43 protein-coding genes and 2 pseudogenes (1 of these 45 running past the window's edge) are annotated in these 57,671 nt (G+C 67.1%); 20 read left to right on the top strand and 25 right to left on the bottom strand.

The features are described from left to right. Window positions 1-406: the beginning of a ribosome small subunit-dependent GTPase A gene (gene rsgA, locus BLQ73_RS24670; protein ID WP_093173878.1), read on the bottom strand. Its footprint begins 584 nt before the window's first position; the window shows 406 of its 990 coding nt (coding positions 1-406); it begins with the start codon at window positions 404-406; its stop codon lies beyond the left edge, outside the window. Further along, on the bottom strand, window positions 403-1,680 hold the full coding sequence (gene aroA, locus BLQ73_RS24665; protein ID WP_093173880.1) for a 3-phosphoshikimate 1-carboxyvinyltransferase: 1,278 nt from the start codon (window positions 1,678-1,680) through the stop codon (window positions 403-405). Before aroA ends, rsgA begins: the two co-directional genes overlap by 4 nt. A gap of 44 nt (window positions 1,681-1,724) precedes the next feature. Here aroA and BLQ73_RS24660 point away from each other — a divergent pair, with 44 nt between their 5' ends. Then, window positions 1,725-2,468, top strand: a complete 744-nt coding sequence (locus BLQ73_RS24660) for an SOS response-associated peptidase (RefSeq protein ID WP_093173845.1) — start codon at window positions 1,725-1,727, stop codon at window positions 2,466-2,468. Between the two features lie 210 nt (window positions 2,469-2,678). Beyond that, window positions 2,679-3,011, top strand: coding sequence for a TraR/DksA family transcriptional regulator (locus BLQ73_RS24655; RefSeq protein WP_093173843.1), 333 nt, complete (start codon window positions 2,679-2,681; stop codon window positions 3,009-3,011). Here the strand turns inward: BLQ73_RS24655 and BLQ73_RS24650 are convergent. Beyond that, window positions 3,008-3,748: a class I SAM-dependent methyltransferase gene (locus tag BLQ73_RS24650; protein WP_093173841.1), complete on the bottom strand. Its 741-nt coding sequence runs from the start codon at window positions 3,746-3,748 to the stop codon at window positions 3,008-3,010. The genes BLQ73_RS24655 and BLQ73_RS24650 overlap by 4 nt on opposite strands. Window positions 3,749-3,997: 249 nt before the next feature. On the opposite strand from BLQ73_RS24650, the gene BLQ73_RS24645 reads away from it, so the two are divergent. From BLQ73_RS24645 to BLQ73_RS24615, 7 genes are all read left to right on the top strand, one after another. Continuing rightward, window positions 3,998-4,603 (top strand): sigma-70 family RNA polymerase sigma factor, encoded by a 606-nt coding sequence (locus tag BLQ73_RS24645; protein ID WP_093173839.1) that lies wholly within the window; start codon window positions 3,998-4,000, stop codon window positions 4,601-4,603. Next, window positions 4,600-4,866 carry a mycothiol system anti-sigma-R factor gene (gene rsrA, locus BLQ73_RS24640; protein WP_093173837.1) on the top strand — a complete coding sequence of 89 codons (267 nt, stop codon included), beginning with the start codon at window positions 4,600-4,602 and terminating at the stop codon, window positions 4,864-4,866. The genes BLQ73_RS24645 and rsrA overlap by 4 nt, the downstream gene beginning before the upstream one ends. Window positions 4,867-5,018: 152 nt before the next feature. Next, complete coding sequence (locus BLQ73_RS24635) at window positions 5,019-5,963, top strand: NAD-dependent epimerase/dehydratase family protein (RefSeq protein WP_093173835.1); 945 nt, start codon at window positions 5,019-5,021, stop codon at window positions 5,961-5,963. Window positions 5,964-6,225: 262 nt separating this feature from the next. Beyond that, on the top strand, window positions 6,226-7,581 hold the full coding sequence (locus BLQ73_RS24630) for an HD-GYP domain-containing protein (protein WP_176955654.1): 1,356 nt from the start codon (window positions 6,226-6,228) through the stop codon (window positions 7,579-7,581). Window positions 7,582-7,627: 46 nt separating this feature from the next. Further along, the gene (locus BLQ73_RS24625) at window positions 7,628-8,926 is read left to right on the top strand and encodes an HD-GYP domain-containing protein (protein ID WP_093173833.1); all 1,299 of its coding nucleotides are present in this window, start codon (window positions 7,628-7,630) and stop codon (window positions 8,924-8,926) included. Between the two features lie 228 nt (window positions 8,927-9,154). Further along, window positions 9,155-10,489: an acetyl-CoA carboxylase biotin carboxylase subunit gene (locus tag BLQ73_RS24620; RefSeq protein ID WP_093173873.1), complete on the top strand. Its 1,335-nt coding sequence runs from the start codon at window positions 9,155-9,157 to the stop codon at window positions 10,487-10,489. 96 nt (window positions 10,490-10,585) lie between these two features. Further along, a complete protein-coding gene (locus BLQ73_RS24615; protein WP_143020419.1) occupies window positions 10,586-10,798 on the top strand; it encodes a biotin/lipoyl-binding carrier protein in 213 nt (70 codons plus the stop codon). A 20-nt stretch (window positions 10,799-10,818) separates the two neighbouring features. Here the strand turns inward: BLQ73_RS24615 and BLQ73_RS24610 are convergent, their stop codons facing one another. Further along, window positions 10,819-11,253, bottom strand: a complete 435-nt coding sequence (locus BLQ73_RS24610; RefSeq protein WP_245691355.1) for a thioesterase family protein — start codon at window positions 11,251-11,253, stop codon at window positions 10,819-10,821. A 419-nt stretch (window positions 11,254-11,672) separates the two neighbouring features. Between BLQ73_RS24610 and BLQ73_RS24605 the strand changes: the two genes are divergently transcribed. Next, window positions 11,673-13,370 carry a serine/threonine-protein kinase gene (locus tag BLQ73_RS24605; protein ID WP_093173831.1) on the top strand — a complete coding sequence of 566 codons (1,698 nt, stop codon included), beginning with the start codon at window positions 11,673-11,675 and terminating at the stop codon, window positions 13,368-13,370. 9 nt (window positions 13,371-13,379) lie between these two features. On the opposite strand, the gene BLQ73_RS24600 is transcribed toward BLQ73_RS24605, so the two are convergent. After that, the gene (locus BLQ73_RS24600; RefSeq protein WP_093173829.1) at window positions 13,380-15,026 is read right to left on the bottom strand and encodes an acetolactate synthase; all 1,647 of its coding nucleotides are present in this window, start codon (window positions 15,024-15,026) and stop codon (window positions 13,380-13,382) included. A gap of 81 nt (window positions 15,027-15,107) precedes the next feature. After that, on the bottom strand, window positions 15,108-15,827 hold the full coding sequence (gene bioD, locus BLQ73_RS24595) for a dethiobiotin synthase (protein WP_093173827.1): 720 nt from the start codon (window positions 15,825-15,827) through the stop codon (window positions 15,108-15,110). Window positions 15,828-16,122: 295 nt separating this feature from the next. Between bioD and BLQ73_RS34265 the strand changes: the two are divergent. Further along, window positions 16,123-16,324: pseudogene (locus tag BLQ73_RS34265) on the top strand (hypothetical protein); the annotation flags it as partial. 30 nt (window positions 16,325-16,354) lie between these two features. Here BLQ73_RS34265 and BLQ73_RS24590 read toward each other — a convergent pair. Continuing rightward, complete coding sequence (locus BLQ73_RS24590) at window positions 16,355-17,107, bottom strand: GntR family transcriptional regulator (protein ID WP_093173825.1); 753 nt, start codon at window positions 17,105-17,107, stop codon at window positions 16,355-16,357. Next, window positions 17,104-18,267, bottom strand: coding sequence for an 8-amino-7-oxononanoate synthase (locus tag BLQ73_RS24585; protein ID WP_245691354.1), 1,164 nt, complete (start codon window positions 18,265-18,267; stop codon window positions 17,104-17,106). Before BLQ73_RS24585 ends, BLQ73_RS24590 begins: the two co-directional genes overlap by 4 nt. 162 nt (window positions 18,268-18,429) lie before the next feature. On the opposite strand from BLQ73_RS24585, the gene BLQ73_RS24580 reads away from it, so the two are divergent. After that, complete coding sequence (locus BLQ73_RS24580; RefSeq protein WP_093173821.1) at window positions 18,430-19,923, top strand: PAS domain-containing sensor histidine kinase; 1,494 nt, start codon at window positions 18,430-18,432, stop codon at window positions 19,921-19,923. Between the two features lie 613 nt (window positions 19,924-20,536). Here the strand turns inward: BLQ73_RS24580 and BLQ73_RS24575 are convergent. Both BLQ73_RS24575 and BLQ73_RS24570 read right to left on the bottom strand, forming a co-directional pair. Beyond that, window positions 20,537-20,791: a WhiB family transcriptional regulator gene (locus BLQ73_RS24575; RefSeq protein ID WP_093173819.1), complete on the bottom strand. Its 255-nt coding sequence runs from the start codon at window positions 20,789-20,791 to the stop codon at window positions 20,537-20,539. A gap of 276 nt (window positions 20,792-21,067) precedes the next feature. Next, on the bottom strand, window positions 21,068-22,033 hold the full coding sequence (locus BLQ73_RS24570) for a diacylglycerol/lipid kinase family protein (RefSeq protein ID WP_093173817.1): 966 nt from the start codon (window positions 22,031-22,033) through the stop codon (window positions 21,068-21,070). A 286-nt stretch (window positions 22,034-22,319) separates the two neighbouring features. Between BLQ73_RS24570 and BLQ73_RS24565 the strand changes: the two genes are divergently transcribed. Beyond that, entirely contained in the window at window positions 22,320-22,715 is a 396-nt protein-coding gene (locus BLQ73_RS24565) for a hypothetical protein (RefSeq protein WP_093173867.1), read from the top strand. A 280-nt stretch (window positions 22,716-22,995) separates the two neighbouring features. Here BLQ73_RS24565 and BLQ73_RS24560 read toward each other — a convergent pair whose 3' ends face one another. From BLQ73_RS24560 to sodN, 3 genes are all read right to left on the bottom strand, one after another. Further along, complete coding sequence (locus BLQ73_RS24560) at window positions 22,996-23,775, bottom strand: RNA polymerase sigma factor SigF (protein ID WP_176955653.1); 780 nt, start codon at window positions 23,773-23,775, stop codon at window positions 22,996-22,998. 17 nt (window positions 23,776-23,792) lie between these two features. Then, a complete protein-coding gene (locus BLQ73_RS24555; protein ID WP_093173815.1) occupies window positions 23,793-24,218 on the bottom strand; it encodes an ATP-binding protein in 426 nt (141 codons plus the stop codon). Between the two features lie 175 nt (window positions 24,219-24,393). Then, a complete protein-coding gene (gene sodN / locus BLQ73_RS24550) occupies window positions 24,394-24,795 on the bottom strand; it encodes a superoxide dismutase, Ni (RefSeq protein ID WP_093173813.1) in 402 nt (133 codons plus the stop codon). 211 nt (window positions 24,796-25,006) lie between these two features. On the opposite strand from sodN, the gene sodX reads away from it, so the two are divergent. The 3 genes from sodX (at window position 25,007) to BLQ73_RS24535 (ending at window position 28,530) form a co-directional block, all read left to right on the top strand. Continuing rightward, a complete protein-coding gene (gene sodX / locus BLQ73_RS24545) occupies window positions 25,007-25,315 on the top strand; it encodes a nickel-type superoxide dismutase maturation protease (protein ID WP_093173811.1) in 309 nt (102 codons plus the stop codon). Window positions 25,316-25,508: 193 nt separating this feature from the next. Continuing rightward, a complete protein-coding gene (locus BLQ73_RS24540) occupies window positions 25,509-26,705 on the top strand; it encodes an NAD(P)-dependent malic enzyme (protein ID WP_093173809.1) in 1,197 nt (398 codons plus the stop codon). Between the two features lie 466 nt (window positions 26,706-27,171). Next, window positions 27,172-28,530, top strand: coding sequence for an NsdA family TPR-like regulatory protein (locus tag BLQ73_RS24535; protein WP_093173807.1), 1,359 nt, complete (start codon window positions 27,172-27,174; stop codon window positions 28,528-28,530). A gap of 108 nt (window positions 28,531-28,638) precedes the next feature. Here BLQ73_RS24535 and BLQ73_RS24530 read toward each other — a convergent pair whose 3' ends face one another. The 4 genes from BLQ73_RS24530 to BLQ73_RS24515 all read right to left on the bottom strand — a co-directional run bounded on the left by BLQ73_RS24530 (window position 28,639) and on the right by BLQ73_RS24515 (window position 34,949). After that, window positions 28,639-29,913 carry a trypsin-like serine peptidase gene (locus BLQ73_RS24530; RefSeq protein WP_245691353.1) on the bottom strand — a complete coding sequence of 425 codons (1,275 nt, stop codon included), beginning with the start codon at window positions 29,911-29,913 and terminating at the stop codon, window positions 28,639-28,641. A 135-nt stretch (window positions 29,914-30,048) separates the two neighbouring features. Further along, window positions 30,049-31,596 carry a trypsin-like serine peptidase gene (locus BLQ73_RS24525; protein WP_093173805.1) on the bottom strand — a complete coding sequence of 516 codons (1,548 nt, stop codon included), beginning with the start codon at window positions 31,594-31,596 and terminating at the stop codon, window positions 30,049-30,051. Between the two features lie 397 nt (window positions 31,597-31,993). Then, entirely contained in the window at window positions 31,994-33,109 is a 1,116-nt protein-coding gene (locus tag BLQ73_RS24520; RefSeq protein WP_093173803.1) for a trypsin-like serine peptidase, read from the bottom strand. 310 nt (window positions 33,110-33,419) lie between these two features. Further along, the gene (locus BLQ73_RS24515; protein ID WP_093173801.1) at window positions 33,420-34,949 is read right to left on the bottom strand and encodes a trypsin-like serine peptidase; all 1,530 of its coding nucleotides are present in this window, start codon (window positions 34,947-34,949) and stop codon (window positions 33,420-33,422) included. Between the two features lie 362 nt (window positions 34,950-35,311). Between BLQ73_RS24515 and BLQ73_RS24510 the strand changes: the two genes are divergently transcribed. Next, a complete protein-coding gene (locus tag BLQ73_RS24510) occupies window positions 35,312-35,836 on the top strand; it encodes an SSI family serine proteinase inhibitor (RefSeq protein WP_093173799.1) in 525 nt (174 codons plus the stop codon). Window positions 35,837-36,063: 227 nt separating this feature from the next. Here the strand turns inward: BLQ73_RS24510 and BLQ73_RS24505 are convergent, their stop codons facing one another. From BLQ73_RS24505 to BLQ73_RS24485, 5 genes are all read right to left on the bottom strand, one after another. Beyond that, window positions 36,064-36,855 (bottom strand): PadR family transcriptional regulator, encoded by a 792-nt coding sequence (locus tag BLQ73_RS24505; RefSeq protein WP_093173797.1) that lies wholly within the window; start codon window positions 36,853-36,855, stop codon window positions 36,064-36,066. Next, complete coding sequence (locus BLQ73_RS24500) at window positions 36,852-37,649, bottom strand: DUF4097 family beta strand repeat-containing protein (protein WP_093173795.1); 798 nt, start codon at window positions 37,647-37,649, stop codon at window positions 36,852-36,854. Before BLQ73_RS24500 ends, BLQ73_RS24505 begins: the two co-directional genes overlap by 4 nt. Before the next feature lie 116 nt (window positions 37,650-37,765). Beyond that, window positions 37,766-37,942, bottom strand: a complete 177-nt coding sequence (locus BLQ73_RS32755; RefSeq protein ID WP_093173793.1) for a DUF6104 family protein — start codon at window positions 37,940-37,942, stop codon at window positions 37,766-37,768. A 147-nt stretch (window positions 37,943-38,089) separates the two neighbouring features. Further along, window positions 38,090-41,773 (bottom strand): multifunctional oxoglutarate decarboxylase/oxoglutarate dehydrogenase thiamine pyrophosphate-binding subunit/dihydrolipoyllysine-residue succinyltransferase subunit, encoded by a 3,684-nt coding sequence (locus BLQ73_RS24490; RefSeq protein ID WP_093173861.1) that lies wholly within the window; start codon window positions 41,771-41,773, stop codon window positions 38,090-38,092. Between the two features lie 457 nt (window positions 41,774-42,230). After that, on the bottom strand, window positions 42,231-42,908 hold the full coding sequence (locus tag BLQ73_RS24485) for a B3/B4 domain-containing protein (protein WP_093173791.1): 678 nt from the start codon (window positions 42,906-42,908) through the stop codon (window positions 42,231-42,233). Window positions 42,909-44,053: 1,145 nt separating this feature from the next. Between BLQ73_RS24485 and BLQ73_RS24480 the strand changes: the two genes are divergently transcribed. Both BLQ73_RS24480 and BLQ73_RS24475 read left to right on the top strand, forming a co-directional pair. Further along, entirely contained in the window at window positions 44,054-52,006 is a 7,953-nt protein-coding gene (locus BLQ73_RS24480) for a LamG-like jellyroll fold domain-containing protein (protein WP_176955652.1), read from the top strand. Between the two features lie 8 nt (window positions 52,007-52,014). Beyond that, window positions 52,015-52,422 (top strand): Imm10 family immunity protein, encoded by a 408-nt coding sequence (locus BLQ73_RS24475; protein WP_093173787.1) that lies wholly within the window; start codon window positions 52,015-52,017, stop codon window positions 52,420-52,422. A gap of 36 nt (window positions 52,423-52,458) precedes the next feature. Here BLQ73_RS24475 and BLQ73_RS24470 read toward each other — a convergent pair whose 3' ends face one another. Together BLQ73_RS24470 and BLQ73_RS34260 are read right to left on the bottom strand one after the other, a co-directional pair. Then, a complete protein-coding gene (locus BLQ73_RS24470) occupies window positions 52,459-52,908 on the bottom strand; it encodes an IS30 family transposase (protein ID WP_176955651.1) in 450 nt (149 codons plus the stop codon). A 1,268-nt stretch (window positions 52,909-54,176) separates the two neighbouring features. Continuing rightward, window positions 54,177-54,534: pseudogene (locus tag BLQ73_RS34260) on the bottom strand (transposase); the annotation flags it as partial. 14 nt (window positions 54,535-54,548) lie between these two features. On the opposite strand from BLQ73_RS34260, the gene BLQ73_RS24455 reads away from it, so the two are divergent. Further along, entirely contained in the window at window positions 54,549-55,316 is a 768-nt protein-coding gene (locus BLQ73_RS24455) for a polymorphic toxin-type HINT domain-containing protein (RefSeq protein WP_093173781.1), read from the top strand. A gap of 1,208 nt (window positions 55,317-56,524) precedes the next feature. On the opposite strand, the gene BLQ73_RS24445 is transcribed toward BLQ73_RS24455, so the two are convergent. Further along, entirely contained in the window at window positions 56,525-56,998 is a 474-nt protein-coding gene (locus BLQ73_RS24445) for a hypothetical protein (protein WP_093173777.1), read from the bottom strand. Window positions 56,999-57,671 lie beyond the last annotated feature (673 nt).

The following is a 57,671-nucleotide window of genomic DNA, read 5'->3' as shown; positions in this document are numbered from 1 at the left end:
GCGGCCTGGGCTCGGGGTCGGCGAGTGCGGTGACGATCACGAGCTGGTCGGCGTTGGCGACGACCGGGCGCTCCACGTCGTCGGTGTCGTCGGCCGTACGGCGGAGCATCGACGTGCGGGGCTCGACCCGAACCACCCTGGCCAGCGAGTCCGGCCGGCCCGACACATCGCCCACCAGCGCGACCCGGTCGCCCACCACGATGCCCTTGCGGCCGAGCTCCCTGGCCTTCATCGCCGTGATCAGAGTGCCGGTCGAGGGCGACAGGCACGTGTAGCGACCTCGGTCCACGGCCACGACGAAACCCGCGACGGCGTTCTCGTGCGCGGGCCGACGCCGGGTCCGCGGCCGAGACCCCTTGCCCGGCCGGACCCTGACGTCGTCCTCGTCGTATTCGCGCCGTCTCAGCGGTCGCCCCCCAGCATCCGCGCCCACATCAGGGCGAACTCCGGAAGGGTCTTCGCCGTCGTGGCGATGTTCTCCACCCGCACGCCGGACACGGCCAGGCCGATCACGGCGCCGGCCGTGGCCATGCGGTGGTCCTCGTAGCTGCGGAACACGCCGCCCGACAGGGGGCGGGGCCGTACGGCGAGGCCGTCGTCGGTCTCCGCCGCGTCACCGCCGAGCCCGTTGATCTCGGCCGCCAGGGCCGCGAGCCTGTCGGTCTCGTGCCCGCGCAGGTGGGCGATGCCGCGCAGCCTGCTCGGCGAGTCGGCGAGTGCGGCCAGCGCGGCGATCGTGGGCGTCAGCTCGCCGACCTCGCGCAGGTCGGCGTCGATGCCGCGGATGCGCCCCGAACCCGTGAGGGTCAGCCCGTCGCCGGTCAGCGAGACGCTCGCGCCCATCTCCGTGAGCAGGCCCCTGAGCTGGTCGCCCGGCTGGGTGGTGCGGGTCGGCCAGCCGGGGATCGTCACGGCGCCGCCCGTGATCATGGCCGCGGCCAGGAACGGCGCCGCGTTCGACAGGTCGGGCTCGACCGTGTAGTCCCTGGCCGCGATCGGGCCTGGCTCGACACGCCAGGTGTCCGGCTCGGAGTCGTCCACGCGGACGCCGAATTCGCGGAGCATCTCCACGGTCATGCGGATGTGCGGGGCCGAGGGCACCGGAGGCCCGGAGTGCCGGACGGTGACGCCCTTGTCGAAGCGGGCGGCGGCGAGCAGCAGGCCGGAGATCAACTGCGAGGAGGAGGAGGCGTCCAGGGTGACCTCGCCGCCCTGGACGGGGCCGCGCACGGTGAACGGCAGCGCGTCGCCCTCGACGCGGGCGCCGAGGGCGCGCAGCGCGGCGAGGATCGGACCCATCGGCCGCTTGCGCGCGGCCGGGTCGCCGTCGAAGAACACCTCGCCGTCGGCCAGCGCCGCGACCGGGGGGACGAACCGCATGACCGTGCCCGCGAGGCCGGCGTCGATCCGCCCGCCGCCCACGACGGGACCGGGCGTGACCGCCCAGTCGACGCCGGAGGCGCTCTCGTTGGACGGAGTGAGCCGCGCGCCGAGGGACCTCAGCGCCGAGGCCATGAGGTCGGCGTCGCGGCTGCGCAGCGCCAGCCGTACGCTGCCGGGGCCCTCGGCGAGGGCGGCCAGCGGCAGGGCGCGGTTGGTCACCGACTTGGAGCCGGGCAGAGGCACCGTGGCGCGGACGGGACCCGCGGCGAGCGGCGCGGACCAGAGCGGATCGGACATGACGAAAAGCCTACCGGTGCGCGGGGCCATGGCAGGGTGGTGGTATGTGCGGAAGATACGCGTCGGCGCGTGGCAAGCACGAGCTGCTGGAGGAGTTCCAGGTGGAGCTCGACGGTGCTTCCGACGAGGAGCTCGCGCCTGACTACAACGTGGCTCCCACCAAGAACGTCTACGCGGTGCTGAGCAGGGTGCCCAAGGGCGGCGAGCGGGCCGTGCGCCAGCTCCGGGTGCTGCGATGGGGGCTCGTCCCGGCATGGGCGAAGGACCCGTCGTCCGGGGCGAAAATGATCAACGCGCGGGCCGAGACCGTGGCGGAGAAACCCGCCTATCGCAAGGCTTTCGCGCAGCGCCGATGCCTGATTCCGGCCGACGGTTTCTATGAGTGGTACAAGAGCGACAAGAACCCGAAGAAAAAGCAGCCTTACTACATTCACCCGCGCGACGGGGGAGTGATGGCGATGGCCGGGCTGTATGAGTTCTGGAAGGACCCGTCCCGGGCCGCGGACGACCCGCTGCGGTGGCTCGCCACCTGCACCATTATCACGACCGACGCCGAGGACGACATCGGTCATATCCACGACCGCATGCCCATGCTCATCGAAACGGACCGGTGGGCCGAGTGGCTCGACCCCATGCTCACCGATCCGGGCGCGGCGCGGCGGCTGCTGGTGCCGCCCACACCGGGCCGGCTGGCGGCGCGGCCGGTGTCCACCGCGGTGAACGACGTGCGCAAGAACGGGCCTGAACTGGTGAAGGAGGTGGACGGCGACGAGTCCGCGCTTTTCTGAGCGCGGCGATATCCGGGAAATGGAGGCCGGAGGTTCGGAGTGCCGAGAAAAACTCCGTGTAAATCCTTCCAATAGTGGGAATTGGGTAGGAAAACGCGGCGCGCTTACTTTCCGTGGCGTCTCCGCTCACTGCCACCCCCACCGCGCTCGGCGGGATATCCGGGGAATCCCGTCGCGGCAGCCCTTCCTCGATCCCGGAGGTGCGGATTCGTGGACGACGCGACCGCTCGCGCCCGTCTCCAGATCATGCTGGCCGAACTCGACCGATCCATTGGCGTGCTGCGAGGAGATCCCGCGGCCGTGCGCGACAGGTCGGCCGCCGACGCGGGCCTGGACCTGACCGACGCCGAACGGCACCAGGTCATGCTGGACGTGGCGTCGCGGCAGCGCGTCGCCGTACTGGCCGCCCTGAAACGGCTGGAGGAGGGCGTCTACGGGAGATGCCTGGACTGCGGGAAGCCCGTGCCGGAGGGCAGGCTTGAAGCGCGGCCTGAGGCCGCGCGCTGCGTGCAGTGCCAGTCCAAGCGGGAACGGCGGCGCTAGTAGCTCTTGCGGGCGCTCGCGACCAGGTGGATGCCGACGGTGTCGTCGTCGGGACGGGCCTCGAGCTCGGTCGTGACCAGCCAGGTGAGCGCCCGCGAGTCGGAGGCGAGCACGTGGTCCACGGTCGACGGGGAGAGCACCGTGCGGGGCCGCACCCACTCGACCGAAAGGCCCGCCCCGGTCAGCAGCTCCCGCAGCTGGACGCTGGTGTAGCAGCGCGTGATGCTGCCGTCGGGCCAGGGGATCAGCAGCACCTCGTCGGTCTGGCGCAGATGGGCCCAGTAGTTCTGCTCGGCCAGGATCGCCATGCCGAGCACCAGGGAGTCGACGCACACCAGGGCCCGCCCGCCGGGCCGCAGCACTCTGGCCACATCGCTCATGGCCGACTCCGCCATGAGCTCGACCGACATGGCGCGTTCCTCGGCCACGACCGCGTCGACGCTGGCGTCGGGGAGGAAGCGGAGATCGTCGGCGCGCACGTGCCGGACCCTGTCGGCGTCGTGAGGGCGGTGGCGGGCCGGGGCGGCCCGGCGGAAGTCCACCACTTCGAGCACCCGGTGCCCGGCCCGGGCGGCCTGGGCGGACCAGCGGCCCTGGCCCCCCGACAGATCGAGCACGATCGACGGCTCGTCGGGGAGCCATCGGTCGAGCTGCTCGGCGACAACAGCGCGATAGAACGTCCAGTACGGCCCAAGCGACCCTGAGCCGTTCAGTTCTTCGGCCGGAATGGGCAGCACAAGCGACTCCTGAGCGTCATCGTCTCCGAGGGTGGCCTACCAACCGGTACGTATCTATCTTCCCCGCACCGGGCGCATCGTCACTTCCCATAATGCGGGAACACCGGCGGCAGCGAGCGTGTTGCGCTGTGCATGGCTGCGTTGCTTGACGTTCCCGACCATCCCGCCGAACTGGCCTTTCCCATCGAACAGGTATCCTCCGCTAGATACGGCGTGCCGGCCCAGCCGGGCGCCAGTGATCTTAAGGGGGTGGGTCCGGTCGCTGCTACAGGCACCGAGTCCGTGGAGCAGCGGAGCGCGCGGTTCGAACGCGACGTGATGCCGTATCTCGAACAGCTCTATTCCGCGGCTCTCCGGATGACCAGGAACCCTCCGGACGCGGAGGACCTCCTGCAGGAGACCTTCGCCAAGGCGTTCGCGTCCTTCCACCAGTTCCAGGAGGGTACGAACCTCAAGGCGTGGCTTTACCGCATCCTTACCAACACTTTTATCAATAGTTACCGTAAGAAGCAGCGGGAGCCGAAGCAGTCGGGCACCGAGGAGATCGAGGACTGGCAGCTCGCACGCGCCGAGTCGCACATGTCGAGCGGCCTCAAGTCCGCTGAGATCGAGGCGCTCGAACACCTCCCCGACAGCGATGTCAAGGACGCGCTGGCGGCCCTTCCCGAGGAGTTCCGCATCGCGGTCTACCTCGCGGACGTCGAGGGCTTCCCCTACAAGGAGATCGCCGACATCATGGGCACGCCGATCGGCACGGTGATGTCGCGGCTCCACCGCGGGCGGCGAATCCTCAGGACGCACCTTTCCGACTACGCGCGCGAGCGCGGCCTGGTCCCGGCGGAGGGATCGAAATGAGCTGCGGAGACCCGCACGACACCGACTGTCGTGACGTGTTGGAGAAGGTCTACACCTACCTCGACGGGGAGCTCGGCGCGGTCGACTGCGCCGACATCCGCCGGCATCTGGACGAATGCGGGCCCTGTCTGGAGGAGTACGGCCTGGAAAAGGTCGTCAAGCAACTGGTGGCCAAGCACTGCGGCTGCGATCCCGTCCCGACCGACCTGAGGGCCAAGGTGCTTGAGCGCATCGAGCAGGTGCGCACCGAGCTCGCCGACTGAGCCGGGCCGACCGGGCCGGTCGGCTGAACGGGCCGACCGAGCGGGCCGAGCGGGCGGGCCGAGCGCGCGGGCCGAGCGCGCGGAGCGGGCCGGCGGGCTAGGATCTGCACCGGCCCCGGCCGGGGGCGCACCAGTCACAGGAGGAGCCTCATATGCGTGTGCTCGTCACCGGGGGAGCGGGCTTCATCGGTTCGAACCTCGTCGACCGTCTGCTGGGCGAGGGCCACGAGGTCCAGGTCGTGGACGACCTGTCTTCGGGCGACCGCGCCAACCTCGCGGCGGCGGCCCGGAGCGAGCGCTTCGCCCTGCACGAGCTGGACATCCGCGACCCGCGGGTCGCCGACCTCGCCGCCGGCTTCGAACCCGAGGTGATCTGCCACCTGGCGGCCCAGATCAGCGTGCGCAGGAGCGTCGCCGACCCGCTCAACGACGCGCGGCTCAACGTCGAGGGCACCGTCTCCGTCCTCATGGCGGCGCAGCGCGCCGGCACGCGCAAGGTCGTGTTCGCCTCCTCCGTGGCGGTGTACGGCAGGCCGGACGTCATCCCGGTGCCCGGCGGCGCGGCGACCGACCCGCGCTCGCCGTACGCGGCCTCCAAGCTCGCCGGGGAGACCTACCTGGCGGCCTTTAAGGCGCTGCACGGCATCGACTACACGACGCTGGTGCTCTCCAACGTCTACGGCCCGAGGCAGTCCCCCGAGGGGGAGGCCGGGGTCGTCGCGATCTTCACCGACGCCCTGCTCGACGGCAAGGCCACCGTGGTCTACGGCGACGGCGGCCAGACCCGCGACTACATCTACGTGGACGACGTCGTCGACGGGTTCGTCCGCGCCTGCGGTGAGGCCGGGGGCGGTGGGCGGTTCAATCTCGGCACCGGCCTCCAGACCACCGACCGCGAGCTGCACACCCTCGTCGCCGCGGCGGCGGGCGCTCCCGACGGGCCGGGGTTCGCCCCGCAGCGCCTCGGCGACCTGCCCGCGATGGCGGTCGACCCGGCGCCGGCGCTCGACGCGCTCGGCTGGCGTCCCCGCACCGATCTGGCCGACGGGCTGAAGAGCACGGTGGAGTGGGCGCGGGGCCGCAGGTCGGGGCAGTGATCGTCTCTTAACGTGCTTGCTTGGTTACGCTTTGCTTGCGATTTCGGGCTTGGCCTTCCCGGTGAGCCGGGGTTCTGTAGCCTTAAGTCTCGAAAATCTACGTGGAGGCGTCTCATGATCAAAGCAACGATCATCCGGGTGGCGGTGGGGTTGCTGCTGCTCGCTCCGGCGGTCCTCGTGGCGGCGGCGGGTGCTCTTCCGCCGGGCATCTCCTGGACCTGAGCGCGTTCCTCCTCGCCGGGTTCATCCCTAGGTGGCGGCATTGCGTGGACTCCCATGGCCTGCGAAGGTCTATCTGATCATCGTTATCGGTGCGGCTTTCGCCCTGATCGGGCATGATCTCGTCGCGCCGGGGCAGCAGGACGCCTTCGCTCAGTGGGACACGCTGATGGTGCTGGCGCTGCTGTTCCTGCTCTGCGAGTCACTGCCCACCCTGCTCAACATCGACCAGGTGGCCGTCTCGATGAGCTTCTCCGCCGCGCTCGCGGCGGTGGTGCTCGTCGGCCCCGAGGGCGCGGCGGTCGTCGGCATGACCGCCGTGCTCAGCGTGCGGCCCGGCCTCGCCCTCGTGAAACGCCTGTTCAATGGCGCGCAGTTCGCGATCTGCTCCTACAGCGCGGGCCAGGTGTTCGTGTGGCTCGGCGGAAGGTCCGGAGTGCCCGGGGTCGACGGGTTCGAGGGGCTCATCCTGCCTTTCGCCGGGGCAGCCGCCGTGTTCGTGCCGCTCAACTTCCTACTCACCGCGACGATGCTGTGGCTCGCGGACGGCCTCAGGGCCGACCAGATCCCGATCAGCGGCATGGCCCAGTTCCTGGTGTCCTACCTCGGGTATGCCACGTTCGGCCTGCTGATCGCCGGGCTGTGGGCCACCGTCGAGACGATCTCGGTGGTGCTCGTCCTGCTGCCGCTGTTCGTGGCGCGGTGGGGGTTCGGGCAATACCACGCCCAGCAGCGCTCCTACGACGCGACGATCGCGGCGCTGTGCCAGGCGGTCGAGACCAAGGACTACTACACGCGCGGCCACTGCACGCGCGTCTCGCTCGCCTCCACCATGATCGCCCAGGAGATCGGGATGAGGTCCGAGCGGCTGCGCGCGATCCGCTACGCCGGCATGCTGCACGACGTGGGCAAGCTCGGCGTTCCCACGAAGGTGCTGCAGAAGGAGGGCAAGCTCACCGAGGAGGAGTTCGCCGCGATCCAGCTGCACCCGATGCGCGGCCTGGAGATCGTGCGGGGCATCGACTTCCTCGACGAGGCGTTCGCGGGCATCATGCACCATCACGAGCGCCACGACGGCAAGGGATACCCGATGGGCCTCGCGGCCGACGAGATCCCCGAGTTCGCCCGGGTGATCGCGGTGGCCGACGCGTTCGACTCGATGACCTCCGACCGGTCCTACCGCAAGGCCAAGCCCATCGAGACGGCGCTGGCCGAGCTGCGCAAGGGGGCCGGCACCCAGTTCGACCCGCTGATGGTGAGCGCGTTCATCAAGGTCATCGACCGTGACGGGTGGGATCCGCCGCGTACGGCGCCCGCCGATCCGGTCGAGCGGTCCGAGACGGTGAGCAAGGACCACGACGATCCGACGACGCCGATCCAAGTGGTGTCCGAGCGGTGACACCGCCGGAGAAGTGGCGGCGCGGGCTGCCGGACATGGAGTCCAGATGACCGTGGTGGGAAGGCGGGCGGCCACGCCCGCCGTCAAGGCCTTGGCGACGCTCGACTCGAGCCAGTTGCTGCTCATCTGCGCCGCGGGCATCGCGGCCGTCGCGGGCATCGCGTACACCACCGCCGTCGGGCTGCTCGACTCGGAGGTGGCCGTCGGGTTCGGCGTGCTGATCGCCGCGGGGGAGCTCGCCCGGCTGACGATGCCGGGCAACCGCGAGGTCGCCCCCATCGGGTCGGCCGCGGCGCTCGGCTACACCCTGCTGCTCGACATGGGCGGCCATCCGCTGCGGCACCCCGCGCTGCAGGTGATAGCCGTACTCGCCGTCGGGATGATCGCCGGTGCGCTGCCGCACCTCGCGGTGGGGCGCCCGCCGCGCCTGGACGCGATGGCCCGCCGCCTGCTCACCGGCGCCTTACTGGCTTTCGCGTTCCGGCCGCTCGCCGAGCCGCTGCACGCTCTCACACCGTCGTCGAGGGGAAGCTGGCTGCCGGCGCTCGGGGTGATGGCCGTGCTCATCTGCGCGATGCTGTTCGTCGATGTGGTGATCGCTGCGATGCTCAGAGTCGAGCAGGTGCGCACCGCGTTCCGGGTGGCGGTCAGGGACGAACTGCGCATGGCCGTACCTCTGGGTGCGGCGGTGGCGGCGTCCGGCATGCTGCTGGCGCTCGCCTCCCACAGCATGGGCATGGTGGCGCTGCTGGTGTTCGCCGCGCCGCTGCTGGTGACGCAGGTGGCGTTCCGCAAATACGCCGGCATCCGCGCGACCTATTTGCAGACCGTGCGCGCGCTCGCACGGGTCACGGAGGTCGCGGGCTATGTGGAGCCCGGCCATTCCCGTCGGGTCAGCCGCCTGTCGGTCGCGGTGGCGAGGGAGCTCGGCATGGCCGAGCCGGAGTTGCTCGAACTGGAATACGCGGCGCTGATGCACGACATCGGCCAGTTGTCGCTCCGCGACCCCATTCCCGGCGGGGCCACCGTGCTGACCGACCCGGAGCAGGCCAGGCGTATCGCCGAGCTCGGGGCGGAGGTGATCAGGCAGACGGGGGTGCTCGAGGGGGTCGCGGAGATCGTGCGGCGGCAGTGCGACGCGGTCTCGGAGGGCCCGCCGCTCGCCAGCCGCATCATCAGGACGGCGAACGCCTACGACGACCTCGTCGGGGGTTCCACCGACCGCGACCGCGCCGGCGCGGCCCTGGAGCGGCTCCGGGTGGGAGCGGGCAGCGAGTACGACCCGGTGGTGGTCGAGGCCATGTCCCGGGTGATCGACCGCAGGACGCCGGGACACCGTCTGTAGGGACACCGTCTGCAGGGATCTCGTCTGCAGGGATCTCGTCGGCGGGGTGTGGTCGTGCCGTCGAGGGTCCTCTGGGGGTGGCGGCCGATGTTCCCGAGGGGGGGATAATCGCGGGTTATGTAGGGCTATTTGCGCGGCTATTTGTAGTGCATCTACAGTTTCTCGCGTAAGGATCAGTGAGAATTCATAACAAGGGAACGGACGGGCCCCGGAAATAGGGTGGGGCGCGTGCAGACCGAATCCGTTCTTGTGGCCAACAGAGGAGAGATCGCGCGGAGGGTCATCCGCACGGTCCGGCGCCTCGGCCTCCGGGCTGTCGCGATCCACTCCGAGGCCGACGCGGAGCTTCCCTTCGTGAGAGAGGCCGATGAGGCGGTGCCGGTCGGTCCGGCTGATCCGGCGAAGAGCTACCTCGACGTGGACCGCGTGCTGGAGGCGGCGAAGTCCACCGGGGCGACGGCGGTCCACCCCGGATACGGGTTCCTGGCGGAGCGGGCGGATTTCGCCCGCAGGGTGGCCGCGGCCGGTCTCACCTGGATCGGCCCCTCGCCGGAGGCCATGGAACAGATGGGGGACAAGATCAACGCCCGCAACCTCATGGAGGCGGCGGGCGTTCCGGTCGCCCCCGGCACCCGCGAACCCGTCACCGAGCCGTCCCGTGCGGTCAAGGAGGCCGCCCGCATCGGCTATCCGGTCATGGTGAAGGCCTCCGGTGGCGGCGGCGGCATCGGCATGGGCGTCGCCCGCGACGAGGCGGGGCTGACCAAGGCGTTCGAGGCCGCGTCCCGTGCCGCGCTCCGCTTCGGCGGCGCACCCGCCGTACTGCTTGAGCGCTACGTCGAGCGCGCCCGCCACGTGGAGGTCCAGATCCTCGGCCTCGCCGACGGCACGGTGATCGCCCTCGGCGAGCGCGACTGCTCGGTGCAGCGCCGCCACCAGAAGGTCGTCGAGGAGACGCCGTCGCCCGGCGTCACGGGCGAGCTGCGTGAGCGCATGCTGAAGGCCGCGGTCCGGGCGGGGGAGGTCGTCGCCTACCGGGGCGCGGGCACCGTCGAGTTCCTGGTCGACACCGAGCGGCAGGACTTCATGTTCCTGGAGATGAACACGAGGCTCCAGGTCGAGCACCCGGTCACCGAACTCGTCACCGGGATCGACCTTGTGGAGCAGCAGCTCCGCGCCGCCTGGGGGGAGCCCTGCCCGGTGAGCGTCGGGACCGCGGGGCACGCCATCGAGTTCCGGGTCTATGCCGAAGACCCCACGCGTTTCCTGCCGGGCCCCGGCCGTATCACCGTGTGGGACGAACCGGTGGGCGTAGGCGTCCGGGTGGACTCGGGCTACGAGGCCGGCAATACCGTCACGCCGTTCTACGACCCGCTGATGGCCAAGCTGTGCGTCCACGGTGAGACCCGCGCGCAGGCGTTGGAGCGCGCCCGGGGGGCGGTCGCCGCGTTCCGGATCGAGGGGCCCAAGCACAACCTGCCGTTCTTCGCCGAGCTGCTGGCGCGGGCCGATTTCGCCTCGGGCGACTATGACACCGGTCTGGTGTTCCGCATGCGCTCCTGAGCGTGGCGGCGTGGTTCTGGCAGAGTGGAGACCACACCCGGTTGATCTTGAATCAACCGGGTGCTCTGGATCATAGATGGAAGGGAGGACGGTCCGGTGGCCGAAGTGTGCGCTGAGATGGTGGCGAACGTCTGGAAGGTCGTCGTCTCACCGGGAGACACGGTCGCGGAGGGCGACACGTTGGTCATCCTTGAGTCCATGAAGATGGAGATCCCGGTGCTGGCCGAGGAAGACGGCCTGCTCGCCGAGCTCAAGGTGGCAGAGGGCGACGTGGTCCAGGAAGGTGACATCATCGCCGTCATCCGGTAGCGGCGCGGCACCGGGCCCGCTCAGAGCGACCGCGAGAGGAAACGCTCGCGGTCGACGACCACTCGCTCGATCCGTCCTCTGCTGACGACCTGTTCCCGGTCGCGTGCGGTGAATTCGAAGACGAGTCTGCGCCCGTCGACCTCGACCAATTCGGCGGCCACCTCGACGTGGGTGCCCACGGGGCTGGCGGCCAAATGGTCGAGTTCAACCCGGGTGCCTACCGAGGTGTGGTCAGGGGCAAGGTGCTCCATGACCGCCCGCACTGTCACCATCTCTGCAAAAGTCAGCAATCGCGGCGTGGCCAGCACGGGAACGTCGCCACTGCCGATCTTGGCGGCCGTGTCCTCCCGCTCCACCATGATCAACATTTGTGCGCGCAATCCAGGTTCAAGCGTCATGGGCACACGATAGAGCGCGGTTGGCGTGCTGGGCACTTTGAACTGGTTCGCAGGCATCAGTGAAAAATGTAATAGGTCGTATGCGCGGTCCGACACGAGGGTGCTCGTCAGTGCGGCACGGTGCGAATGTTGCATTGTGCTGTTATTTCGTTTTGTTCCGTGATCTCGCCTACCAATCCGCGTCGGCGCGCCTAACGTATCCCTCGAACCGTCGCGCCTGGGGGGGCGCGCAACCTCAGGAGGAGCCGCAGACCTCCGGGGTTTCGTTACCTCCGCGTTACCTGAGCGCGATAGAAATCCGCTTTGTTGGAGAACCCTGGGGTTGGGAATGAGTGCTCTTCGTCCCTCGCAACGAGTCACCGGCCGACCGCGGGATGTGTGGGTCCTTCCAGCCGTGTGGTGGCAGGCCACCAAGGCTCGCAGACCAGACGAAGGGTGCTCGGCAGCACAGCACGGCAGGGGGTAACGGGGGAATCATGGTGGCCCAAGGGACGACACTGGCGGGGAGATACCGCCTGGACACCCGGCTGGGCGCCGGAGGCATGGGCGAGGTATGGCGGGGGGAGGACACCGTTCTCGCCCGCACGGTGGCCGTCAAGGTGCTGCTTCCAGGCCGCACCGACGACCCGGGATTCGTCGCGCGGTTCCAAGGCGAGGCCCGGGCGATGGCGACCATCAACCATCCGGGGGTCGTCGACGTCTACGACTACGGCGTGACCCAGGTGGCGGGCGCGGGGGCGACCGCATACCTCGTGATGAAATTCGTCGACGGCGAGGCGCTCGACCGGCTGCTCGCCAGGCTGGGCAGGATCGCGCCCGAGCCGGCCATGGAGCTGATCGCCCAGGCGGCCTCCGCGCTGCAGGCCGTCCACGACCAAGGCATCGTCCACCGCGACGTCAAGCCCGGCAACCTGATGGTGCGCTCGGACGGCACCCTGGTACTGACCGACTTCGGCATCGCCCGCTCCGACAGCGCCAGCAGGCTCACCGACGCCGGCATGGTGCTCGGCACGGCCGCCTACTGCGCGCCCGAGCAGGCCGAGGGCGCGCCGGTCACGGAGATGGTCGACATCTACGCGCTGGGCGTCGTGGCCTACGAGTGCCTCGCCGGGCACCGCCCGTTCGACGGCGACACGCCGGTGACCATCGCGCTCAAGCACATCAGAGAGGACCCGCCGCCGCTCCCGGCCGACATTCCGCCCGCCGTACGCAGGCTGGTCGGCCAGGCCCTGTCGAAGGACCCGGCGCGCAGGTTCCCGACCGCCGCCGCGATGAGCGCCGCCTCCTCGGCCGCCGCGCTGCCGGGCGCCGACGGCTCGGCGCAGCCGCAGGTCGGCACGGCGTTGCCGTACCCCTCGACGGGGGCGATCGCCGCCGCGCCGCAGCCCGTCGGCCCGCCGGTCGGGGGCACCGACGGCGTGCCGTCGTCCGGCTACCCCATGACCGGTGACATGCAGCCCGCCTCTCCGCCGACGGAGGCCACCCCGGTGGGGCGGCACACCGAGCCGGTCGCGGAACAGCACGGCGGCGCCTCGGGTGGGCGGGGGCGGCGCCGAGGGAGCCGCAAGGGCGGGATGATCGCCATGCTCGCGATCGGCGGAGCCGTCCTGACCGCGGGCGGGGTCGGGGTGGTCATGGCGAACATGGCTCAGGGCGATGACAAGATCGCCATCCACCTGGGCGATTCGACGGCCACGACGCCGACGGCCAGGCCGACCAGGAAGCCCGTCCAGACCTTCAGTCCCAGGCCGCCGAGGACCCGGCCCGCGGTGAGGACAACCGCGCCTCCCAGCCCGACCTGGTCGCCAGAGCCCTCCGCCACGCCCACACCCACCTCCACGCCCTCGTCGGAGCCGACGGCGTCCGAGACGGTCGCCAGCCCGACCCCCTCGGTGAGCAGGGAGCCGCAGACGAAGAAGCTCGTGCCGGGCGTCGTGGGCCTCACTCAGGAGCAGGCGCTGGCGCTGATCAGAAAGTCCGGGTTCAAGGCGAAGGTGGTGCAGGTGGGACTCGACGAGGCCCCGGCGACCGGCTGCACGCAGGTCGTCCACCAGAGCCCTGGCAAGGGGGCCATGCTGGAGGCCGAGAAGAACGTGAACATCACCGTCGACATGACCGTGGAGTGCCTCATCGGCCCGTCGTCAGCGCCCACCCCGAACCCCAAGGCCCCCTGAGCGGGGCCGTCAGATGCCCGTCGTGTTGCGCGGATAGGCGATCTCCGGGTCAGTGACGATGTTGACCATGTACGGCACGCCCGAGTCGAACGCGCGGCGCAGGGCAGGGCCTATCTGCGAGGGGTCGGTCACCAGCTCCCCGCCTCCGCCCAGTGCCGTCACGACCTGGTCGTAGCGGCACTGCTGCTGGAGATCGGCCGCGACGTCGTAGCCGTACAGGAGCCGCATGGGGTGCTTCTCCAGCCCCCACATGCCGTTGTTCCCGCAGACCATGACGACGGGAAGCCTGTGGCGTACGAGCGTGTCCACGTCCATCAGGGAGAACCCGGCGGCGCCGTCACCGAGAAGGAGCACCACCTGGGAGGACGGGCGGGCGATGCGGGCGGCGATGGAGTAGCCGAGCCCGGTGCCGAGACAGCCGTACGGGCCGGGGTCCAGCCAACACCCCGGCTTGCGCGGCTCCACGTATTTCCCCGCGTAGGACACGAAGTCGCCGCCGTCGCCGATCACGACGGCGTCGTCGTCGAGCACCTTGGCGAGCTCACCGTAGATGCGCATCGGGTGGATCGGGGTGGAGTCCGCCGCCAGCAGCTCCGCGTCGCCCGCGATAGAGGCCGCCGCCGACTCCGACAGGCGGGTCAGCCACGCGTCGTAACGCGCCGGGTTCACCCCGGCCTCCTCACACGCCGTGTTGAGCCCCCACAGCGTCAGCGACAGGTCGCCCGCGACCGAGCTCGCCAGCCCCACGTGCCCGGCGAGCCGGGACGGCGTGTCGACCACGTGGACGACCTTGGCGAGAGGAGCGCCGTCCTTGCCGCCGAACCAGCCGTAGCCGAGCCGGAAGTCCAGAGGGGTGCCCACCACCACGACCAGGTCGGCCTGGCCGAACGCGGTGCCGCGGGCCCGCGTCACCAGCAGCTCGTGGCCCGCCGGCAGGATGCCCCGGCCCTGGCCGTTCGGGATCACGGGGAGGCGCCACGCCTCGGCGAAGTCGCGGGCGGCGTGCTCGGCGCGGTCCATCCACACGTCCGAGCCCAGCACCAGCACGGGCCGCTCGGCCTCGGAGATCAGCCGCGCGATCTGCGCCAGGTCGTCGGTGTCGGGCTCAAGCGGCGACGGCGTCATCGTGCTGGCCGCGTGCTCGGGGGAGGGCGCGAACAGGTCGTCCATGGCGAAGTCCAGGAAGACCGGGCCGCGATGCGGGGCGACCGCCGTACGGAACGCGGTCTCGACGTCGTGGCCGATGCTGTCGGCGGAACTCGCGGTGAAGGACAGCTTGGTGACGGGCTGGAAGAGCGGCGGGTGGTCCATCTCCTGGAGCGCGCCGCTGCCCCAGCGCGAACGCGGGGCGCGGCCCCCCATGATCACAACCGGTGAGCCGTTGAAATGGGCGGTCGCCACGCCGCTGACACCGTTGGTGACACCGGGCCCCGCGGTGAGTACGGCGAGGCCGGGGCGGCGGGTCAGCCTCGCCGTGGCCTCGGCGGCGAACACGGCGCTCTGCTCGTGGCGGACGTCCATGATGGGCAGCCCCTCGTGGACCGCGCCATCGTAGAGCGGGAAGACATGCCCGCCCGACAGCGTGAACATGGTCTCTATGCCGTACGCCTTGGCGACGGCGACGGCGACGTCTCCTGCGTGCTTACCGGGCTCCATGCGGGCACGTTACCAGTGGGTCACATCACAGAGAAGGTCGCGAAGCGGCTCACCTGCTGCCCGTGCGGCACGCGGCCGGGCTCAGCCCGGCGTGAGCGTACGGCGGAAGGCCGACGGGTCGAAACGCCCGCCGAGCAGCGGTCCGAGCCCGTCGCGGGCCATCCGCGCGAACTCCGCAGGGTCGCCCGAGGCGGCCCCCTCGGGAAGCACGCCGGCGAGGGGACGCGCGGCCAGCATCTCCAGATCGGCGACACCCCGCCGCTCCGCCAGGCCGGGCTGCCGGGGCCAGGCCCCGACGACCAGCCCCGCCAGGTCGAGGCCGCGCCCCGCCAAGGCCTCCAGCGTCAGCGCGGTGTGGTTGAGGGTGCCCAGCGTGGCCCTGGTCACCACCAGCACCTGCGCGCCCAGCAGGTGGGCGAGGTCGGCGATCGTCGCGCCGTCCTCGTCGAACCGCACCAGCAGCCCGCCCGCCCCCTCGACCAGCACCAGCCGGTGCGACTCGGCCAACTCGGCCACCCGCGGCGCCACGTCCGTCAGCGACACCGGAGGAAGGCCCGCCTCCCGCGCCGCCGCGGCCGGGGCCAGCGGGTCGGGATAGCGGGCGAACTCGAACGTGGTGGTCACCCCGGAAAGGCGGCGCACCTCGTCGAGGTCGCCCGGCTCGCCTTCCGCCACACCCGTCTGCGCGGGCTTCACCACCGCGACACTCGCCCCGCGCTCACGCGCCAGCGCCGCCACGGCGGCCGTCACCACGGTCTTGCCCACGCCCGTGTCGGTGCCGGTGACCACCAGGATGCTCATTCCGCCAAGGCTAGTCCCGGCGGGGATGACGAACCCGCGCGCCGACCGTTACTCCGGGGGCGCCGCTGGGATCGGACGAAGGCGTCCGTTTGAATCAAGGCGGGCGATCGAGGGGCTTGCCGTACCGGAAGCGGTGAGCCCCTCTCGTGCGCGGGGGTGGGCTCGGTTCTGAGGGCTCAGCGCATGGCGCGGGGGTGGGCTCTGAGGGGGTGTGACAATCATATTGATCAGTAAATGAGATCAGGAATGTGATGCCGGAAACACCATTCCGGGGTTGAGCCGCAGTCCTCTGGAAGTCCTCGCGAAGCTACGTGCGGGGGCGAATCGGTTCCTTGTGAAGGACACCTTGCCGGCGGAGCTGCGGTCGGCCGTTCGCGTGATCGCGGCGGGGGGACGCCCTGCTGGGGCCGGGAGTGACGAAAAGGCTGATCCGGGCGCGGGACCGCGCTCAGCTGATGATCATCGCCTATGAGTCTGGGCTGGTCCGACCCGGATGAGGTGTCATGGACGCATCCGGGTCGGCTTCGTCATCGGCTGGAGGAACCGGAGGAGTTGACGGGGACGGGGCGCCGCAGGCGGGTGACGAACTTGTAGCGGTCACCGCGGTACATCGACTGCGCCCACTCCACCGGATGCCCGTCGGCGTCGAAGGCGTGCCTGGTCAGCAGGAGCATCGGCAGGCCGACGTCGACGCCGAGGATCTGCGCGTCGTACGGCGTGGCCAGCACGGTCTCGATGATCTCCTCGGCATCGGTCAACTGCACGTTGTAGGCGTTGTGCAGCGTCTCGTAGAGCGACGAGTGCACCTCAAGCTCCCGGCGCAGCCGTGGGAAGCGGCGGGCCGACAGGTGGGTGGTGTCGATCGACATCGGTTCGCCGTTGGCCAGGCGCAGGCGGTGGATCCGTAGCACCCGCCCGCCGGGGTTGATCGCGAGCCGGCGCGCCAGGGGCTCGTCGGCGGTGATGTAGCTGATGTCGAGGATCTTGGTGTCGGGCTCCAGGCCGACCGTGCGCAGGTCGCCGGTGTACGACGTGAGCTGCAGCACCTGGGCGACCTTGGGCTGGGCCACGAAGGTGCCCTTGCCCTGGATCCTCACCAGGCGGCCTTCCACCACGAGCTCGGTCAGCGCCTGTCTGACGGTGGTGCGGGAGGTCTCGAACCGCACCGCGAGCGTGCGCTCGGGCGGCAGCGCCGTACCCGTGTGCAGGCTTTTCGTCAGTTCGAGCAGACTTCGTTTGACGTCGTAGTACTTAGGAACTCGAGGGGAGTCGCCGGTCACGCGTTCACCTTCATCTCGGCCACAGCGGTAAGAGCACGTCTGATCGCTGAGAGATCATCGGAACTCAGATTGGCCCGGGCGGTCAACCGCAGGCAGGAGCGGCCGACCGGAACCGACGGCGGCCGGAAGCATCCGGCGCGCACACCGTTTTCCGCACAGACGGCCGCGGCGCGCAGCGCGGCTTCCGGTGTGCCGAGCACGATCGAGACGACCGCGCCCGCTGGATCGTTCGTTTCAAGGCCGAGTCCGCGCGCCATCGAGGCCACCTCTCGCGCCCTGGCACGCACGTATCCAGGCAGTTCGGGCTGGATTTGAAGGATATCGAGAGCTTCGAGTGCCGCAGCCACGCACGCAGGGGCGAGACCGGTATCGAAGATGAACGACCGGCCGGTGTCGACCAGTGTCTGGATCACTTCGGCGGCTCCGAGCACAGCTCCACCCTGTGATCCCAGGGATTTCGAGAGTGTGACCGTTCTCACAATACTCGGGTCGCCCGTGAGGCCCAGCTCATGCACCGCGCCACGCCCGCCCGCGCCCAGGACGCCCAGCGCGTGCGCTTCGTCGACCACGAGCAGCGCGCCATGCCGTACGGCTGCCGCGTGCAGTTCGCCCAGCGGCGCGAGGTCGCCGTTAACGGAGAACAGGGCGTCGGTCACGACCACCGCGTGTTCCTCCTGCCGGTCGACCAGGGCCTTCTCCACGGCGTCCACGTCGGCGTGCGGTGTGACGACCACCCGCCCGCGCGCGAGCCTGCAGGCGTCGACGATCGAGGCGTGGTTTCCGGCGTCCGATACCACCAGGCCGCCCGCGCCGAGGGTGGACACGGCGGCGAGGTTGGCGAGGTAGCCGGAGGAGAACAGCAGTGCGCCCGCGGCTCCGGTGAACTCGGTGAGACGGTCCTCGAACTCGGCGTGGAGCTGTGTCGAGCCTGTGACCAACCGGGAACCGGTGGATCCCGTGCCCCACACGGTGGCGGCCCGTGCGGCGGCCCGGGCCGGGCGGGGGTCCCTGGCCAGGCCGAGGTAGTCGTTCGAAGCGAGGTCGACGAGGCCGTCGTCGTCGGGGGTGCGTGGCCGGAGCGTTCGCCGGAGTCCCGCTACCGCGCGAGCGTCGGCGGCAGCGCGGAGTCGCGCGAGTGGATCGGTGGGAATGGCCTCCATACAGCGCATTTTCGCAAGAACGTTGGTCTCGAGGACTCCCGGGGCATTTCGAGGGCGTTTCAGGGGTGTCGCAATGTTTGTTGGGACATGTGAGCGGCTGACCGGCCGCGACTCCGGGTGGTCGAGTTGGCCATGACGGCATGGAACACGCATGATGCACAGGTGCCGACTCTCAGCGACCTCGCGGTTTCCCACACCGCACTCGACGAAGCGGACCTTGAGTGGATGCACTCGCTGGTCTCCGACTGGCAGCTGCTCGCCGACCTCTCGTTCGCCGACCTGATCCTCTGGGTGCCGCTTCAAGACGGGTCGGGGTGGATCGCCGTCGCTCAGATGCGACCCACGACCGGCCCAACCGTCTACCACGACGACGTGGTGGGCACCGTGGTGGCCAAGGGGCAGCGCGCCCTCATCGACACCGCATGGCGGGAGCGCCGCATCTGCCGCGAAGGCGACCCTGACTGGTCGAGCGGGGTGCCGGTCCGCGAAGAGATCATCCCGGTGCGCCGCGCCGACGTCGCCGCGGCCCGCGGCGGGGAGCACGTCCCGGGCCGCTACCTCGGCGTGATCCAGCGCTCCACCAACCTGTCGTCGGCGCGCACCCCCTCCCGGCTGGAGCTCACCTACCTCCAAAGCGCGTCCGATCTCGCCCAGATGGTGGCCGAGGGGCGCTTCCCGTTCTCGGAGGAGGCCCCGACCATGGTGCGCTCGCCCCGGGTCGGCGACGGCCTGCTCCGGCTCGACCGGGCCGGCCGGGTGACCTACGCCTCGCCGAACGCGCTGTCGGCCTACCGGCGGCTCGGGCGCAGCGCCGACCTCGTGGGCGCCGAGCTGGGCAAGGTCACGGCGATGCTGTGCTACTCCGACGAGCCGATCAACGAGGATCTGATGGTCGTCGCGAGCGGGCGTGCCCCCCGCGAGACCGAGGTGGAGTCCGGGAGCACGATAGTGCAGCTCAGGGCCATCCCGTTGATCGTGGGCGGTGGCAGGATCGGTGCTCTGGTGCTGATCAGGGACGTGACCGAGCTGCGCCGCCGCGAACGCGAGCTGATGACCAAGGACGCCACGATCCGCGAGATCCACCACCGCGTCAAGAACAACCTGCAGACGGTCGCCGCGCTGCTGCGGCTTCAGGCCAGGCGGCTGCGGATCCCGGAAGGGCGGGAGGCGCTGGAGGAGGCCGTACGCAGGGTCGGGTCGATCGCGATCGTCCACGAGACGCTGTCGCACGCCCCCGAGGAGTTCGTGGACTTCGACGACATCGCCGACCGCGTCATCGCGATGGCGGGCGAGGTGTCGGTGCCCGAGTCGCAGGTGTCACCGGCCAGGACCGGCTCGTTCGGCGTGCTGCCGGGCACGGTGGCGACACCCCTCGCCATGGCTCTCACGGAGCTTCTGCAGAACGCGGTGCAGCATGGGCAACCCCACAAGCTCGACGTCATCGTCTCGCGCGGGCCCGAGCGGCTGTCGGTGGCGGTCCGCGACGACGGCAAGGGGCTGCCGGCCGACTTCGACCTCGAGTCCGCGACCAGCCTCGGCCTGCAGATCGTGCGCACCCTCGTGGTGGGGGAGCTGTCAGGCCGTCTCGCCGTGGCGCCGTGCGAAGGCGGCGGCACCGAGGTCACGCTGGTGATCCCTATTCCGGCCGGCACCTGAGACCTTCCGAGACCTTCGGGCGGACATCTAGGACCTTCCGGCTGGCGTCCGAGACCTTCCGGTCGTTGGTCCGGGACGTCCGGGACGTCCGGGACGCTCAAGGCGTTCGGGGCGTTCGGGGCGTTCGGGGCGTTCGGGGCGTTCGGTTGGCGTCTGGGACGTTCGGGAGTCCGGCGCCTCCCGGTCACCGTCTGGGATCGGCGTCTCAGGGCTGAGATCGACGTCTGAGGGTGACCGTCGGGGGGCCGAAGGCAAGTGGCTCGCGCAGGGGCCGGGGAGGGCCCGCCTAGGCGAAGATCTCGCAGTGCCCCTCTGCGAGATCTTGTCATCGGTGGGTGGTGAGGGGGAGAAACGCTACCCCCGCTGTCGATTGTGGTCGTGGGCCGTGGGAGACTAAGTGTTCTTCACCAGAGACGCGGGAGCGAAAGTAGGTGAAAGTTCTTCGGCCGTTAAAATCACGCGTAGTTGTGACGCTGGGTTTTCACAGAGCCGCGTTCCCCGGGAAGCCGGTTCCGTGGTGGGATCTAGGCCACGTTCGGGTCGGCGGATTCGGGTCGACAGGCTCCGGTTCACGTCAAGCGCCGCCTCTACGACGTCTGTGACAAGGAGTCGATCAGACGTTGGCGCGGGCGCGAGCGCGAGCCGTACGACGCTTGAGCGCGCGGCGCTCGTCTTCGCTCAGGCCGCCCCAGACTCCTGCGTCCTGACCGGACTCAAGGGCCCACTTCAGGCAGGCTTCGCTGACGGTGCACTGCCGGCAGACCTGCTTGGCTTCTTCGATCTGCAGTAGCGCGGGGCCGGTGTTGCCGATCGGGAAGAACAGCTCAGGGTCCACGTCACGGCAGGCAGCGCGGTGGCGCCAGTCCATGCGTTCACTCCTTCGTAATGTGGAGCCACCTAAGCGGCTCCGTGTGGCATGCTTGTGAAGACTTTCACTAGCCGTCGCGAGCATCACCCGGTCCTGGTCGGGCCGGGGGGTTCGTTTGAACGTCTGCCCTCTGAGGTGCGGGTACACCGTAAAGGTCCTACGTTCCGACGTCATTCTTGAGACTGTCAGCCACGCTCAGTACACGCAAGAGGTTTGGCCGGAAGTTTTGTCGGTTATGGATGTCGGATCCGTCACACTATGACGGAATGTAACTGGCTAGACCAGAACTTGTAACGCATTCGGGATAGACCGGAAGGTCACCCGCTCGACTTCGCCCAGGTAGTCGCCGTCCAGCTGGAAGGCCGTCGGGCGTGCCGCCGTCAGTGTGAACTCCCCCTCGTCGTGGAGCTGAACGAGGTTCCTGCCCTTGGGCAGGGTGTCGCGTTCGCCCAGGATCTGGCCGACCAGGCCGAGGATCGTGGACAACCCCAACCGGCGCAGTCCCAGCAGGTCAAGGCCCGTGTCGAAGCCCGCCCAAGGGGTCGGGGTGACGGGCTGCTGCCCGACGTAGGTCCACGGCGAGGTGTTGGAGACGATCGCCATGAAGATGTCGGGGACACCGGGGATGCCGGGCCCCTCGACCGAGATGGCGGCGTGCCGCCGATCGGTCATGAGGTAGTGGCGGATCGCCGTACCCATATAGAGCGTGTGCCTGGCCGTAAACCCCGCGCTGCGCAACCCCTCGACGGCCCGGATCACCTCGGCGTCATAGCCCAGACCCGAGCAGAACGTGAAGTATCTATGCTCGCCGTCCCACGTGGCCCGTCCCAGGCCGACCGTACGGCGCCGCCCGTCACACAGCGCCTCCAAAATCGCGCCGGTCGCCTCCACCGGGTCGTTCGGCAGCCCGAGTGCCCGGGCGAACACGTTGGCGCTGCCCCCAGGGATCACCATCAGCGCGGGCCGCTCGGCGGCCCCGCCGTCGAGAGCCCCCTCCCCGCCGTGCTCCTCGGCGGTCAGGAGCCCGTTGACGGCCTCGTTGACCGTTCCATCGCCGCCGAGCACCGCCACCACGTCGTATCCCTTGGCGTGCGCCGTGCCGGCCAGAAGCGCGGCATGCCCTCGGTAGGCGGTCTCCTCGACCGAAAGGTCGAGTGCCGCGCCGAGAGCTCGGATCAGCACGTCCATCGTGCGCTGGTGCGTAGTGGTCGCCGTGGGATTGACCAGGAGCATGGCCCGCATGCCGTCAGCGTATCCGGCGCGACCTTCAGATTCCCCATCGTTCCCTGGGATGTGGGGCACAGCCCGCCTCGGGCATATACGGGACATACGCATTGCGTCTACAGAGCCATCGCAGATTTGGACGTACTCGGGGGGAAGCGCACGGGGGACATGCAGGGGGGACGTGCAGGGGGACATGCACAGCGCGGGTCGTCTTCGGGACTTGGACTCGGGGGCGGGTTCGGCGTTCGAGGCCGGGGTCGGCGAAGGCACCGGAGGGGACATGCCGTCGAGTAGGGTTTCCAGCGTGTCGAACCGTCCGCTGACCCTGCTCGTCGCCGCCGTCGCCGTGGCGCTCGAAGGCCTGACCGCTCTGCTGCTCGGGGGCTACGTGGCCGTGGAGACCGTTGTGGGCAGGCCGGAGGACATCGCCACCTCGATCGGCGTGGCCGTTTTCGGGGTGGGGGTCGGGGCCGGGCTGCTGTGGGTCGCGTGGGGGCTCCTGCGGGGTGAGCGCTGGAGCCGAGGGCCCGGCGTGGTGACGCAGATCTTCGCCGTGCCGGTGGTGATCACATTGTTCCAGTCGGAGCGACTGGTCATGGGCCTCGCGCTCGCCGCCGTCGTCGCGGTCGCGCTGATCGGCCTCCTGGCGCCGCCCACCACCGCGGTGCTTTATCACGATGAGGAGCGTGGAAAGCGCTGACGCGCGCTCGTCTGCCGGTGGAGATCGGGGGAGAGCGCCGATGGAAACCGGCGGGAGGGGACCTGGTGATAGCGGGCCTGGATCACCGAGCGGCGGCGGCCTGGATCGCCGGGCTGACGCGGGGCCGAATCGCGGGTTGGCCCGGGATCGAATCGCCGGGTTGGCCCGGGATCGAATCGCCGGGTTGGCCCGGGATCGATGAGTCGGCAGGCGATGCCGTCCGGAGTGGCCCCGGTCCGGCGTTGAACCGGGGCGCGACCCCTCTGGACTCGAAGTCCGGTCAGTCGTCCGCCGTGAGCCCCTCGCGCAGTTGCGCGAGTGTGCGGGCCAGCAGGCGGGACACGTGCATCTGGGAGATGCCGAGCTCGGTCGCGATCTGCGACTGCGTCATGTTGCCGAAGAACCGCAGCAGCAGGATGCGCTTCTCGCGAGGCGGTAGCCGTTCAAGAAGAGGCTTGAGTGACTCGCGGTATTCGACCCCTTCAAGGGAGTCGTCGACGATGCCGAGCGAGTCGGCCACGGCCGGGGCGTCGTCGTCGCCCGAGTCCGGGGCGTCCAGGGAGACCGTGGAGTAGGCGTTGGCCGACTCCAGGCCCTCCAGGACCTCTTCCTCGGTCATCTGCAGGTGGACCGCGAGCTCGGCCACCGTCGGCGCTCTTCCCTCCCGCTGGGAGAGCTCACTGATCGCCTTGGTGAGCGAGAGCTTCAGCTCCTGCAGCCGCCGCGGCACCCGGACGGCCCAGCCCTTGTCCCGGAAATGGCGCTTGATCTCTCCCACGATCGTGGGAGTGGCGTAGGTGGAGAACTCCACGCCCCGCCCGAGGTCGAACCGGTCGATCGACTTGATCAGACCGATGGTCGCGACCTGCGTGAGGTCGTCCAGCCACTCCCCCCGGTTCCTGAATCGGCGGGCGAGGTATTCCACCAGTGGGAGGTGGAGCTCCACGAGCTCGTCCCGGATGCGCTGGCGCCGGGGATCGTCAGGAGGCAACTCCGCCAGTTCCGCGAAGAGCGTGCGAGCGCGCACCCGGTCGGGCACCGCACTGTCGCTGGCGGCCATGGCTCGAGTCCTTTCCGTCACGCCGGCCTCGCCGCGCCTCGGCGCTTGCGCAGCACGATCGCCATGCGGTCGGGGGAGTCGGTCGCCGCTTCCACGTCGTCGGCCAAGGCGGTCAACACCATCCACGCGAAGTCATCGCGTTTGGGTGGTGATGTGACCAGCGTATTGACCTCGACTCTGACCTGCATCTCCTGGCCGGTCAGCTCGAACTCGGCGGTGAGATCAGTGCCGGGCACAGCCTGGGTGAGCAGCATGGCGCACGCCTCGTCGACCGCGATCCGGAGATCCTCGATCTCATCCAGGGTGAAGTCAAGCCGCGCGGCCAGCCCAGCGGTAGCCGTACGCAGCACGGACAAGTATGCGCTTGCGGCGGGAAGCCGGACACTCACCACGTCGCGAATACCGGAGACGTCCGTAGCACGCGCCGCCATTTCGTCTGTCACGTTCCTCCTCGTGCAGAGCCGCTTAGTTGCAACCTACAGCCCCCGAGCCCTCTCTTGCGGACTGAGACTCGCGATCAGGCGAAAAAGGTCAGGCCCCGTGTGGGTTGCCACCACACGGGGCCTGCGGGCGAATGCCTGGCCTCGGCCGGTTCAGAAGCTCGGTCGAGGGCTGTGATTAGGCGGCCTTCGTCGCCCAGAAAATCTTGGAGATCTCGTCGATCTTGGCGAGCAGGCCGTCCGCCTTCTCCACGTCGACCGTGCCCTTGGCGCCGGCGGCGCCGGCGAGCTTGGTCGCGTCCCAGAAGAGCTGGTGGAGCTGCGGGTACTGCTCAAGGTGCGGGGGCTTGAAGTAGTCGGTCCACAGCACCCACAGGTGGTGCTTGACCAGCTCGGCCCGCTCCTCCTTGATCGACAACGCCCGGGCGCGGAAGACGGGGTCCTCGTTGCCGGCGTATTTCTCCATGATGGCCTTGACGGACTCGGCCTCGATCCGCGCCTGAGCCGGGTCGTAAACGCCGCAGGGCAGGTCGCAGTGCGCGGACACAGTCTGCGCGGGGCGCAGCAGTCGTGCAAGCATCGGGGAATCCTTCCATGATGCTGGTGTCAGTTTGGTCCACGAGGATCTTCGTCCGGTTCGCAAACCCAAGGTCTGGGAGCCGCCCGGCAGCCCTAATGGGCGCGCGCGGACCCCCGGCCGAGTGTCGGCTCGCGAGAAGGACGAGGAACACTCACTAGCGACCTTACTCGTGACCGCCATACAAAATGCCGCCTGGGAGGGGCTTTCGCCCATGAGAGTCCGCGTGGAGGGCGACTCGATGACGCCCGCTTTGCGCTCTGGAGACCGTCTCCTGGTACGGCGAGGGGCGCCGATCCGGCCCGGCGACGTCGTCGTGGCCCGCCTGCCGGGCGCGGAGAACACGCTGATCGTCAAGCGGGCCGCCTGGCTCACCGAGGAGGGCTGGTGGGTGGAGAGCGACAACCAGCGGGCGAGCGGGCGCAAGGACAGCTGGGACTTCGGCCCGGTCCCGGCCGAGTCGGTGCTCGGGCGGGTCGTGTTGCGCTACTGGCCGCCGGGACGGATCGGTCTCGGAGCGTAGTGCCCCCTCGCCCCCTCACCTACGTTGACCACGATGAAGCATGTGACACAATCGTGCGACGGGTGACCCCCGTGCCCGAAGGCGTCGCTCAACCAGGGGTGGGGCGACCTGGCGGCTACCGAGGCCGCCAGGCGATCTCCCTCGACGCGCCGCTTGTCGAAGGAACCCGTCCGTCTTATCTACAGGGGTCGCTGTGGCCGTCACGCCAACCTCCGTTTCCCTCCCCGCCCATGATCTCGACTCCGACCCGGCGTTCGCTCTGCACCGGGGAGGCAAGCTGGAGGTCCGTTCCACCATCCCGGTCAGGAACGCCGATGACCTCGCGCTTGCCTATACGCCTGGAGTCGCCCGGGTGTGCACGGCGATTGCCGAACAGCCTGGCTTGGTCAACGATTACACCTGGGTGTCCAATGTCGTCGCGGTCGTGACAGACGGCACCGCCGTCCTCGGCCTCGGTGACATCGGCCCCTCCGCCGCCATGCCCGTCATGGAGGGCAAGGCCCTGCTGTTCAAGCAGTTCGCCGGGGTCGACTCCGTGCCGATCTGCCTGGACTGCACGGACGTCGATGCCCTTGTGGAGACCATCGTCCGGCTCGCGCCCTCGTTCGGGGGCATCAACCTCGAAGACATCAGCGCCCCCCGCTGCTTCGAGGTGGAAGACCGGCTGCGCGAGCTGCTCGACATCCCGGTCTTCCACGACGACCAGCACGGCACCGCCATCGTGGTGCTCGCCGCGCTGCAGAATGCCGCCAAGCTCACCGGGCGCCCCCTGTCCGAGCTGCGCGCGGTCATCGCCGGAGCCGGCGCCTCCGGCGTCGCGGTCACCCGGATCCTGCTCAACGCGGGCATCGGCGACATCGCCGTGTCCGACTCCAAGGGCTTGATCTACGAGGGCCGCGAGGGGCTCAACTCCTTCAAGGCCGATCTGGCACGTGACACCAACCGCGCCCGCCTCACCGGCTCCACCGAGGACGCGCTCGTGGGGGCGGACGTGTTCGTGGGCCTGTCCGGCTCGACGGTGTCGGAGGAGGCCATCGCCTCCATGGCGCCCGGGGCGATCGTGTTCGCCCTGTCCAACCCAACACCCGAGATCCACCCGGAGGTCGCACGCAAGCACGCCCGGGTGGTGGCCACGGGCCGCTCCGACTTCCCCAATCAGATCAACAACGTGCTGGCCTTCCCCGGCGTCTTCAGGGGCGCGCTCGACGTGCGGGCCACCACGATCACCGAGAACATGAAGGTCGCCGCGGCGACCGCCCTGGCCGGGGTCGTGGGCGACGGTCTCAGCGAGGACTACGTCATTCCGAGCCCCTTCGACGAGCGGGTCGCCCCCGCCGTCACCGCCGCGGTCGCCGCCCAGGCCAGGCTCGACGGGGTGGCGCGCCTCTGACGGGCTCACGCCGTACGGCGCCCCACACGCTCAGGTGGCGCCGGCCTCGGCGGCAGGGCCGATAAAGCGCTCGGATATGCAGGCGCCCTCAGCATGCGAAATGCTGAGGGCGCCTCTGCTTTTTCTTCACCAGGCCATTTACAGCCGTTCACGCCGTGTGCGCACGCGGGCGTGAAAGCCGATCGCGACCATGTGAGACGGCTAACGGACACGACCGGCTGAAGGGCGCGGGATGGGAGGAAAGAGACTCCCCCTTAGCGGTACACGGACCTGAGATGCATTTCGCCAGCCACTTACCTTGGACAACCAATGCGACAACCTTTCGAAACATCAAATCCCAGTCACGCAGCGTGCTATAACAAAAACCCTCTGTTACCTATCTGGGTAAGGGCCGCCCCCGATCGGCCATCCGGCACGCAGGTGGGGAGAGAGCGATAGTCCCGCGCATCCCACGCTGAGGAGAGCTATGAAACGCGTGCCCAACCGATTACTTCAACGGCTCATCGCGGAGGCGGGCTTTTCCCACAAGGGGCTCGCCCGCAGACTCAACGACCTCGGCACCGCACGCGGCATCGGAAACCTCCGCTACGACCACAGCTCCGTCCTGCGCTGGATCGGCGGCCAACGCCCCCGCGACCCGGTGCCCGACCTCCTGGCCGAGATCTTCGCGCAGCGGCTCGGACGCCACGTCGGATCCGGCGACCTCGGCATGCCCGCCGGCGCCATACCCCTCGACCTCGGCCAGGAGTTCACCCACACGTGGCACGAGGGGATCGCGACGGTGACGGCCCTGTGGCGGGCGGACGTGGAGCGGCGCAAGTTCCTCCTCGACTCGACGTTCACGATCGGCGCCGGGTCGGCGGGAGCCGTACGATGGCTCACCCTGCCACCCGAAGCGCACCCCACGGGCGTGGGCGTGCACCGGGTGGGGACGTCGGACATCGCGGCGATCCGCGAGGTCACCCGCTCGTTCGGGGAGCTCGACAACCGGTTCGGCGGGGGACGGGTGCGGGCCGCGGTCGTGAAATACCTCGACACCGCCGTCACGCCGCTCCTCAACGACGGATCGTACGGCGACGCCACCGGCCGCGAACTCGCCTCCGCCTGCGCCGAGCTCACCAGACTCGCCGGCTGGATGGCCTACGACCTCGAACAGCACGGCCTCGCCCAGCGCTACATGCTCCAAGCCCTCAGCCTCGCCCGAGGCGCCGGCGACCACGGCCTCGGCGGCGAGATCCTCGCCGGCATGAGCCACCAGGCCGTCTACATCGGCCAACCCGCCCACGCCCTCGACCTCGCCCGCGCCTCCGCGCTCTCCGCCCGCCGAGTCGGCCTCCACACCCTCCTCGCCGAAGCCCACGCGCTCGAAGCCCACGCCCTGGCCGCCCTCGGCGACCCCGCGGCATGCTCCAGCGCACTTCACCTGGCCGAACTGGCCTTCGACCGGCGAAAACCCGACGACGAGCCGGAATGGCTGCGTTATTTCGACGAGGCATACCTGGCGGCGAAATTCGCGCACTGTTTCCGGGACCTGGGCGACGGGGCTCACGCCGTACAACACGCGCGCAGGTCACTGGACATGGACTCGCGTTATGTGCGGGGGCGGATGTTCAACCTGTCGCTGCTGAGCGGCGGCCTGCTGCGGTGCGGCGAACTGGAGGAGGCGTGCGCGGTCGCGGCCGAGGCATTCGAACTCGCCGCCGAGCTGCAGTCGGCGCGCACACGCACCTACGTCGCCGACCTCCGCCGGCGGCTCCAACCCTATGAAGGGGAAACGCCGGTGCGTTTACTCAACGAGCGCACCGCCGAACTGACGTCCGTCTGAAGACCGGTCAGGGATTCGGCGCGTCCCACGCGGCGCCGGACCCCTGACCGTCCTCTTTACCGTGAGCTTCCTGAGAAGCCCGCGGGGCTGCTTGAGAAGCCTGCCGGTCTACTTGAGAAGCTCGCCCTTCTCGCCGACGATGCGAGCAGACTTGATGGAGTTCGCCTTCATGTAAACCGCGTGCGCCTCACCGTCGAAATACGGCGAGCTGATGTGGTCGACGCGCTCGTTGCCGTCCTGGTCGTGGAACACGCTCGTCACGCCGTTGACGTAGCCGTAGCGCTTGCCGTTGTCGTAGCGGATCACCCACGGCCCGCCGTCCGCGCCGCCGGTCATCGCACACTTCAACGCCACGTGGTTCGCCACCTTGTAGGAGTTGACCTGGTAGGTCTTCTCCATGGCCTTCCCCGAGCACAGCTTCGGCGTCACCCCGGTGTACGGCTTGTCGCCGTCCGGATGCGGCGACCCCGGATAGCCGAACGCCACGGTCTGCTCGCCGACCTTCTGGTTCCAGGCGAAACCGAGCGCCCCCGCGGCCACGGCGAGAGGCCCGGTGCTCTTCGCCTCACCCACGACGTAGCGGTGGCGGTAGAAGCGGGAGTCCTTGGTGAAGTAGACGTCGCCGTACCTGCTCTGGCCCTCGGTGTAGATCTCCTGGGCGCTCCTGCCGCCGGGAATGCTGAGGATCTCCTCGGTGTAGGTGCGCTTCGCGCCGGTGAAAGCCGTGTAGTCCGTCCTGGCCACCTCGCGGGCGCGCGGCTCGGCGAAGCCATCGTAGACCGCCACGAAGGCGTAGTCCTGGTCGAAGTCCTCATAGACGTCGAAGTCATAGCCGGTCACGGCCTGCTTGCCGACGAAGACGCCATGAGGGGCCTTGCCCTCGTAGTAGGAGGGGACGAAAACCCACCGGTCGAGGACGTCCTTGTTGCCTTCGACGTCGTAGACGCAGTGGCCGGCGGTGGCCACCAGGTTGTTGTAGCGCGACTGGACGCTGGTGCCGCTGCACCAGCGGTACTCGCCCTTGTGGTCGACGAAGAACACCTTGCCGATGGTCTTCGGCAGGTTGATGTTCTTGGCCTTGGTGGGCTTGGGCGTGGACTGCCCCACCATGCCGGGCTTGCCGTCGGTCACGTCACCGCTGCTGCGGACCAGCTTGGTGACGTCCTTGGCGTCCCAGGTGTACTCCTTCGCCTTGCGCATCGCCGCGCCGTTGGCCTCCAGCCAGAAGCGGGCCGCGCCGTACGCCTCGGTGGGGGAGGAGATGAGCAGGTCGGCCGCGTAGGCGGGCGACGCCTGCGCCGGCACGTTGAGGGTGGTTGCGAGGATCGCGGTCGCCGCGAGCGCGCCGCCGAGGGGGAGCAGGCGCTTGCCTCGGATTTTCACGGGAAACTCCAGTTGCTGGCTGTGGTCGTGGAAAAGGCCCCGTAAACGGCCGTGAGGCCCGGCAGATGCCGGGCCTCACGGGTAACGCTTGGTTCGAACCCAGGGTTTGGACCCCTGCGCTCCAGACCGTCAGAACTACTTGGTGATGTTGCCGTTGCCGTCAACGATCTTGCCGGACCAGAGGGCCTTGGCCTTGTCGTAGACACCCTTGGTCTCGCCGTCGAAGTAGGCGGAGGCCACGGTGTCGAAACGGTCGTTCTTGTCGGTGTCGCCGATGACGCCGGTCACACCGTTGATGTAACCGATGCGGCTGGCGCTGCTGTAGCGGTAGATCCAGGGACCACCGTCAGCGCCGGCGGTCATGGCGCCGCTACGGATACCGACGAGCTCCTCCGCCTTCAGGCTGAGGGCGGTGGCCTTGACGGTCTTGCCGTAGGCCTGCTTGACGGTCACGCCGCTGAACGGACGGTCACCGTCGGGGTGCTCGCCACCCGGGTAGCCGAACACGAAGACCGGGATGCCGTGCTTCTGGTTCCACGCGAAGCCCTGAGCACCAACGTTGCTCTTCAGCGTGCCGCGGTCAACGGAACCCATGATGTAGTAGACCGTCTTGTAGTGCTTGACCGCAGCATCCTTGACCCAGTAACCGAGGTAGTAGTCGGTGAGCTGGAAGGAGCCGTTCGCCGTGATCTTACGGTCGCCCTTGCCCTTGTAGTTGTCGTAGTCAGACTTGCTGACTTCCCGGACCCAGGGGTTGGCGTGCTCGCCAGCCTTCGGCGTGTACTTGCTGCCGTTGCCAGGAGCGGCAACCGTGGCAGCGTCGAACTGCGCCTTGGTCACTTCGACCTTGGTGTAGCTGTAGTCCTTCTGGTCGACCGAACCGACCTCGGTCGACGACTCGGACCTGCTCCAGGCGTCGCTGGTCTCGCCGCCGCGCTCGGCGACGATCTTGTTGTACTCGGCCTCGGTGATCGGAACGTCGTCCGTCCACTTGGTGCTCTGGTGGCCGTTGAAGGCGTCGTAGGTCTTCTTGTCGACAGCCTTCTTGTCGCCAACGGAGAAGCCGTTGTAGACGGTGACGAACGCGTAGTTCTTGTCGAAGTCCTCGTAGACGTCGAAGTCGTAGTGGGTGAAGGCCTGCTTGCCCACGTAGACGCCGTAAGGAGCCTTGCCCTGGTAGTAAGCCGGGACGAAGACCCACTTGTCCATGACGTCGTTGTTGCCCTGGACGTCGTAGACGCAGTGACCCGCAGTGGCGACCAGGTTGCCGTAGTTGGACTGGATCGAGGAGCCGGAGCACCAGTAGGTCTTGCCGCCCTTCTCGAAGAACACCTTGCCGATGGTCTTCGGCAGGTTGACGTTCTTCACCTTGCTGGACGGCGTGGTGCTCTGGCCGATCAGACCCGGCTTGCCGTCCGAGGACGGAGCGCCGGAGGAGCCCACCGTGTGGCGCTTGACAGCCTTGTAGTCGAAGGGGTACTGCGTCGCCCGCTTGAGGTCGGCGCCCTTCGTGTCCAGCCAGAAGTCGGCAACGGTCTTGGCGGAGGTCGGGGTGGCGGCCAGAGCGTCGGTCACGACCGGGCTGTTGGCGGTGGCCGGGGCGGCCAGGCCGGCGCCGATCATGGCGGCGGCGGCGACGGCGCCACCCAGGGGCAGAACCAGGCGCTTAACTCGGGTGTTCATTCCAACTCCTTGCGCTGATGTGGGGCGCCTCTTGCGTCCCAGGCGTCAGTAAAGGGATAGCCAGAACATACAGTCCTGATCTTGAAAACTGGAACCCGCTTCGCACTGAAACATCGGCACCTACGCGGCCGTGACCGTTTCGTGATGTTTAAAGAGGCTCTTTGTCTGACGCCGGATTCCGGAGGGTCGTCGCCGTTTCCCCAGATCATAAGAACGATGTGAAGGGAGTGAAGATTGAGGTGTAGTTGTCCAGATACAGTGCGTTACCAAGCGCATGTGATGCAGATCACATCGCTCGGATGGCACCGTTTGGCCGTCGCTCACGTCTAACGCGCCCGAAACGCGAGGGCTCCGGCGATCACGCCGGAGCCCTCGGGGGCGAGGCTTGCGAAGAGTGTCAGCTAATGGGCAGTTTCTCGGCGTGCCGGTAGGTGGCCAGCGCGTAGACGGAGAAGTAGCCCGAGGAGATCGCGTCGTACTTACCGTCCGGCTTGAGGTTCCAACTGAGGCTGTTGACCCCGTTCAGGAAGCCCTCGCCGGTGGCCGGGTTGTAGTCGATGAGCCAGGGGCCGCCGCTCGCGCCGGCGGTGAAGGTGCAGTTGTTGATCAGCAGGCCGAGGTTGAGCTGGTACGAGGGGGACCTCGTCAGGCTCGTGGTGCCCGAGCACACCTGCACCGACCGGCCGTTGAAGGGCCGGCTGCCGTCGGGCTGCGGTCCGGAGGGGTAGCCGAAGGCGTAGGTGGGGTTGCCGGTGCGCCGCTGGGTGTCGACCTTCAGCCCGCCGACCTTGTCCTGCAGCCTGCCGACCTCCACCTTCCGGTAGGTCACGGCTCCCTTGGCGTCCTTGTCGGCGACCCAGGTGAATCCCTTGTGCACGGTGACGAAGGCGTAGTCGTAGTCGTAGTCGCCCTTGCCGGGGAAGTCCTCGTGCATGCTGATCGAGCGGCCGACGTAGATGCCGTTCGCGATGCCGCTCTCGGGGTTCGGGACGAAGATCCAGTACTGCGCGGGCTCGCCGCGCCGTACGTCATAAGCGCAGTGGGCGGCGGTAGCGACAAGGCTGCGGTTCTTGGCGCTGACGGAGGTCGCCGAGCACCAGTACTCCTTGGAGTTGAACTTGAAGAAGACCTTGCCGATGGTCTTGGGGGCGACCGGGGCGGTGCCCGCGGTCTGGGCCTGCGTCGCGCCGGTCGTCTGAGCGGTGCCGGCCGCTCCTGCCTCGGCGAGGCTGGGCTTGGGGGTGGCGGAGCCGGAGGGGGTGGTGACGATCTTGGAGCCGGGGCTGGCCGGCGACTGCTCCTCCGCCTGCTTGATGCGGTCCGGCCGCCAGTAGTCCGCGACCTTCGCCGCTTCGGCGGCGGTCTTCGCCAGCCCGATCGTGAACACCTTCTCCTCGGTGACCTCGTACGGCGGAGTCGCGAGAGCGGCTGCAGGGAAGGTGGCCGCGGCCAACGCGCACGCGGCTGCGAGGCCGCTCAACACGGCCAGGAAGCGCCTCGCGCGGGGGAACATGGGGCCGGACCTTTCAAGATCAGTGGGGGTTGTGCAACTGTAAGCGGTGATTTTTCCAGATCAACTTGGATCCGGATAGCTTGTCGGCATGATCTGGGTTCACTCTGTTACCTGATCAAGCTTGCATTTCTCTGTGTAAGAGGGGTGTGAAGCAGTGGAGAGATCGGATTAGACAGATCTCTCCACCGACTTCACCGAGCGCTTTTCCGTGCCTGCCGACCGTGACCGATCGGTCGATTCAGTAGCCGTCTGAGCAGGCCGGACGGCCATCGCGGCGGCGAATGGAAAGGCGCTCATTGATCATTTCGGATTATCGGCTTGAGAGCTTCGGCGTCCATAGGTTCGCCGCGTGCTTGTAGATGGCGTAGGTCTCACCGTCGAAGTACGGGGTCGTCACGCGGTCGTAGCGCTTGTTGCCATCGCTGTCGAGCGTGAGGCTCACCACACCATTCAGATAGCCCTGGCGCTTGGCGCTTGAGTAGTTCATCAGGAACGGCCCGCCGCTCGCGCCGGGGGTGAAGGCGCACTTGATCGCCCGGTGTTCCTCGGCCTTGTACTTCCGTACGGTGGGAGCCGCGACGGTCGTGCCGTAGCACCACTTCATCGTTTCGCCGCTGTAGACCTTGTCGCCGTCGAGGTGCGCCGCGGTCGGGTAGCCGAAGGCGAACACCTTCTTACCGCCGCGCTGGTTCCAGGCGAAGCCCTGCCCGCCGACGTTGTCGCCGAGCCTGCCGGCGTCGGCGAAGACCTTCACGTAGAACCGGGAGACGTAATACGTGGTGTTCGTCGTCTCCTTGATCCACTGGAAGAGGTAGTACTGCGTGAGGTGGAAGCCCGTGCTGTCCTTCCACACCTTGCCCGGCACCTTGCCGGCGGCCTTGTCACGCAGCAGGCGCTCGTATTCCGGCTCGGTGAGGGCGGTGGTCTCGGTCGAGTGGCGGGTGCCGTTCGGCTCCTTGTCGTCGGGGTCGTGCGACTGCTTCGGAGCCCGCTCGTAGGTCAGCTCGGTGACCTCGACCTTCGAGGCCAGCGCACCCGGGTAGGACGGGCCGACGTTCTCCGATTTCTTCTCGGACTTCGCGAAGTACGGGCCGGCCGGGCCGTACCGGTCGACGCCCTCCTTGTAGGCCTCCTCGCCGATCTCCTTGTCCTCGGTGTACTTGACGCCCTTCCAGGCGTCGTACTCGGCGCGGTTCACTTCGTTGACACCGGTCTGCTTGACGCCGTTGTAGACATTGACGAAGGCGTAGTCCTTGTCGTAGTCCTCGTAGACGTCGAAGTCGTAGTGGGTGTGCATCTTGGCGCCCACGTAGATCCCGAAGGGCGCCTTCCCCTGGTGATAGCCGGGGATGAAGACGAAGTTGTCGACGGTCTTGTTGAGTTCCGTCCGGTAGACGCAGTGGCCGGCGGTGGCGATCAGGTTCTTGTACTTCGACTGCACGGCCGACGCCGAGCACCAGTACGGCTTGCCGTTGACTTCGAAGAACACCTTGCCGACCGTCGTGGGCAGGTTGACGTTCTTGGACCTGCCGGAGCTGCTGCTGCTCTTGCCGGTGGGGGCGATCGCGCCGGGCTTGCCGTCGGCGGCGGCGGGGGTGGCGCTCTTCTGGAGTCTGCCGGAGGCCGAGGAGTCCGAGAGGTAGCTCTTGGCGGTCTTCAGCTTGCTGGACGTCCAGGTGGTGGCGATGGCCTTCGCCTCTCCTGAAGCCGCGAGCGTGACGGACTTCCTGTCCTTGGGGGCCGCGGCGCCGGCGGGGGCGGCGAGTGCGCCGCCGACCAGGCCGGTCGCGATGAGGGCTCCGCCGAGGGGGAGGGCCAGGCGCTGTGCTCGGGTTTTCATCTTGCTCCTTGCTTCGTCGGCGGCGGGCTGAGGTAGAGGTGCTGCGGATGCGCCTCGCCGCTTCGGTCATGGAACGCTCACGGCATTCCATGCTTACGTAAAGAGACAAGATGTGACCGTAACAGTGTGATCTTTCGCATAAACCCACAAACCGGACTACGACATGTACCGATATCAGTTCGTTACCGAGCTGAGGGAACCGTCCGGCCAAGTGATCACGTCACATTCACCCGTGTCGGGGGAGCGTCGGTTGTTGTCGGTGCCGCCCTCGTGCGCCAGAGTGGGCAGGCGTTCGACGTCATCGGGAATCGGGGGATTCGATGCGACGTCTCATACGCCACACGACCGCATGTCTGGCCGTTATGTCCGGCGGCGCTGCCCTGGTCGGCTCGGCAGCCCTCCTGACAGGTACGGCACAGGCCGAAACGAAGCCGCAGCCGCCGGGCTCGACGAGGCCCTGGCAGCCGTCGGGGCCGACGCTCGGCCCGGACCACCAGGTGCTGCCGGGACATCCCGGGGCCCAGATCTCCCAGCCGGGCAAGCCGTACCCATCCAAACCCGCTCCGCCCCGGCGGATCACCAGGGCGCTGCTGCTGACCTTCGCCAAGGGGGCCGAGCCCTTCCCCGCAGACCGGCACACGATGCTCGTGTGCCGCTCCACCACCGGTGACCGCCCCACCTCGGCGGCGGCGTGCCGCGCGCTGGACGAGGCGGGCGGCGACCCGGCCAAGGTGGAGCCCGCCAAGGGCATGCTCTGCCCGGCGATCTACGACCCGGTGACGGTCACCGCGACCGGCACGTGGGACGGGAAGCTCATCCGCTACCAGCACACCTTCGGCAACGCGTGCGACCTGAACATCATGGCCGGGTCGGTGTTCGCGTTCTGAACGCCGCGGGGGACGCGCGCCTGGAAGGCCACTGCGGAGGTACTCCGTCGGTGGCCTTCCGGTCCGCGTCCGTCGTGGCATGATCCGGATGTGCCCGGACGTCATCGACGCGGGTCCCCCTGCTCCTGGCCCTCGGCGCGGCAGCGCCTGGTAAGGCCCCGAGGGGACGCCGGGGGAGCGGGCCGCCGGCCGTACAGGCCAGTCGTCGCGGAGTTCAGGCGCGGAGTTCAGGCGCGGAGGATGTCGCGCATCCGCGCGGCCGTCTCGTCGAGAACGGCACGCACCTCGTCCACGGTCTCGGTGGAGAGACGCTCGGCGTCGGCCTCCTTGCGGACCAGGGCCACGAAGTCGGCGAGGGCGGCGCCGAGCTCGGCGTCGAGGTCGGCGTGGGTCTTGCGGTTGGCCGCGGCGTCGCTGAGGTCGGACCACATGCCCGTCAGGATGTCCCGCAGCTCCTGCCCGTGCCGGCTGGCCTGGCTCTGCCAGGACCGCACGCGCTCCGCCCATTCCTCGCGTTCCGTGCGGTGGCGCTCCTTGGTCCGCTCCCATTCCTCCTTCTGCTGCTCCCGGACCCGGCGCATATCCTCCTGCTGGCCCTGCCAGGTCCGCCGGGCCGACTCGGCGCCCTCGCGCCGCACGTCCTTCGCCATCTGGGTCAGCTCATCGCGCAGCGACCGGACCGTGGCGCGGACGTCCTCTTTGACCTCGCGGGCGATGTCGCGGACCGAGTCGGAGATCTCCTGCTCCAGCTCGTCCAGCTCGTCCACGCGCGCGTGCAGTTCGGCGCGGCCCTTGTCGGTGATGGAGAAGACCTTTTTGCCCGCGATGACCTCGTGGGTGACGAGGCCCTCCTCCTCCAGACGGGCCAGCCTTGGATAAATCGTCCCAGGGGAGGGCGAGTAGACGCCGAGGAAGCGGTCCTGCAGGAGCCGGATCACCTCGTAGCCGTGTTTGGGGCTCTCCTCCAGCAGCCTGAGGAGGTAGAGCCGCAGTCGTCCGTGGCCGAAAACCGGGCTCATCGGTCTTCTCCTTGAAGCAGTGTGATGTCTCCGGACATGGTGGTGGCGCTGAGGGAGGCCATGCCTCCGCCGAGACGGCCCGATAGGGAGCGGCCGGCGGCTTTCTCGCTGCTGACGAGTTCGCTGAACCCCGTGCTCAACTGGCCCGTCGTCGAACGCAGCGTGACGTCGGTGTCCACCTTGTGCGGCAGCCGTACGAGGACGGAACCGGACACGCTGTTCAGCGTCACGTGCCCGGTGGGGGTGAGGACGAGATCGGCGGTGATGCGTCCCGAGGCCGTGTTGGCGCGCAGCCTGCGCGGGGTCCCGTCGGCGATGGTCAGCTCACCGGCGAGGCTGGTGAAGTAGAGGTCACCGGTGAGGAACCGGCTTTCCAGGGAGCCGGACACCGTTTCGGCCTGCACCTCCCCGCTCACCCCGTCGAGCACGATATCGCCGCTGACGCTCTTGACCTTCGTCTGCCTCTCCACGCCCGCGACCAGCGCCGAGGCGCTGATCACCCCGAGATGCACCGCGCAGGTCTTCGGCACCGTCAGCGACAGGGTCGTCGACCGGTTGCCCGGCCGCAGCCAACCGAGGACGCCGTCCCACGTCAGATCCCTGTAGGTGACCGTGAGCGCGCCGTCGTCGCCCTGCGTGACGATCAACGGCGGGGAGCCCACCTCGGTCACCTCCAGCGATGGCGGGCCGTCGCTCGCCAGCACCGCGACTCTCCCGGCCACGATCCGCACGTTCAACGCCGTCACCGCGTCGAACGTGAACTGCTGGGGTCTGTCCACCGTCCACTGAGGCATGGTCTGTCTGTCCTTCACCAAAGACGAGAAACCACCGATACCCAACACGATATGTCGCGTTTGGGAAAAGTCAAGATGTATCGCGTTCGGTGGTGGCTTCGGTGGCGGTGGGGTGATCAGTCCTCGTCGTCGTCCAGACGGGCCAGCCACGTCGCGAGGCGCTCGACAGGGGTCTCGAACTCCGGGTTGAGATCCACGAACTCGCGCAGGCGCTCGGCCAGCCACAGCATGCCGACCTCCTCCTCGCCGCGCCGCTGAACCAGCTCTTCGATGCCGCGATCGGTGAAGTACATGGTGAGAAATCCTCCTTTGACGGGCTACGGAATCTTGACGGGCCACGGAATCTTGACGGGCCTTGACGGGCCATCGAAGCATCGTGGGCCATGGAACGAGAAAGCCCCCCGCGTGGGCGATCGCGGGGGACCTTCTGAAGAGCGTGCCTAGCTGAAGATCTCCTTGATCATTTCCACCAGCTCCTGCTCGTGCGCGGCGTGCGAACCGACCGCCGGCGACGAGTTGGGCTTACGGGAAACCCTGCGGAGCCCACGCCCGCCGAACATGTCGGGGTTCTCGGCCAGCTTGAGCGTCAGGAACGGCCACGGCCCCATGTTGACCGGCTCGTCCTGCGCCCACACCAGCTCGACATCGCCGGCGTAACGCGACAGCTCCTCCCGCAGCGGGTTCGCGGGGAACGGGTACAGACGCTCCAACCGGACCACTGCGACATCCGTACGGCCCTGCTTGTCTCTAGCCGCCGCGATGTCGTAGTAGATCTTGCCGGAGCAGAGCACGACCCTCCGCACCGCCGACGCGTCGACCGTCGTGTCGCCGATCACCGGACGGAACGCCCCAGAGGTGAAGTCCGCCATCGGCGACGCCGCGGCCTTGCTCCGCAGCAGCGACTTCGGCGTGAACACCACCAGCGGACGGCGCCGGTTCGACAGCGTCTGCCAGCGCAGCAGGTGGAAGTAGTTCGCCGGAGTCGTCGGCTGGGCGACCGTCATGTTGTCCTGCGCGCACATCTGCAGGAACCGCTCGATCCGGGCCGACGAGTGGTCGGGGCCCTGGCCCTCGTAGCCGTGCGGCAGCAGCAGCACGACCGACGAACGCTGACCCCACTTCTGCTCGCCCGACGAGATGAACTCGTCGATGATCGACTGGGCGCCGTTGGCGAAATCGCCGAACTGGGCCTCCCACGCGACCAGGGCCTCCGGGCGGACCAGGCTGTAGCCGTACTCGAAGCCCATCGCCGCGAACTCGCTCAGCAGCGAGTCGTAGACGTAGAACTTCGTCGTGCCGTGGTTGAACGACTTCAGCGGCGTGTGATCCTCGCCCGTGACCCGGTCGACGAGCACCGCGTGGCGCTGGCCGAACGTGCCGCGTCGGGAGTCCTGGCCCACCAGCCGCACCGGGTGGCCGTCGATCAGCAGCGAACCGAACGCCAGCATCTCGCCGGTCGCCCAGTCGATCGCGTCGTCGGCCACCATCGCCCCGCGGCGCTGGAGCACCGGCGCCAGCCTCGGGTGAATGGTGAAACCATCAGGCAGGTTGAGCTGCGTGTCGACGACCCGCTTGACCGTCTCCTCGTTGATCGCGGACGCGGTGTCCTTGTGCGACCACGGGATCACCTCGGGGTCGACCGGGCGCGCGAACTCGCCCGTCTTCTCCCTGGCAGCCTCACGCGTCTCGGTGAACGCCCGCTCAAGCTGCTCCTGGTAGTCGCGGAGCGCCTGCTCGGCCTCCTCCACCGTGATGTCGCCCCGACCGATCAGCGCCTCGGTGTAAAGCTTGCGGGTGGACCGCTTGGCGTCGATCAAGTCGTACATCAACGGCTGGGTGAAGCTCGGGTTGTCGGCCTCGTTGTGGCCGCGGCGGCGGTAGCACACGAGGTCGATCACGACGTCCTTGCGGAACGCCTGGCGGTACTCGAACGCCAACTGGCCCACGCGGACCACGGCCTCCGGGTCGTCGCCGTTCACATGGAAGATCGGCGCCTGGATCATCCGCGCCACGTCGGTCGCGTAGACACTCGACCGGGACGAAGCGGGCGACGTGGTGAAGCCGACCTGGTTGTTGACCACGATGTGCACCGTGCCACCGGTGCGGTAACCGCGGAGCTGCGACAGGTGCAGCGTCTCGGCGACCACGCCCTGACCGGCGAACGCCGCGTCACCGTGCACCAGCACCGGCAGGACCGTGAAGCCCTCCTCGCCCCGCTCCAGCAGGTCCTGCTTGGCCCGGACCACACCTTCCAGAACCGGGTCGACGGCCTCAAGGTGCGACGGGTTCGCCACCACCGACGCCACGATCCTCTTGCCGTCGTGCGACATGAAGTCGCCCGAGGCGCCCAGGTGGTATTTCACGTCACCCGAACCGTGAGCGCTGCGCGGGTCGAGATTGCCCTCGAACTCCCCGAAGATCTGGCCGTAGGACTTGCCGACGATGTTCGCCAGCACGTTCAGACGGCCGCGGTGCGCCATGCCGATGACGACCTCGTCAAGCGACTCGTCGGCCGCCGCGGAGATCACCGAGTCGAGCAGCGGAATCAGCGACTCGCCGCCCTCCAGCGAGAATCGCTTCTGCCCCACGAACTTCGTCTGCAGGAACGTCTCGAACGCCTCGGCCGTGTTGAGCCGGCGCAGCGTGTTGATCTGCTCCTCGCGGTCCGGCTTGGTGTGCGGGCGCTCCACACGCTCCTGGATCCAGGCCCGCTCCTCCGGACCCTGGATGTGCATGTACTCGATGCCGACCGTGCGGCAGTACGAGTCGCGCAGCACACCGAGGATCTCGCGCAGCTTCATCAGCGCCTTGCCGCCGAAGCCGCCCGTCGCGAACTCGCGCTCCAGATCCCAGAGCGTCAAACCGTGCGACTGGATGTCCAGGTCGGGGTGCTTGCGCTGGCGGTATTCCAGCGGGTCGGTGTCGGCCATCAGATGACCGCGCACGCGGTACGCGTGGATCAGCTCGATGACGCGGGCGGACTTCGCCACATCGTCGTCGTGCGTCGCCGAGATGTCAGGCACCCAGCGGATCGGCTCATACGGAATGCGCAGAGCCTCGAAGATCTCGTCGTAGAACCCGTCCCCGCCGAGCAGCAACTGGTGGATCCTGCGCAGGAAGTCGCCCGACTGCGCGCCCTGGATGATGCGGTGGTCGTAGGTCGACGTCAACGTCAGGACCTTGCTCACCGCCAGGCGCGTCAGCGTCTCCGGCGAAGCCCCCTGGTATTCCGCGGGGTATTCCAGCGCGCCGACACCGATGATCGTGCCCTGGCCCGGCATCAGCCTCGGAACGGAGTGGACCGTGCCGATCGTGCCCGGATTCGTCAGGCTGATCGTCGTGCCCATGAAGTCGTCCACCGTCAGCTTGCCCGAACGGGCCTTGCGGACGACCTCTTCATAGGCCATCCAGAACTGACGGAAGTCCATCTCGTCGGCGGCCTTGATCGACGGCACGAGGAGCTGGCGGCTGCCGTCGCTCTTTTGCACGTCGATCGCCAGACCGAGGGCAACGTGCTCCGGCTTCACCAGCACCGGCTTGCCGTTCGCCTCGGTGAACGAGTGGTTCATCTCAGGCATGGCCTTGAGAGCCTTGACCACCGCGTAACCGATGATGTGCGTGAACGACACCTTCCCGCCGCGTCCCCGCAGCAGGTGGTTGTTGATCACGATCCGGTTGTCGATCAGCAGCTTGGCAGGCACGGCGCGCACACTCGTGGCGGTGGGCACCACGAGAGAAGCGTCCATGTTCGCGGCGGTCCGCGCGGCGGCGCCCTTAAGCGGCACCTCCTGCGCCCCCGCCGGCACCGGCGTCGCCGGCTTCGGCTTCACGGCCGCAGGCGCTGCCGCCGGAGCGGGAGCAGGTGTGGGGGTTTTCGGGGGAGCCGCGGGGGCGGCCTTGGGTGGAGCCACAGCAGTGGAGGTGGCGGCCGTCGTTCCGGTCGTCGCCTCCCGGGCAGGGTTACGGCCCGGCCCATAGTCGGGATGGTAATCGGCAAAGAAGTTCCACCAGGCCCGGTCGACCGACTCTGGATCTTGGAGATACTTCTGGTATAGCTCGTCGACAAGCCATTCGTTCTGACCGAAGGCTGTCAGCGGGTTTGTCCGCGACGACTCAGACGACACGGCGGAAATCGCCCTCTTCCGCAGATCGGCGTTGATGATAGAGAACCTGTCCAAGGCTACTTGCTCGGACTGTGACCGCGCGCCCACCTGGACGCACCTCACGGCCGATCCTCCCAGGACCGTCCAAACTGGTCATCCCCGGGTAGCCCTTCCAGGTGGTGCGGTTCTCATCACCTTTTGGTAACAGCACCATACGCCCATTGCTTCCCGCCTACGGCAGGGCCCCACCGAGGCCACGCGGACGCGTGGGGTTCATGTCACCAATGCACGCTACTGAGGGTGAAAGTGGCTGCTGAGAACATCGCGACGATGGCCACGTTCCACCCCGACAGTCACGGCCAGATTACGGACTGTCCCAATCCTGGGACCTCCGCTCTCCCGCGTCGCCAGCTCGCGGGGCCACAGGTCGCTGCTCCGGGGGTGCGCCCCGGGTGCGGTCGACCCCGGGGCGCTGGCCTCACAGCGTCGCGGCCGGTTTGCCGGGCTCCAGCCGTACAGACTCGACACGGATGTCCGGGGTGATCTCCTTGAGCAGCGCCGTCAGCTCGTCGCCCGCCGCCGAGAGCTCCTCCATCGACATCGGCTCAAGCCGTTCCAATAGGAACAGCGCGTCCGTCGTCTCCTCCGTGATCCGGGTGCGGACACACTGCCGCCAGTTCCACCGCCGGCACGTCACCCCGAGATCGTCACGCCAGACCACCTCGCCGATCTCCGGGTGATCGACGATGACTTCGCCCTTGTCCATCGCGTCGAACGTCTCGTCGCCCTCGGCCCTCACCAGCCGGGCTGCGCCCACGTAGTGGCCGAGGTCCTCCCCGCCGACCGGAAGCACATGCCGCACGCTCACCGAGTTGTAGGCGTCGACCACCAGGTTGATCTCCGGTAGCGGCATCCGCCGCAGCAGCGCATCCACCGACGGCCGCGTCCGCTGAGGCTTCGCCCCGAACGCCCGGTACGCATCACGCCACGCCTCCAGCCGCGCGTCGTCAACCCCGGCGGCCCCCTCGGCCGCCCCGGCCAGCCACGTGCGAGAACGCTCGTCACTCGGCCCATTGCGCAGGCCGTACACCTTGAGCGCCAGCACCCTGAAGTCCGGCCGCAGCGCGGTCACGGCGGGGTCTACCCAGATCTCCATGCGCGCCAGCCTAGAGGCCGTCTGCCGCCCATCTGCGTTGCCCGAAATTCGGATTGTTTGTGACCTAAATAGTTATCTAGGGGCCGTTGTCGTTTTGTGATAAACATCCATATTGTCCGATTGATCACCCCGGGTTACTTTCGATCTGTTTGTTGATCGTTCTCTGAGTCGCGGCATCCGGCACTGCGGCGAAGAGCGGTGTGTTTGTGCTGCTTTGGCGCGCTTACTCGGAGGGTGACGTCGTGCGGTCTGTTTTACGCTGCCTGCGTTCGGTCCGGTGGATGTCCTGGCTCGCGATCACGGTGTTCGCCCTCACCATCCCGGGGTTGATTCAACTCACCGCGACACCCGTACGGGCAGAGCCCAAACAGCCCCCCGAGCCCACCCTCGAACAGATCCGCGCCACTATGCCGAAGCAGCTCAGCGGCACCGCGGCCAAACGCCCCCACCTGGTCGACGCCAGCGCGACCAAGGCGCAGTCATCCAAGAAGGTGAAGAAAGGCGTCAAGCCTTTCAAGCGGCCTAAGAACGCCTTGCCGATCGAAGGCCGTTTCGTGGACGAGGCTGCCGAGGGGTGGGAGCGCTCCCCCAAGAGCGGGCGTCCCATCGCGCCGGCGATCCGGCGGGCAGAAGAACCGATCCAGCGTCCGGGTGGTCGCCCGGCGTCGGCATCGGGGCTAGTGGGGGCCCTAAGCGTCTTTTGTCACAATTACGAGTCGTGGCGAGAGGAGCGCAGATACACCGAAGGTAGTATCGTCACGCATATTTCCCGGCTATGGGAAGCCCACATCACCACGGGCTCCGGGCCTCCAGGCGGGCCGAGTTCTTGGATGTGGCTTGATAGAGGGTCGTGTACGACCGTTGATCCCCCTTCCTTTCGTAAAATCAGTCCCGATAACGAGGAGTTCCTTTCAACTCGTACTCCGACCTTGAGCGCTTGGGCTACTAACTCCGCCTCGACGATCATGGAGTACAAGTTCGAGATCTGCGACAACGCGGAGATGATGGGCACTGGTTGCGAGAACTCCGGTTACATCCATTCAGGTGGATGGGTAGTGTCGAGCGGCTTTGTGAAATGGAGCCGTGAGTATTGGTGGAAAGTGACCGTTCGGGACACCATACGACACCAAACGATTACGTCGGATGTGCGGTCGTTCAGCACGGGAGTGCGGCAGCCCTCGGTCACCTCGCAGCTGTCCTCTCGCGGCGCGAATGGCCAAGCCTTCCACCAGCTCGCCGGTAACTACACCACGGCCTTCACCGATGCCCAGGTCAAGGTCGCGGGGCCGCCGCTGACCCTCGTGCGCTCGTACAACAGCAAGGACTTCCGCACGACCGGCATGTTCGGCGCCGGTTGGTCTACCCGCTGGGACATGCGTGTTCAAGAGGAGCCCGGCACTGTGCCGGCCACACTGCTGGTCACCTATCCGGATGGTCGGGAGGTGCGCTTCGCCGACAACGGTGACGGCACTTTCCAGTCTCCACCTGGAATGTATGCGACTGTCGGTGTCGTCACCGGGGGAGGCTGGCGTCTCATGGACAAGTCCTCCACCGTCTACCTGTTCGATGTGCAAGGGCGGCTCATCAAGATCACTGATGGGCGGGGGCGCGAGCAGACTCTGAACTACGGCGTGAATGGCAAGTTGACCTCGGTGACCGGGGTGGGAGGCCGCTCCCTGAGCTTCGCGTGGACCGGCGACAATGTCACTTCGGTCACGACCGATCCTGTCGATGGTACGGCTCTCACGTGGACTTATGAATACAATAGTGGCAAGCTGACCAAAGTCTGCTCGCCCGCCGCCGCACTTAACTGCACCACCTATGTTTATGGCGCGGGTTCGTCGTACCAAAGTGCTGTGCTGAACTCCGAGCCCACCGGCTATTGGCGGCTGGGAGATGCAACCCACAGCAGCACGGCCGCCAATCTCGGCCGCTTCGGTGGCAGCGGTGTCTATGGAAGCAATGTGACTCTGGGTAGGCCCGGTGCTTTAAGTGGTGTCACAGACACGGCCGTCGAATTCAATAACAGTACGATCGAATTTTCTCCAAACCGGCTCACTAAGATTGCGAACCAGGGATCAACTGAGATCTGGTTCAAAACTACACAGTCCGGAATCCTGGTCGTCAACGAGCCAGATGATTCAGATCTCAGTAACCAGGTTGGTCGAGGTGCGATCCTCTACGTGGGGCTGGATGGAAAGTTGCGAGGTGACTATAACGAGTCCACCACGCCCATCACCTCAAGCGCGCCCGTGAACGACGGCCAGTGGCACCATGCGGTGCTGACAGCCACGGGTAGTACCCAGATTCTTTACCTCGACGGTCATCAGGTCGGTACCAAAAACGGAAGTGCAGAGGGCAACTACACCCACGCCATGCTCGGCCATGGTTATGTTCGGTCTAACCATTCGCCGTCCGTCCCCGGGGGGCTGGATGCTGTGGTGGCCTTCTTCCCCTACTACGGGTTCATGGATGAGTTCGCCGTCTACGATAAGGCGCTCACGCCCGCCGAGGTGCAAACCCACTACGCTGCCCGGCTCAACACTCCCAACCTCATGACGAAGATCACGCTCCCGTCCGGTCGGGTGTGGATGGAGAACACCTACGACAGCGAAACCGGCAGGGTCGCAACCCACACCGACGAGCATGGCGGCCTCTGGAAGATCGGCCCCGCTTACGGCGGCACAGTTGTCGTCACCGATCCCCACAACGGCACCATGACCTACGAGCACGACCCCTGGCGCGGCTATCGCCTGATCTCCGAGAAGGACCAGTTAGGCAAGGCCACCCGCTACGAATACGACACCGGCGGCTTCGTTTCCAAGGTCACTGACCGGAACGGCATCGTCACCCTCAACACGCACGACAAACGCGGCAACCTCCTCACCACCCTCGACTGCGACCCACAAATCGCCGGCTCCTGCTCGGCCACTCCCGAGCGCTACACCTATTACCTCAACGCCACCGACGAGTTCGACCCCAGGAACGACCAGCGCACCGCCTACCGCGACGGCCGCTCCACCAGCGAGACCGACAACACTTATGCCACCACCTGGGAGTACAACCAGTACGGCGAGCAGACCAAGGAAACCACCCCCGCCACCTTGGACTTCCCCACGGGCCGCTCCGCCGCCGCGACCTACACCGACGGCACCGAACCCGCCGTCGGCGGCGGCACCACCCCCGCCGGGCTGATCAAAACGGAGACCGACGCCCGGGGCACCACGGCGTCCTACAAGTACACCGCCGCAGGCGACCTGGCCGAGGAGACCGATGCCGGCGGGCTGGTCTTGCGGTACGAGTATGACGCGCTGGGCCGTACGACAGCCCGCGTCGAAGTGTCCCAAGCCCACCCGACCGGAGTGCGGACGACCTTCACCTACAGTCCCCTCGGCCAGCTTCTCACCCACACCGGGGCAGGCGTCCTTAACGAGGTCACCAGAACCACCCACACCGCCGAGACCCGATACACCTACAACCCGGACGGCAAAACCCTCACCACCAGCGTTGTTGACCTGACCGGGGGCAACCCCGAACGCAAGGTGACCTACACCTACGACACGCACGGCAGGGTGGCGACCGTGACGGGGGCCGAAGGCGGCGTTGTCTCCCACACGTGGGACAACACAGGTGCCCGTACGACCACCACCGACGAACTGGGCAACGTGATCGCGTACGGCTACACGGCGCGCGGCGAACTGGCGACCCGAACCCTGAAGAACTGGACGGGCAGTCCGGTCGCACCGCAGCCTCCCGCCGACCTGGTGCTTGAGTCCTACGCTTACGACTTCGAAGGGCGTCTGGCGAGTAGCACCGACGCGATGGGCCGTACGGTGGCCCGCACCTACCTCCCCGACGACGCCGTCGCCACCACCAAAGCCGTCGGCGCCAGGCTGAACGGTTCGACGAGCGGCCGCGATGTCGTGCTGGAGTCCAACACCTACGACGCGGCCGGCAACCTCACCCAGCAGGTCACCGGCGGTGGCCATGAGACCACAACCTTCGTATACGACGCCGCCGACCGGCTCACATCCCGGACCTTCGACCCGACCGGCCTCGGCCGTACCGTCACCTACACCTACGACGCCAACGACAACGTCACACGGGAGACACTCAGCGCGACCGGCACCAGTCGTACCGAAAGCGTGGAGTTCGCCTACAACGCCGACGATCTCGTGACACGTCAGACGATAGAGAACGGCACGCAGGACATCGAGAGGACGTGGACACGCGACGACCGCGGCCTCGTCACCTCAAGCACGTCACCGCGCGGCAACCTGCCGGGAGCGACGGGCTTCAAGACCGAGTACAACTACGACAACGCCGGTCGCCTCATTGAGATCGTCGCGCCGCAGGTGCAGGTGGAGCGGGCGGGCACGGCGTCAGCCGTACGGCCCACCAGCAGGTTCGGCTACGACAACGCCGGGCGGCGCACCCACGTGATCGACCCCGAAGGCCGGGCAAGCACCACACACTACGACCGGCTGGGCAGGGTCACATCCACGCAAGGCACCACGTACTTCGCTCCGCTCGGCAACGCGCCTGCCCCGCTGGCCGGCGCGGCCGGCCACTGGAAGATGGACGAAGGCACCGGAACCACCCTTGCCGACGCCATCGGCGGGCGTACGGCCACGCTGAGCGGAACCACCGCCTGGGTGCCCGGCCGCACCGGCTCCGGTGTGCAGTTCGGCGCCAACACCCACGCGGTGACCGCCGCCCCGGTCCTCACCACCAACGCGAGCTACACCGTCAGCGCCTGGGTACGGCTGACGCGCGGCGACCTCAATGCCACGGTGGCAAGCCAGAACGGCACAACCAAGAACGCCTTCAAACTCGCTTACGCACCCAGCGATGGCAAATGGCGCTTCGTGACCTATGACACCGACAGCACGACCGCGGCAGAGAAACGCGCGGTGTCCAACCGCAACGCCAAGCTGAACGAATGGACCCACCTCGCCGGCGTATTCGACGCGGCGTCGAACCGCATTCGCCTCTACGAGAACGGCGAACTGGTCGCCGCCAACACCGTGGCCGCCACCTTCAACGCCACGGGCGGCTTCCTTATCGGCCGCAGCCAGCACAACGGTGCGTATGAGCAGTCCTTCCGCGGCGACATCGACGAGGTGCAAACGTACGGCAGAGCCCTCAACAACAACGAAGTCCGCGCCCTCGCCGGCGCGGCGCCGACCACCGCCTACACCTACGACGCCGCCGGACAGGTCACCCAGTTCACCGACACCCGCGGCTCCACGTGGGCCACGGAATACGACGCCCTCGGCAACCGCGTCCGTGTCACCGAACCCGGCCCGAACAACCAGCCCGGCGGCCAGTGGGTATACGAATACAACGTCCTCGGTGAACTCCTCGGCGCCGTCGACCCCACCGGCGCCAGCACCGGCTCCACCTACGACGACCTCGGCCGCGCCATCACCGCCACCGTCGTCGAACGCAGGCCGACCCTCAACACCCTGACGACAACCCTGGAATACGACGACGCCGGCAACAAGACCAGGGAAATCGGGCCGGGCGGACGCACCACTCTCTTCGATGTGAACCGTGCCGGTGAGGTGACGGCGGAAACCGACCCGATGAACGACGTCACGCGTTTCGCCTATGACCTGGCGGGCCGTGCCGTAAAAATCACCAACCCGCTGGGCAACGCCACCGTCACCGACTATGACCTGGCGGGACGGGAGATCGCGACCAAGGATCTCGACGCCGTTGGTACGGTGCTCCGCGAGACCTCGACCGGCTACGACGTCGACGGTAACTCGATCAACGAGACCTCGGCCGAAGGCCATGTGGTGCAGCGGACCTTCGACGCCTCCGGCGAGATCACCCAGCTCGTCGAGCCTGTCACCGCCGCTCAGTCGATCACCACGACCTTCGGCTACGACGCGGTCGGCAACCTCACCCGCACGACCGACGGACGCAACAACACCGTCTGGACCACGTACAACAGCCTTGGCCTGGTCGAATCCACCCTTGAGGCCTCAACTACGGCCCACGCCACTTCCAGCGACCGCACCTGGACTATTTCCTACGATCCCGGTGGCAACGCGTTGACCACGCTCGCGCCGGGAGGAGTGCGGGTGGATCGGGTCTATGACCACTTGGGCCGTGCCGTACGCGAGACCGGCGCCGGCGCCGAGGTCGCCACACCGCAACGCGACTACACCTACGACCTCGCGGGCCGCGAAACCGGCATCGGGGACTACACCCTCGAATACAACGACCGCGGACTCCTCACCAAGGTCACCAAGGGGGCCACTCAGGTGGCCTCCTTCACCCACGACGCCTACGGCAACCCGACCCAGCGGGTTGACCCGGCCGGTACGGCAGGTTTCACCTGGGACAACGACGACCGCCTGGCCAGCGCCGCCGACCCCGTCACCGGCCGGGCCTTCACCTACGGCTACGACGCCGCCGATCGCCTCGCAACGCTCACCTCAGCGAACCCGGGAAATGGCCAGACCTTCGAATACGACCCGATGGACCGGCTTCTCGTCCACACCCTCAAAGACGGTGGCGGAGCTCAGCTAGCCAAGATCACCTACGGCTGGGACAAGGACGACAGACTCACGTCCAAGGTCACCGAAGGTACGGCCGGAGCCGGCAACAACACTTACGCCTACGACCAGGCCGGGCGCCTGACCTCGTGGACCGCCCCCGGCGGCAACGTCACCACCTACGAATGGGACGCCGCGGGCAACCGTACCCGCGCCGGAGCCGACACCTTCACCTACGACGAGCGCAACCGCCTCACCTCAGGCGGCGGCACCGACTACACCTACACGCCCCGCGGCACCCTAGCCTCCGAGAGCACCGGAGGAACCACCAGAAACCTGGCCTTCGACGCCTACGACCGCCTGATCACCGACGGCGACGTCACGTACGGCTACGACGCCATGGGCCGCCTCGCCTCCCGGACCAAGGCTGGCGCGGAAGAACGCTACGTCTACTCCGGCATCGACAACGACATCACCGCGGTCACCGACGCGGCGGGAGCCGTACAGGCCAAATACGGACGCGACCCGTCCGGTCAGCTGCTCAGCATGCAGGAGGGGACAGGCCCGGCACTGGGCGTCCTGTCCGACCAGCACGGCGACGTCGTCGCCACCTACTCGGGCACCGCCCTGGTCGACTCCACCGCCTACGACCCCTTCGGCGAGGTCACCGCGCGGGTGGGCTCCCAACGCCGGCTCGGCTACCAGGGCGAATACACCGACCCCGACACCGGCAAGGTCAACATGTTGGCCCGCTGGTACCAGCCGGGCACCGGCGGCTTCATCTCCCGCGACGACGTCGCCCTCAGCCCTTACCCCTCGATCAACCTCAACCGCTACACGTACGGCATGGGCAACCCCCTGTCCATGACCGACCCTTCGGGCAACTGCCCGTTCTGCCTCCCGCTCCTGTTCCACGCCGCACGCATCGCGGCTCAGCTCATCGCCAGGCAGATTGCTCAGCGGGCAGCCGCCGAAGCCGCAAGGCGAGCGGCTGCCTACGCCGCGCAAATGGCGCAAAGGCGCATGGCCCAAGAGGCCGCCAAGCGCATGGCCATGGAGGCAGCCAAGCGGCGAGCCGCCCAAGAGGCGGCTAAGCGGACCACCGCGCAGGCAGGGAAGAAGGCGGTCGCCCAAACCGGCCAGCGCAAAGCCGTACAGGAAACCGCGAAGAAAACCGCCCAACAAGGCTCAAAGGGCAAGAACAACCCCAAGGCGCATGCGGCCAAGAGCCCGAAGAAGGGAAACGCCGGGCCGAAGGCGAGCTCCAAGAACGCCAAGAGCAGCCCCAAGGCCAACAAGAGCAGCCCTAAGAGCAACAAGGGCGGTCCTAAGACCAACAAAGGCGCCAAGTCCAACAAGGGCGGCTCGAAGAGCGCCAAGGGCAAATCCGGAAAGAGCAACAAGGGCAGCAGCAAAGGCAACAGCAAGGGATCAGGGAACAAGGGAAGCAAGAGCGGCAAGAGCGGCAAGGGGAAGAGCGGCAAGTCAAGCGGCTCCGGCAAGAGCGGCAAGGGCTCGTCCAAGAACAACACCAAGAACGAGCTCTCCCACGACATCGTCGACACCATCACAGAGGACTTCGGCGTCGGCCCCACCACCGGCGACGCCGACGCCTGCTTCAGCTGGAAGGGGTGCGCCAAAGACCTCATCGAGGACGTCGTCGAGGACACCACAGAGGACCTCATCGACGAGATCATCGACGAGGTAACCCCGCAAATCCCCGCCGAGTCCCCGGGCAGCGACACCTGCAACATCGGCAACAGCTTCGCCCCCGGCACCCTCGTGCTGATGGCCGACGGCTCTCGTAAGCCCATCGAGGACATCAAGGTCGGCGACCAGGTGCTGGCCAGCGACCCCGAGACCGGCCGAACGGGATCCCGTCCCGTCGTCATCCTCATCACCGGCGGCGGCGACAAGACGCTCATCGACATCACCGTCACAGGCGAAGGCATCCGCGGCCCGCCCGGCGGTGGCGACGTGCTCACCGCGACCGGCAACCACCCCTTCTGGGTCCCAGAGCTACGCGAATGGCTCCCGGCTTCTCAGCTCAAGCCGGGGATGCTGCTCCAAACCTCGGCCGGCACCTACGCTCAGGTAGCCACGGTCGAGACCCGTACGGCCCGGCAGCGCGTCCACAACCTCACAGTGGACGATCTCCACACGTACCATGTGGTGGCAGGCGACCGAGCGGTCCTTGTCCACAACACTGGCGGCAACGGCCATAAGTGCGATGTCACCGTTACTGACAGCGAAGGAAGCTTTAAGGCGAAATTCGAGCTGGAAAGCGGTGACATGACGTCGGAAGAAAAATCGCTCGGATATCCTAACAATGCCGCTTTCACGCACACAGAGCATAGATTCTCTCGCATGGCGGGCGCATCGACCGGGCCGAAAGTTTCACTTCCGAATGATCCGTTCGCCGGATTGCACCAATTAAAGCCCGGCGATAACGTAACGATGCAGGGCCAACTGCCGCCATGTACGAGGTGTAAGGGGGCGATGAACCGTATGGTTGGCGAGTTGGGGGTGTCGGTTGTATATAGTTGGATTGGCCCGAAGGGTGCCGGATCCTGGGTAGCAGGAAAGTAGCGTAAATAATGAGGCTGACCGCTGTAGAGATCGGCATATTTGAGGATTATGAGGATGAGGAGGTCTTGGAAGTAGGGATCGCGGGAGTGGATGAGGCTGGCAGCGTGCGGTCATTCTCAATACAGCGATCTACTTGTGAACCTGACGAGCAGGATATCAGGGGAGGTATGGACTCCTATAACATCTCCACGGAAAGAGGACTTACCGTTTACGGCTGCCTGCGGCGCGTACAACTCGCGGATGCCATGCTCGCTATGCACTTTGCTGTCGAGGATGCCGAAATTCTTGAGATCTCATCCTCTATCGAAATTGACCTAGGGGGGCTGGAGATTGATATCGCATTGCTATCTAGGATGCTTCGTATGATTCTGTCTTGGGGTTCTTTGGAAAAGCAGCCGCAGTTGATTGGAATATAGTCGCAGATGTTTTGATCTTCAGTGCTCGGCCTGCCCTCAACCGGTGGAAGCAATTCCGCTGGTCAGTAGCTCGGCGAACACTTCATTCGGCTTACGCCGTCCGAGGATACGCCGCGGACGGTCGTTGAGCTCGTCGGCGACGGCCTGCAGATATTCCGGGTCGCTGGTGATCGTGGTCCCTTTGGGGAAGTACTCACGAAGCCACCGGTTCGTGTTCTCGTTCGTTCCGCGCTCCCACGGGGAATGCGGATGGGCGAAGTACACCTCGATATCCGCGGCGACCGAAAGCGCGGCGTGACGGGCCATCTCCGCCCCGCAGTCCCAGGTCAGGGTCCGGCGCAGCGTCGCGGGCAGCCCCTTGATCCGCTCGGCGACCGAGGCGGTGACGGTGGCGGAGTCCCGGGAGGCCAAGGGTACGAGGATCAGATACCGGGAGGTGCGCTCGACCAGCGTGGACACCGCCGAGGCGCAGTTGCGGCCGACCACGAGATCCCCCTCCCAGTGCCCGGGGACGGCCCCGGGGCTGGTTGCCGGCAGGGTGTTTGATCGGTGTGTGGACACCGATGCCCGCGCCTTCGTAACCACCGTCGGCGAGCGTGGGCAGGCCGCCCGCGGCAGCGGCGCACAGCGCGCCCAGCACGTGTGCGTGAGCGGCGGTCAGGTCGTGGACATCCCGGCTCGACCTCGGGGATCCACAGGGGAAGCCCCTGGTGCCGAGAGCGCCTGGAGGTTGTCGGCATGCCCGTGCGCCTTGCCGGAGTACCCGGCGTCGATGGGTTCACCCTTGATGCTGAGGTCTGCTCGGCACAGCGGTCGATGGGGATCAGAGTGGCGTCCAGGATCACATAGGCCAGCCCGTCGGCCCTGGCGCGATCCAGGGCCTCATGCAGATCAGGGGCTTGAGCTGCGAGGACGTCGATCCCTTCGGTGATGTAGCGGTAGGCCGTGGCTAGACTAAGAAGGCCAAGGAGAGCGTCAAGCCTTTTAAGCGGCCCTTATACGTTCGGCGAACGTAGCGTTGCTGAAGAATACCGCGGCCATGGCGGATACTCTGATTCGTGTATCCGGTACTGCATGGATAGGCGCTTTCTGGACGAGTTTGGCGACACCGCGTTCCGCTACGATTGGCAAGGGCCTAACGACTCTCCTCGAATCGAATTCGTTGTTCCAGTTGATCGGCTGGGAAGGTTCAACGAATTGACCAGAGATCGAACGCGGATGCGCTGACCAGGAGCGATGGGAGGATGATGAAGGAGTTCGATATCCTAGCGGTGCGCGTAATTAATAAGGCCCCGTGGGGAATCTCTGTGCAGTCGGATGCGGATCCGTTAGAAAATTCCGCATTTATCGACAAGTTCAAGCTTGCCCAATGGCTTGAGAGTGAAGAATTTCCACCTCTGGACACTGTGCTTATAGCTACCGTTATAGACGCCAGCAGGGACCCTGCTAGAATGAGCGCCCTGGATTTAGATATCGAGATAGCGAGAAGGCGTATCTCTGACGGACCGCAGCAATCCTAAAGATATCGGCGCGGTGGAGCATAAACCGTCCCGGCTCGGGGTGAGATCTGTATGAAGTGGGGCAATGTCTAACCTCGATCTTTCGTGATCAAGGTGTGGTCGGCTGAGCGGTCCGGCTGAGGGTTGAATTGCGTGCTGTGGTCAGCACGCTGGCCCGGCTCTCGTGCCGGGTGGGCGGGGTTCCACGGGCCCGCAGGTGTCCTTTCCTGGTCGGAGGGTCGGTTTCGCGATTGGTCAGGGTGGGGCCGGCAGGGCTTGCAGGCGCTTGAAGGCGGTGAGGATGTCGTGGGCCCAGGGCTGGCGGGCGGCGATGCGCAGCCGTGCCGTCGACCGCCGCGGACCAGCCGTCCGGCTACGGCGAACAGCCGCAGGCGCAGACGTTTGGGCTCGTAGCCGCGGGCGGCGGTGCCGGTAGCGCGAGCATCAGCATCCAGGCGAGCAGTTCGCAGGCCGGCACGACGAGCTCGCACCAGATCTGGATGCGGGCGAAGTGGTGGAGGGGCAGATTGGCCAGGTAGGTGTGCTTGGCGCAGCGGGTGAGGTCTTCGGCGCGGGCCCGGCGGCGGTGGCGGAGTTCCAGGTCGGCGAGCTGGCACCCTCGTCCTGATGGCCGACGGCTCTCGTAAGCCCATCGAGGACATCAAGGTCGGCGACCGGGTGCTGGCCAGCGACCCCGAGAGCGGCCGAACGGGATCCCGTCCCGTCGTCATCCTCATCACCGGCGGCGGCGACAAGACGCTTATCGACATCACCGTCACAGGCGAAGGCATCCGCGGTCCGCCCGGCGGTGGCGACGTGCTCACCGCGACCGGCAACCACCCCTTCTGGGTCCCAGAGCTACGCGAATGGCTCCCGGCCTCCCAGCTCAAGCCGGGGATGCTGCTCCAAACCTCGGCCGGCACCTACGTCCAGGTCGCCACGGTCGAGTCCCGTACGGCGAAGCAGCGCGTCCACAACCTCACGGTCACCGACCTCCACACCTACCACGTCCCGGCAGGCGACCAAGCTATCCTTGTCCACAACGATGGCTGGAACCCGTTCAAAAAGAAGTCTGGGTCAGCGGAGCCGTCGCGTCCTGAGCCCAATGCGACCATTCGGGACTTGCTCAGATATGGGCGTCCTGATGTTGATGGCTCAAGGACGAGTCGAGACCAGATGGAAGAAATCTCCAGAATGCAGGACTGGCAGCTGATGGACTCGATCTTCCAGCCCCACCGTGGAGCGGTTGACTACATCCGAGTCGGTCCTGATGGCGAGAACCTGGAGAACGGAAATCACCGGGCTCGGGAACTTCTCAATCGAGCAGCAGATCCACACGACGACGATTGGGATTACGATACACCCATCTATATTGACAGATTTACTGGCTGCTAAAAGGTGAGCGGGGGTGCGGTATTCGATGCTGCGCCTCGCTCGGGGGTGTTAAGGTGTTGCGGCGATTTCTGGCCAAGAAGTATAAGTCTGATATCGACCATATTGCGGTTCTGCTCATACATAGAGCGCAGTTGCAAATAAGACGGGACTCGGGAGATCTGAAACGTGGGAAGGTTGTCTCCCGGGAGGAGATTCAAGAAAGATTTGAGCGCATATATTGGCTCTCGAACCTATGCCACGGCATGGTTGGTCCATTTAGCTTTTCCTCGAAGAAGCTTCGCCAGGAGCGTCTCCTTCAAGGTCTTGCGTGGGCTTGGCGAGTGTCAGATTCTGAGCAACGAGCTTGGATGGTGGGGCATTTCGAAGAAAATCGGTTTGACTATTCTGTGCTCGAAGATCACGACCTGGGCCAGTCGTGAGGATCTCTTGAACGGGGCATCGAACCTCATTTGACGGCTTTAGCCTGCACTGAGCCTAATGAAAGCTATCGAGCTGCCATCGGGCATGCTCGATACCGGTAGTCACCGGCAAGTGAGCACTCCCCCGAGTTCTGGAAAAAGATCGCGCCCTTACCGGCAGACCGGGAGAGTCGATCGTTAGGTCGCCGATGCCTCCCCCGTAGACTGCCGACCGACGATGACGGAGACGGGAGGCGCATTGAGACTGTTCGTCGGAGACGACTGGGCCGAAGCACACCACGACATCGAGCTGATGGACGCCACCGGCCACCGCCTGGCCAAGGCAAGGCTGCCGTAGGGCCGGGCGTGTCCTCCGCAGGCTCCTTGCAGCCCGAGTAAGGCTGAAAGGCCGTCGCTGTCCTCCAGAACCATCGGGTCACCAGAGGAGAAAATGAGTTTGCTAATCGGTTTCTCGCGGATGTCTGGTGCCAGCGTAGGTTATCCACACAGTTCGACGTATGTCGTCGATCAGGTACCAGATTCTTCCTCCTCCGGTGACTTCGTATTGCCATCTTTCGGCAGGCTCGCCTTTATGTACACCGCTTCCCAGGATTCCTTTTAGTCGATGGTGTCGTTCTGGTTCTCTCTGGGATCGTGGATCGGCGCGGATTGCATCGTAGGCCCGGCGTAGGTTGGTTGGGGCCTGGCGTGCGAGGTCTTCCCAACCGGTGGCGGCGTCGCTGGTGGCGAAGCGGATTTCGTATTCATTGCCCACGGCGGGAGGAGCGGCGCGATCGCCGCGCTTTGGGCTCAATCTGTTTCCTCGGGTATGTGGGCCGGACCGAAGTCGCCTTGTGGTTCGCCCGTGACCAGCGCGTGAAGGGCTGGGTCGGCGTGTACTTCGGCTGTGTGGCGCCACTGGGTCAGGAGTACGGCTACCGGTGCGAGATTGTCTAGGGCGGCTGCGCCTCGGGCCACTTCTGTTAGTTCGCGCAAGAAGATCTTGGCGTCCTCGTCCGGGAGGAACCTGATCCAGGGCAGGGTGTCGCGGAGGACCTGCTCCACTGCAGTCGGGTTGCCTAGGCGGACCAAGCCGGACAGCAGGTTGGCGGCGAAGTCGACCACGGTGCTGTCCTGCTCCATCTGTTCGACTCGCATTAACGCGAGATCGGCCGCGTCCCGTCGGCGTAGACGCAGGGCACGCACCTTGTGCAGCCGGTCGGCTGTCGCCGCCGGACGATGCAGAAGCTCGCTGAAGGGGATCTCCTCGTATGCAGCAGTCACGACTTCAACACTACCTTGGAAGTTCCACCTCCTGCGGAGGAGTCTCGTGCTGAGCTGCCATTTTTGCCGGGAGGTGCATGTTCCCTAGGCAGGGCTTTGGCGGCGAAGACAGATAGCTGGGTCGCTGGTTGCCGTGACCACGACACAAAGGGAGGGGCTGGGTTTGTTGGCGGGGGCGGGTACGGCTGTAGCCCTCGTGGCGTCCACTTCTCGACCCGTCTTTAGGCCGTGAGGCTTGGTCAGGCGCGGCCGTGAGGTGAGTTCCAGTCGAGTAGGGGGCCGAGGGGGACTATTTGGCTGGGGTTCACATTGAGCCTTTTTCGTGCGCCCAGCAGAGCAGGAGGTGAAGCCGTGGCGTAGCGGCTGATCTTGTTGTTCGTAAGCTCGTCGTCGCTTGCCGGTGGGAGTCCGGTCCGGGTAGCTGCCAGGAGGCCCGGTAGCAGGCTGGCGGTTTCGTCTGGAAACGGGCGGGGTCGAAGCCCAGCGTCATAGGCCCTGTAAGAGGGGGAGCGAGGATGCGGTCCGTAGCATGAAGCGAAGCCTGCGGCGTCGTTACTCAGCCGTCCTTCGGGACGGGAAAAGAGAGAGCCGAGCCCTTCGAAATCAGGGTGAAGGCCATGGAAGCGGTGAAGAGCCTGGAGGCGCAGCCGTGAAGAACTCTCCGGCGTATGGG

This window comes from Sinosporangium album (genome assembly GCF_900100605.1).
GTDB classification, from domain to species: domain Bacteria; phylum Actinomycetota; class Actinomycetes; order Streptosporangiales; family Streptosporangiaceae; genus Sinosporangium; species Sinosporangium album.
The sequence above is the reverse complement of the archived record's forward strand: the minus strand, read 5'-3'. Positions and strand labels throughout refer to the sequence as shown.

What these genes read in the sequence shown, in the direction of transcription:
- aroA (WP_093173880.1), bottom strand. Translation starts at nt 1,680, where the DNA reads ATGTCCGATCCGCTCTGGTCCGCGCCGCTCGCCGCGGGTCCCGTCCGC.
- BLQ73_RS24660 (WP_093173845.1), top strand. Translation starts at nt 1,725, where the DNA reads ATGTGCGGAAGATACGCGTCGGCGCGTGGCAAGCACGAGCTGCTGGAG.
- rsrA (WP_093173837.1), top strand. Translation starts at nt 4,600, where the DNA reads ATGAGCTGCGGAGACCCGCACGACACCGACTGTCGTGACGTGTTGGAG.
- BLQ73_RS24635 (WP_093173835.1), top strand. Translation starts at nt 5,019, where the DNA reads ATGCGTGTGCTCGTCACCGGGGGAGCGGGCTTCATCGGTTCGAACCTC.
- BLQ73_RS24625 (WP_093173833.1), top strand. Translation starts at nt 7,628, where the DNA reads ATGACCGTGGTGGGAAGGCGGGCGGCCACGCCCGCCGTCAAGGCCTTG.
- BLQ73_RS24610 (WP_245691355.1), bottom strand. Translation starts at nt 11,253, where the DNA reads ATGCCTGCGAACCAGTTCAAAGTGCCCAGCACGCCAACCGCGCTCTAT.
- BLQ73_RS24605 (WP_093173831.1), top strand. Translation starts at nt 11,673, where the DNA reads ATGGTGGCCCAAGGGACGACACTGGCGGGGAGATACCGCCTGGACACC.
- BLQ73_RS24600 (WP_093173829.1), bottom strand. Translation starts at nt 15,026, where the DNA reads ATGGAGCCCGGTAAGCACGCAGGAGACGTCGCCGTCGCCGTCGCCAAG.
- bioD (WP_093173827.1), bottom strand. Translation starts at nt 15,827, where the DNA reads ATGAGCATCCTGGTGGTCACCGGCACCGACACGGGCGTGGGCAAGACC.
- BLQ73_RS24585 (WP_245691354.1), bottom strand. Translation starts at nt 18,267, where the DNA reads ATGGAGGCCATTCCCACCGATCCACTCGCGCGACTCCGCGCTGCCGCC.
- BLQ73_RS24575 (WP_093173819.1), bottom strand. Translation starts at nt 20,791, where the DNA reads ATGGACTGGCGCCACCGCGCTGCCTGCCGTGACGTGGACCCTGAGCTG.
- BLQ73_RS24570 (WP_093173817.1), bottom strand. Translation starts at nt 22,033, where the DNA reads ATGCGGGCCATGCTCCTGGTCAATCCCACGGCGACCACTACGCACCAG.
- BLQ73_RS24560 (WP_176955653.1), bottom strand. Translation starts at nt 23,775, where the DNA reads ATGGCCGCCAGCGACAGTGCGGTGCCCGACCGGGTGCGCGCTCGCACG.
- sodN (WP_093173813.1), bottom strand. Translation starts at nt 24,795, where the DNA reads ATGCTTGCACGACTGCTGCGCCCCGCGCAGACTGTGTCCGCGCACTGC.
- sodX (WP_093173811.1), top strand. Translation starts at nt 25,007, where the DNA reads ATGAGAGTCCGCGTGGAGGGCGACTCGATGACGCCCGCTTTGCGCTCT.
- BLQ73_RS24535 (WP_093173807.1), top strand. Translation starts at nt 27,172, where the DNA reads ATGAAACGCGTGCCCAACCGATTACTTCAACGGCTCATCGCGGAGGCG.
- BLQ73_RS24525 (WP_093173805.1), bottom strand. Translation starts at nt 31,596, where the DNA reads ATGAACACCCGAGTTAAGCGCCTGGTTCTGCCCCTGGGTGGCGCCGTC.
- BLQ73_RS24520 (WP_093173803.1), bottom strand. Translation starts at nt 33,109, where the DNA reads ATGTTCCCCCGCGCGAGGCGCTTCCTGGCCGTGTTGAGCGGCCTCGCA.
- BLQ73_RS24515 (WP_093173801.1), bottom strand. Translation starts at nt 34,949, where the DNA reads ATGAAAACCCGAGCACAGCGCCTGGCCCTCCCCCTCGGCGGAGCCCTC.
- BLQ73_RS24510 (WP_093173799.1), top strand. Translation starts at nt 35,312, where the DNA reads ATGTCCGGCGGCGCTGCCCTGGTCGGCTCGGCAGCCCTCCTGACAGGT.
- BLQ73_RS24505 (WP_093173797.1), bottom strand. Translation starts at nt 36,855, where the DNA reads ATGAGCCCGGTTTTCGGCCACGGACGACTGCGGCTCTACCTCCTCAGG.
- BLQ73_RS24500 (WP_093173795.1), bottom strand. Translation starts at nt 37,649, where the DNA reads ATGCCTCAGTGGACGGTGGACAGACCCCAGCAGTTCACGTTCGACGCG.
- BLQ73_RS32755 (WP_093173793.1), bottom strand. Translation starts at nt 37,942, where the DNA reads ATGTACTTCACCGATCGCGGCATCGAAGAGCTGGTTCAGCGGCGCGGC.
- BLQ73_RS24485 (WP_093173791.1), bottom strand. Translation starts at nt 42,908, where the DNA reads ATGGAGATCTGGGTAGACCCCGCCGTGACCGCGCTGCGGCCGGACTTC.
- BLQ73_RS24475 (WP_093173787.1), top strand. Translation starts at nt 52,015, where the DNA reads ATGAGGCTGACCGCTGTAGAGATCGGCATATTTGAGGATTATGAGGAT.
- BLQ73_RS24455 (WP_093173781.1), top strand. Translation starts at nt 54,549, where the DNA reads ATGGCCGACGGCTCTCGTAAGCCCATCGAGGACATCAAGGTCGGCGAC.